The organism is Stenotrophomonas sp. STEN054, assembly GCF_056854535.1.
This window is the reverse complement of the sequence record NZ_JBXFWG010000011.1, coordinates 56,979-99,296: the sequence shown is the minus strand read 5'-3', so window position 1 is coordinate 99,296 and position 42,318 is coordinate 56,979. Positions and strand designations below refer to the sequence as shown.

Here is a 42,318-nt window from a genome sequence, read left to right as displayed (position 1 = left end):
CCGCCCCTCCCCCCAAATGCGGAGGCGCGGGTCTCCGCCGGGCTCAACAAACCCCCCGGGGCGGCCGCGGGCCCGGGCCCGCCGCTACCGTGATTACCGTCCCGCCCAGTCGAGCACGGCTCGACTCTACAGGTGCGCGGAACGCCTTATTTCTTCAGGCTGTCGCGGATCTCGCGCAGCAGTACCACTTCTTCCTTCGGACCGGCCGGTGCCGCTTCCTTCTTGCGCGACAGGCGGTTGATCACCTTGATCACCATGAAGATGGCGAAGGCCACGATGATGAACTGCACCAGCGTGTTGAGGAAATCACCGTAGCCGATGACCACGGCAGGTATCTCGGTGCCGTCGGCGCCAACACGTGCAGGCGCCAACGTCCAGGCCAGATCGGAGAAATCCACCTTGCCGATCAGCAGGCCCAGCGGCGGCATGATGATCTTCTCCACCAGCGCGGTGACGATCTTGCCGAAGGCCGCGCCGATGACCACGCCGACGGCGAGGTCGATGACGTTGCCACGCATCGCGAATTCCTTGAACTCGGTGAGCATTCCCATTCTTGTTCTTCTCCTGAGGGCGAGGGTTCGAGCGCAGGTTAACGCAGCCGATGTCAGCCTGCGATGACGCCGTGGCGTTCGGCCACGTTCTCCAGTCGAGCACTGAAACGGTCGCCCGGCTTCAATGCGGCCACCCCCGACGGGGTGCCCATGAAGACAAGGTCGCCAGCGCGAAGCTGCCACAGCTTGGACAGCTCATGCAGGATTTCCGGCACGTTCCAGATCATCTGGTCGAGCAGCGACTGCTGGCGCACTTCGCCGTTCACTTCCAGCGACAGGTTCAAGGCGGCCAGGTCGCCTACTTCACCGGCATGCACGATCTCGCTGATCGGCGCGGAGGCATCGAAGCCCTTGGCCGAATCCCACGGGTGGCCCTTTTCCTTGGCGGCGGCCTGCAGGTCGCGGCGGGTCAGGTCAAGGCCCACGGCATAGCCGTAGATAAGCGCGTCGGCATCAGCCACGGCCAGTTCGCCGGCCGGCGCATCAACGCCGATGGCCACCACCAGCTCCACTTCGTGGTGCAGGTTGCTGGTCGCGGGCGGGTAGGGGATCACATCGTCGTGGCCGACCACGATGGCGTCGGCCGGCTTGCAGAAGAACATCGGGCGGCCGCGATCATCGGCGGCCGGCACCGCAGCGCCCATCTCACGCGCATGGTCGGCGAAGTTGCGGCCGACGCAGTAGATGCGGTGGACCGGGAACGTGCCACCACCGCCCACCGGCACACGCGGCACAACGGGGGCGGGGATGACATCGGAAACTGCGGCAGTGGACATGCGGGGGTTCCAGTAGGAAGGCCCCTGCAGTCTAGAACGGTGTGGCGCCCACGTCAGCGGGCGGCCGGATCAGCGCGACATCGGCAAAGCCGACTTGCGCACCACGCGGTATTCGCCTTCGACGACGTTGGCATCGGCCGCACGGCGCGCACCGACGGTCTTGCGCGAGGCCAGCAGCTTCCACGCCAGGCCGATCAGGATCATCGCCGCACCCACGAACACGCCGATGAACACCATCGCTGCCAGAATCGCCAGGCCGAGCAGGCCGACGGCAACACGCACCAGCGGGTGGCGCGGCTTGCGCGGCGCGAACAGGGTGCGGAACTGGTTGAAGGCGGAAGCGCGAGTAAACATGGCGGCTCGATAGGGCTGGGATCAGCGAAACAAGAGTATCGGGATGCGCCACTGTCATTGAGTGAAAAACTCGTTAAATGTAGCCTCTGCATATTACGGATCAATGACTTGTGTTCATGTCACAGCCAGTCATATGAGCGGGCATGCGACAATCCGGTTTTCCATGAGAGCCTTCCGCCATGACTGCCGCCGCTGCCCTGATCGCCCTTGATGCCCTTGCCGATGGGGCATTTGCCGAGGTCGAAGCGGTGGTCGAGGGCGATGCCGAATCGCTGGTGCTGTACCGCGACGGCGCGCAGGTGCGCGCGTTCTTGAACATCTGTCCGCACGCCGGCCGCCGGCTGGACTGGGCACCGGGCCAGTTCCTCAAGAGCCGCGAAGGCCACCTGGTGTGTGCCGCGCACGGCGCCTCGTTCGCCCTGGACAGCGGCGACTGCATCGCCGGCCCCTGCAAGGGCGACCGCCTGCGCGCGGTGCCGGTCGACATCCGCGACGGCCAGGTCTACCTGGCCTGAGGCGAGGCTCAGGTAGGTCCGAACCGTTGGTCCGCACGGCAAAGAGGTAGGTGCGGACCGTTGGTCCGCATGGCAAACCGGTAGGTGCGGACCGTTGGTCCGCACGAGGCTTCTCTGCAACAGAGCGTGCGGACCAACGGTCCGCACCTACCACAGGCTCAGGGGCCTCAGAACATCAGGTTGATCATCACCACCACCACCAGCGTGTAGATCAGCGACAGCGGTCCGCCGACCCGCCACATCTCGCGCGGGGTGTAGTTGGCCGGGCCGGTGATCATCGAAATCACCGGGTTGGAAGCCGTCATCAGGTTGTTGGACGCCGACAGCGCCACGATCAGCGCGAACGCCGTCGGGCTGCCGCCCGCCGCCAGCGCCAGGTTCACCGCGATGGGCACCATCACGATGGTGGCGCCCACGTGGCTGATCACCAGCGAGAACGCAGTCGTCAGCAGCGCCAGCGCCACTTCCAGCACCCACAGCGGGATGCCGGTGGGCAGCTTGTCGATGGTGTGCCCGGCCACCCAGGCCGCTGCACCACTGGAATCCATCGCCCAGCCGAGCGGAATCAGCCCGGCCATCATGAATACCGTTTTCCAGTTGATCGATGCATAGGCCTCGTCCATGCGCAGCACGCCGGTCAGCAGCATGCCGGCCACGCCGGTCATCAGGGTCAGCGCTACCGGCAGCTTGCTGGTCAGCGCGATCAGGATGGTCAGCGCAAAGATCGACATGGCGATCTTGAACTTGTGCGGGCGCTGCTCGCCGGTCGGGTAGTCGGTCACCACCACGAAGTCCCGGCTCTTGGCCGCCTGCGCCAGGTCGGTCCAGATGCTGTGGAAGACCAGCATGTCGCCGGCGCGCAGCGGAACGTCGCGCACGTCCTCGCGGATCACCTGCTTGTCGCGGTTGATGGCCAGCAGGCTCATGCCGCGCTCCTTGCGCAGGCGCAGGTCGCCGGCGGTCTTGCCGATCACCCCCGAGGTGGGCGGTACCACCGCTTCGGAGATGCCGGCCCGGCTGGGGTTGAACAGGTCACCCAGGTGCTTCAGCCGCGAGGACATGCGCAGGAACTGGTTCTGCGCGAAATCGTGCACCTCCTGACGCGGTCCCATCACCCCCAGCACGCTGCCTACCCAGATACGCATCTCCGCCGGCGGTGCCAGGCGGGTGTCGTTGCCGGTCTTCAGCGCCAGCAGCAGCGGCGCATCGTGCAGGGTCTCGGCCTCGCCCAGGGTCATGCCCACCAGCGGGCTTTCAGCGGTCACCATCAGCTCGAATACATCGCCTTCGATGCCGTAGGTCTTGGCGAAGTAGCTCTCGGTGCGCGCCGGTGTCACCCCGTCGTTGACCAGGCTTTCCTCTTCGATCAGCTTGCGGTCGCCGTAGTAGCGGAAGTACAGCAGCGATGCGATCAGCAGGGCCACGCCGATCGGCAGCGGCGCGAACATGCGCAGCGGCTCGATGGTGGCCAGGCCCGAGGGGAGGTTGTTGTTGGCCGAGGCCAGCAGATCGTTCAGCAGGATCAGCGGCGAATTGCCGACCATGGTCAGCGCGCCTCCCATCACGATCGCCGCCGAAATCGGCAGCAGCAGCCGCTGCATTGTAAGCCCGGTACGTGCCGCCAGCCGCGAGGCCACCGGCAGGTACAGCGCCATCACCGAGGGGTTCTGCATGAAGGACGAGTTCAGGCCGGCGATGGCCGTGGTCATCATCAGCAGCCGCTGCTCCACGCCGTGGCCGCGCCGCAGCAGCCACGCCGCCAGCCGGTTCAGCGCCCCGGTGCGGTCCAGACCGGCACCGAGGATGGTGGTGGCGATGATGCTCATCACCGCGTTACCCGAGAAGCCACCGAAGATTTCTTCCGGGGCGATCAGGCCGGTGACGCCGAGCACCACCAGCACCACCAGCGCGACCACGTCGGCGCGGATGCGCTCGAACAGGAACATCGCCATCGTGAAGCCGACCAGCCCGAGCACGAGCTTCATGTCGTTGGTCAGCGTCAGCGCGGTATCCATGTGGGGCGCAGCGTCCTCGTGCGTGGGTCAGGTACGGTCGTACAGCAGGTCCCAGACGCCGTGGCCGAGCTTCTGGCCGCGGGTCTCGAAGTGCGTCTGAGGGCGCCAGTCCGGACGCGGCACGCTGCCACGCGGGCCGGCACGGTTGACCAGGCCGGCAGTGGCGTCGAGCACATCCCACATCTGCTCGGCGTAATCTTCCCAGTCGGTGGCGCAGTGCAGGCGGCCGCCCGGGCGCAGCTTGCGCACGATCAGCTCGGCAAACGCCGGCTGCAGCAGGCGGCGCTTGTTGTGGCGCTTCTTGTGCCACGGGTCCGGGAAATAGATGCGTACTTCATCCAGTGCACCGTCGGCGACCTCGTTCTGCAGCACCTCCACGGCATCGTGGTGGTACAGGCGGACGTGGTCGGCGTTGTCATCGGCCAGCGCGTTCAGCAGGCGGCCCACGCCCGGGGCGTGCACTTCGATGCCGATGTAGTCGCGCGACGGATCGTGCTGCGCGGCGAAGCGCAGGGCCGCACCATTGCCGAAGCCGATTTCCAGCACCTTGTGCGCCGTGCGGCCGAAGGTGGCGTCCAGGTCGCGCGGCTGGCCGGTGTAGTCGATGCCGAAGCGCGGCCAGCGTTCGTCGAACGCGCGCTGCTGGGCGGGGGTGAAGCGCCCCTGGCGGAGCACGAAGCTGCGCACCTCGCGGCGGCCCTCGCTCACGGTGAAGGGCTTGGGCGGGGCCTTGGAACCGGCGCTGTCAAAAGGATTGGTCATCAGCCGATCAGCCCATCAATCGGGGAGGAGGCGCTGGCGTAGCGCTTGCGCGGGATGCGGCCGGCCAGGAAGGCCTCGCGGCCGGCTTCGACGGCCTTGCGCATCGCGCTGGCCATCAGCACCGGATGGCGCGCACCGGCGATGGCGGTGTTCATCAGCACGCCGTCGCAGCCCAGTTCCATCGCGATGGCGGCATCGGAAGCGGTGCCCACGCCGGCGTCGACGATGATCGGCACCTTGGCGTCTTCGATGATCTGCAGCAGGTTGTACTTGTTCTGGATGCCCAGGCCCGACCCGATCGGCGCGGCCAGCGGCATCACCGCAGCGCAGCCGATTTCTTCCAGGCGCTTGGCCAGGATCGGGTCGTCGGAGGTGTAGACCATCACGTCGAAGCCGTCCTTGACCAGTTGCTCGGCGGCCTTGAGGGTCTGCACCACGTCCGGGTACAGCGACTTCTGATCGCCCAGCACTTCCAGCTTGGTCAGGGTGTGGCCATCCAGCAGCTCACGGGCCAGGCGGCAGGTGCGCACCGCGTCTTCGGCGGTGTAGCAGCCGGCGGTGTTGGGCAGGATGGTGTAGCGGTCCGGCGGCAGCACGTCCAGCAGGTTCGGTTCGCCCGGGTTCTGGCCGATGTTGGTGCGGCGGATGGCCACGGTGACGATCTGGGCGCCAGCGGCCTCGGTGGCCAGGCGGGTTTCTTCCAGATCCTTGAACTTGCCGGTGCCGGTCAGCAGCCGCGAGCCGTAGGTCTTGCCGGCGATCACCAGCGAATCGGGGGAGACAGGGAGGTTCATGACGCGATTATCGCTTATCCGCCTGAAGATGGGGTCACCTTGCGGAGGCCGCCGGTCATGGCCCGGCGCTACCGCGCTCGTGCACCGGTAGCGCCTGGCCATGCCCGGCGAGCGCGAAGCGCGGAGGCCTTGCCTCAACCACCCCCCAGCGCGTGCACGATCTCCACTACATCGCCCTCGGCCAGCACGTGCTCGCCATGGCGGCTGCGGCTGACGATCTCGCCATTCACTTCCACGGCCACCCGGCGCTGCAGCAGCTGCTCGGCGGCGAGCAGGTCGAGGAGGGTCGCCGAAGCGGGCAGGGTGCGGGGTTCGCCATTGAGCTGGATGTTCATGCCGGCATTGTCGCCGATGGCCCGCCGGGATCGGAACAGTTGCAATCGACCCCGCCCGCCACCTCCGGCACACCCCGTCCGCGCGGGTTCAGGCGACAATCCATGCGGCGGCGCAGCGTGAGCAATCGGCGGCTCGGTGAAACCATTCACCGTGCGCCGGCGTACGTGTGCGCTGGATCCTCGACATTTTCCCCCAGGAGTTTCTACATGCTGCTCAGCAAACGCCCGATCCGCTCCCTGATGGCGGCCGCGATCGCGCTGGCCGCGCTGCCGGCCATGGCAGGCGAATCCCCGTTCACCCGTACCGTGTTCATCGGTGACAGCCTCACCGACAGCGGCTACTTCCGCCCGCTGCTGCCGGCGGACGTGCGCCCGGTGACCGGCCAGTCCACCACCAACCCCGGCTGGGAATGGGCGCAGTGGGTGGCCGATTATTACGGCACCAATGCCAGCCCGAACGGCAACGGCCAGACCGGTGACAACTACGCCGTCGGCGGTGCACGCGTCGGTACCGATTTCCGCAACCCGCTGCTGGGCAACGTGCTGGTGCCGTCGCTGAAGACGCAGACGGCCAACTACCTGGCAGCCAATGGGGGCAAGGCCGACCCGAATGCCCTCTACACGGTGTGGGGTGGCGCCAACGACCTGTTCCAGATCACCGCCCCGGCCCAGGCCCCGGCGATCATCGGTTCGGCCGTGACCGACCAGATCGGCATCGTGGCCAGCCTCAAGCAGGCCGGTGCCCAGTATGTGCTGGTGCCGAACCTGCCCGACATCGGTTCCACCCCGGGCTTCATTGATCGCGGCGCCGCTGCGCGCGTGCAGGGCACGGCCCTGTCCAACGCCTACAACAGCGCGCTGTACGGCGGCCTGAAGCAGGCCGGCATCGACTTCATCCCGCTGGATACCTACACCCTGCTGCGCGAGATCATCGCCACCCCAGGCATGTACGGCTTCAGCAATGTCACTGGTCGCGCCTGCACCGTGCCTTCGTCGCTGACCTGCAGCCCGCTGGCCTACGTGCGCCCCGATGCGGCCAGCACCTACCTGTTCGCCGATGACGTGCACCCGACCACGGCCGCGCACCAGATGCTGGGCCAGTACGCCATCTCGATCCTGGAAGGCCCGCGCCTGCAGCAGATCCTGACCCATTCGGCGCAGACCATCGGCCGCTCGCGTGCCGACCAGGTCAGCCTGCACCAGGCCGGCCGTCCGGCCGACGGCATGTCCTGGTGGGGTGGCGTGCGTGGCGACATGCAGCGCTACGACCACGCCGACGTGTACGACGGCCTCGCGCCGGCCGGCCTGTTCGGTGTCGACTGGGCGCGTGACGGCATGGTCGTCGGCGGCTTCGCCGGCTTCGGCCGCATGAACGCCGACTTCGGCAACAGCCGTGGCGACTTCACCCAGAAGGACACCACCGCCGGTCTGTTCGCCGGCTGGTACGGCGACCGCATCTGGGTCAACGGCCAGGTCAGCTACACCTGGCTGTCCTATGACGTGAACCGCAAGGTCCAGCTCGGCCCGGCCACCCGCGAACACGGCGGCTCGCCGGACGGCAGCAACCTGACCGCGGCCCTGAATGCCGGCTACGAGTTCGGCACCGAAGGCGGCTTCCGCCACGGCCCGATCGCCTCGGTGATCTGGCAGAAGGTGAAGATCGACGGCTACACCGAAACCGCTGATGCCAACACCCTGGCTACCGCGCTGGGCTACGGCAAGCAGGACGTCGATTCCACCGTCGGCCGCATCGGCTGGCAGGCCCGCTTCGATGGCGGCGCGGTCAAGCCGTACGTGCAGGTGACCTACGACCACGAGTTCGAGGACACCAAGCAGGCCAGCGCTTGGGTGAAGAGCCTGCCGGACGTGGGCATGTACCGTGTGCCGGGCATGGACTTCGACAAGAACTATGCAACCGCCATCTTCGGCGCGCGCATGGAACTGTTCGGCCTGCAGAGCAACATCGGCCTGAGCGCCACCACCCTGCAGAAGCGTGCGCAGGATGCGACGCTGTTCGCCAACTTAAGCGGCAGCTTCTGATCCAGGGCGGGGTCGGATCCCTTTCCGCAGGAAAGGGCTCTGACCCCATTGCCCAACACCGGCCGCTCCGCATAGACTTCCACCCTGCAATGCGGGCGTAGCTCAATGGTAGAGCTGTAGCTTCCCAAGCTACTGACGAGGGTTCGATTCCCTTCGCCCGCTCCAGCTTCCAGAACCCCGGTAACGGCCGCGCCGTTGCCGGGTTTTTTTTTATCTGCCATGGGCCCGTTTTCCAATAATCCTCATGGCGGGCAGGGCCGACGGCCCGCTAGCGTTCTTCAACGTCAAAGGAAACCCGAAGCATGAAGAACCGCAAGGATGTCGTCACCCTGCTGCACCAGATCTTCCTGTCTGCCGGCACCGGCTCCAACAAGCAGCTCGAAGCGGTGCGCGCGCTGGGCCGCGCTGGTGGCCCGCACGCCGCGCAGCTGATCGAACAGATCTACCGTGACGCTTTCAGTGGTTCGACCCTGCAGATGACCTGCGTGGCGGCACTGGGTGAAGCCGCGCGGGGCTGCGCCGCAGGCGCGGAGGACAGCGACTGAAGGCACGTCGACAGGCCTGTGCCGACAGCATCATCCCGCCGCAACGCCGCCGCGCTATGCTGCGCGCCTGCCGTCCACTGCCACCGCGATGAAGCTCGCCATCCTGTCCCGCAACAGCTCGCTGTACTCCACCCGCCGGCTGGTCGAGGCGGCCCGTGCACGCGGGCATACCGTCCGCATCCTTGACCCGCTGCGCTGCTACATGCGCATCGCCGCCGATGGATTTTCCATGCACTACAAGGGACGGCCGATGACCGGCGTGGACGTGGTCATTCCGCGCATCGGTGCCTCCATCACCCGCTACGGCACCGCCGTGCTGCGCCAGTTCGAATTGATGGGCGCGCGCACCCCCAATCCGTCCGACGCGATCCTGCGTTCGCGCGACAAGCTGCGAGCGCACCAGCTGCTGGCGGCCAAGGGCATCGACATGCCGGTCACGGTGTTTGGCGACAACCCGGATGACACGGTCGACCTGCTGTCCATGCTCGGCCCGCCGCCGCACGTGGTGAAACTCAACGAGGGCACCCAGGGTCGCGGCGTCATCCTCACCGAGAAGGCCAGCGCCTCGCGCGGCATCGTCGAGGCCCTGCGCGGCCTGTACGCCAACTTCCTCATGCAGGAGTTCATCGGCGAGGCCAAGGGCGCGGACCTGCGCTGCTTCGTGGTGGGCGACCAGGTGGTGGCCTCCATGCAGCGGCAGGCGCCGGAAGGCGACTTCCGCTCAAACCTGCATGCCGGTGGCACGGCGGTGCCGGCCAAGGCCAGCCGGGCTGAACAGCAGGTGGCGGTGCGCTCGGCCAAGGCACTGGGCCTGTCGGTGTGCGGGGTCGACCTGATCCGCTCCGAGCGCGGCCCGCTGGTGCTGGAGGTCAACTCCACGCCGGGCCTGGAAGGCATCGAAGCGGCCTGCCAGGTGGACGTGGCATCGCGCATCATTGCCCACGTCGAGAAGATTAAAAAGCCTTGATTATCAATGTGTTGAAATTTTCCTGAAGGATCTCCGCCGGGTTTAACACGCCTTTAATCGGGCCCGGCGTAGGCTTCAGCGCACCGCAGCTCTGCCTCTCAGCAGGATCGGTAATCGGGATACGACTTCAGACCCAGGCGGGTAGACCGCCTGGGTCTTTTTTATGCCCGGCCCGGCCCCGGCGGACCCCGGTCAAAGGTCCCTTGTGGCGGAGCGGGGCGGCTCGTAGAGTTGGGCCTTCGTTCCGGGATGGATCGGGGTGTTGGCGATGTACCGCATCACCATGGTTGCGCTGTTGCTGGGCCTGTCCGCGGCCGCCCAGGCCGCATCGGAAAAACCCGTGGTCCAGATGGATCGGCAGGCCCCGGTGGCCGAGCAGGTGCGCAAGGTCGAAAAGGCGCTGGACAACGGCGAGTACGCCGAGATTTCAGCCGATGACCGTGCCCAGGTCCGGCAGTCGCTGGAGCGCATCACCCTGCGTGTGGGCGACCGGCAGACGGCGCAGGAACTGCCGCCAGCAGTACAGAACGAGGTCTTCAACGACCAGGAGCGGATCAACACCATCCTTACCCGCGCCCATGCGGACAGCCGCCTGGTGTGCCAGCACACCCGCACCACGGGCAGCAACATGCCCAAGAGCCGCTGCCTGACCGTGGCCGAACGCCGCCGGATCGAAGAAAAGGGCAAGGCGCTGCTCAACGACCAGCGCAGCTACAGGACGCTCTCGCCGCCGCCCGCAGGGCGCTGACTGGGGGGGCTCGGTCACCGTGGCGGTGGTCCCTTGTCGACGTGCCTGCGGAGCCGTAGAGTCGGAAATTCTTCATGGACGACAGGAGAGGGAACGATGCATCGCAAGACTACGCTTGGCCTGGCTTTGAGCCTGGCGATGACCTTGGCGTTCACGACACATGCCCGTGTCGAGAAAGAAGCCGAGGTCAAACTTGACTCAACCGCGCCGGTGGCCGAGCAGATCGCCACTGTCGAAAAAGCGCTGAGTTCAGACGATTACTCCGAGATCAGCATGGAGCAGAAAAGCACCGTGCAGCAGGCGCTGGGGCGCATTCGGCTCAAGATGGGTGACCATCAGCGGGTGGAAGAACTAAGCCCGCAAGCGCGTGTCGAGATCTTTAACGATCAGGAGATCGTCAATACGATCCTCACACAGGCCCGCGCCGACAGCCGCATGGTCTGCCGTCGCGAGCGCGCTATCGGCAGCAACATGCCGCAGCGGGTATGCATGACGGTGGCGCAGCGGCGCGAGGCCCTGGAAGCGGCCCGCAAGACGATGCGCGACAGCCAGTCCATCAACAATCTGCAGCCGTCAGGGGGGCTGTGAGCAGCCCGCACGAAATGTTAAGACTGCAACCTGTATCGTTCAGCGGGTAGACGTGGCGTCCACCCGCTCAGGCGCACCCTGAGCGGGTTGGCATCTCCCGACGACCCTTAATGAATCAGAGGTCCCAGTGCGTATTCTCGTAATCGAAGACAACAGCGACATCGCAGCCAACCTTGGCGATTACCTCGAGGACCGGGGCCACACGGTGGACTTCGCTGCCGACGGCGTGACCGGGTTGCACCTGGCCGTGGTGCACGAGTTCGACGCGATCGTGCTGGACCTCAACCTGCCCGGCATGGACGGCATCGAAGTCTGCCGCAAGCTTCGCAACGAAGCGCGCAAGCAGACCCCGGTGCTGATGCTGACCGCGCGCGATTCGCTGGACAACAAGCTGGCAGGTTTCGATTCGGGTGCCGATGACTACCTCATCAAGCCCTTCGCCCTGCAGGAAGTGGAAGTCCGACTCAATGCCCTGTCGCGCCGCGGCAAGGGCGTGCAGACCCGCGTGCTGGAAACCGGCGACCTGGAATACAACCTGGACACGCTGGAAGTGCGCCGCCAGGGCAAGCTGCTGCAGCTCAACCCGACTGCGTTGAAGATCCTGCAGGCGCTGATGGAAGCCGCTCCGGCCGTGGTCACCCGCCAGGAACTGGAAACCCGCGTCTGGGGCGAAGAACTGCCGGATTCGGATTCTCTGCGCGTACACATCCACGGCCTGCGTGCGGTGGTCGACAAGCCGTTCGAAGTGCCGCTGATCCAGACCCGCCATGGCATCGGATACCGCATCGCCACCCCGGAAGCCTGATTCGGTGGCAACCAAGGGGGAGCGTCGGCGCACGCCCTATCGGCGGCGCCTGCGCAGTCGCATCATCGTCTCGTTCGTGTTGTTGGGCTTCTGCCTGACGACACTGTTCGCGTTCGCCACCAACTGGGCCCGCATGCGCGTGGAAAACCAGCTGGTGGAAGACGTGATGAACCGCAACATCAACGAGTACGCAAGGCGCTTTTACGAGCACCCCGGACGCAACCCCGAAGTGCCGGTGCAGCAGATCCGGGCGTACGCGTATTCGAGCGACAAGTTCGACCGCGTGCGCGAAAACCAGCCGGATTGGGCGGCGTTGCCCAATGGCAATTACAACCTCAGCGGCATCGACGAACAGAACCAGCCGTATGCCTACAAGCTGGCCGTGCGCAAGGCGGACGACGCCTGGTTCTTCCTCGCTTATGACATGACCGACAGTGTGCGCGGCGGGCAGCAGCTCAATCGCGCGCTGGTGCTGTCGGTGCTGGTGTTCAGCCTGCTGTCGCTGGTGCTGGGCTGGTGGTCGGCGTCGAAGGTGATGAAGCCGGTGTCCGACCTGGCCGCACGGCTACGTGCTTACCGCGGCGGCACCAGTGATCCCGAGCCATTGGCGCCGCGTTTCCCCGACGACGAAGTGGGGCAGCTGGCGCAGGCGCTGGATGACTATTCCTCGCGCCTGACCGAGGTCGTGCAGCGCGACCGTGAGTTCAACGCCGACGTCAGCCACGAACTGCGCACGCCACTGGCGGTGATCCGCGGCGCGACCGAGCTGCTCCTGACCCGTCCCGGCCTGGACGAGAAGGTGCTGCAGCGCCTGCAGCGCATCCAGCGTGCCGAACAGCAGTGCAGCGATCTGATCGGCGCCTTGCTGCTGCTATCGCGCAACGAGCGCGGGCAGGGCACCAGCAACGTGGCACGGGTGGCCGAGCAGCTGCTGGATGCGCATCGCGCGCAGCTCGGCGGGAAGCCGCTGGAGCTGGTGCTGGAAGGCGAGCGCGGCCTGGTGATCGATGCACCGGAAGCGGCCTTGTCGGTGGCGCTGGGCAACCTCATCGGCAATGCCGTGAAGTATTCGCAGGATGGCAGCGTGCGCGTCCACGTCAGCAGCAATGCGGTGTCGGTGACTGACAGTGGCCCCGGACTGAGCGAAGAAGATGCCGCCAAGCTGTTCCAGCGCGGTTATCGCGGCACCCATGCCGGCCACTCGCAGGGCGGTGGCATCGGCCTGTCGATCGTCAGCCGCCTGTGTGATCTGTACGGGTGGCAGGTGAGCGTGCGCCCCGGTGGCGATCGCGGTGTAATCGCGACGCTGACGTTCTCGCCGAAGCCGCTCTGACGATGAGTGGTGGGTGCGGCACGGGGTGAATGGTGGGTGCGGCGCGGCAAGAATGGTGGGTGCGGCGCCGCAAGAATGGTGGGTGCGGCGCCGCAAGAATGGTGGGTGCGGCGCCGAAAGAATGGTGGGTGCGGACCGTTGGTCCGCACGGTTGATCCCACCCATGCATTGCATGGATCCATTGTCGTAACTGGCATTCATGACCTCGGCTTCTGTCGACGGACCACTGTGCTTTCCCGCGCTACGGACCGCTGTGACGCATTTGCCTCCTGACATTCGCCGGCGCGGATGGCCAGATGCCTTGTCACCTGCGAGGAACCCGGCCATGTCACACCGTACCCGTTACCCCAACCTGCATCAGCTGGTCGGCGATTCCATCGACGTGCTTTCCGCCGATGTCGCTGCACGCATCGAAGCCGTGCTGAAGGATCCCGGTGACCTGATGTCCATCCTGCAGGAGAGGATGGAAGCCAACGATGCCACCGACCACGCGGCGACGCGTGCCGGACTGACCGACCAGCAGAGCGGTACGGTCGCCGGTCTCAGGCGCACCGTGTCCGGTATCAGCACGCTGACCCGGCTGATGCATGCCGCGCATATCGCGCGCACGCATGGTGGTCCACTGCAGGCCGTGCCGCCGGAGACAATGGAGGGGCTGATGGTGGCCGCACGCGAGCTGACCCGTCATGTGCAGCAACAACTGCAGGCCGAGCGCATGCGCGGTGCGGCAACGCTGCAGTAATGTAGAGCCGAGCCCACGCTCGGCTGCCTTTACGGCCGAAGGGCCTCCACTGTAGAGCCGAGCCCACGCTCGGCTGCTTTTGCGGCTGCGCCGCCGCCCGAGCATCGGCTCGGGCGCTACGCCTGCGATGTGTCAGCTGCTTTGCTGGAAGCAGACCCGCCGGGAATGGGTGTCGGCGTGCCCAGCGTCTCCACCACATACAGGCGCTTGACCAGCACGAACAGCACCACGGTCAGTGGTGCGGCCAGCAGTATCCCGGCCGGGCCCAGCAGTGCGCCGATGCCGAACAGCGAGAACAGCAGCAGGGCAGGGGGCAGGTCAACCGCACGCTGCTGGATGAGCGGCTGCAGCAGATGCCCCTCCACCTGCTGCACCACCACGAACAGCGCCACCGTGGCCAGGGCGATTTCCGGACTGACCGTAAACGCCAGCAGGATGGCCGGTACCGCCGCCAGGATCGGGCCGACGATCGGCACGAAGTCCAGCAGCGCGGTGATGATGCCCAGCCCGAACGCGACCGGCACGCCCAGCGCCCACAGCCCCAGCCCGGTCAGCAGCCCGACCACGGCCATGGCCAGCAACTGTCCGCCCAACCAGGCCTTCAGCGCATTGCCACTGGCATGAAACGCGTCCTCCACGGCCGGGCGCTGGCGCGTGGGCAGCAGCTTGAGCAGGCCCGTGCGGTACAGATCCGGTTGCGCCGCCAGATAGATGCCGCCGATCAGCACCAGGAACAGGTCCGCGACGCCGCCGGTGGCCGACATCGCCAGCGACCCGGCGCGGGCCGCCATTGTCGAGACGCTGGACTGCGCGTTCTGGGTCAGCTCATGCACGGTGGGGCCGACCGGACTGTCTGCCAGCCAGGTCTGGAAATTCTCCCAGGCGGCTGGCAACGTCTGCCGCAGCGTCGCCATCTGCGCCCCCAGCTGCGAACCGAACAACCACATGGCCGCTATGAACAGCGCCACCAGCAGCAGCACAGTCAAGCCCAGTGACCAGCCCTCCGAGAGGGGTGTGTAGCGTCGCACCAGGCCAACAATCGTCCGCAGCAGTGCCGCCACCACCACCGCCCCGAAGATCAGCAGGACCAGTTGCGACAGCTTCCACAGCAGCAGGCCGAGGGCGACCAGCGCCAGGGTCACCACCACGCGGGCGGTGTAGGAACGTAGGGAGGCGGTGGGCACGGTCGATCTCACAGGCAGGGGCAATACAGGCGCAGGACCATAGCGGGGCGCGTGAGAAGACGGTGTGTGTCTGCGGGGTTACAGCGAGGCGGCTGCCGGCGTCTCAGGTCGAGGCGAGCTGCAGGTACCGCGCGTGCAGCGCTTCCACCTGCGCCTGCAGGTCATCGGGGTGGCCGTCGTTGACCACCACGTCATCGGCAAGGGCCTGGCGCTGTGCACGGCTGGCCTGGGCGGCAATCATCCGGTCCGCCAATGCAGCATCGATGCCGTCGCGCTGCATCAGCCGCGCATGCTGCACGGCCTCGGGCGCATCGACCAGCAGGATCCGGTCCAGCCAGGGGTACGCTTGGCGGCCGCCGACCTCGGTCAACAGCGGTATCGCCGCCAGCGCGTAGGGGCTGGCGGCCTGCTCGCATTGCTTCTGCATCAACCGGCGGATGGCCGGATGGGTGATCGCCTCCAGGGCGACCCGCTCGGCCGGATCAGCGAACACATGGGCCCGCAGGCGGGCACGGTCCAGGCTGCCATCGGCCAGCAGCATCTCCGCGCCGAAGCGCTCGCCGATGGTGGCGAGGGTCGGGCTGCCGGCCGCAACCACGGCGCGCGCGGCCAGGTCCGCATCGGCCACCACGATCCCCAGCGCCTGGAAGCGCCGGGTCACCTCGCTCTTGCCGGCAGCGATGCCGCCGGTCAGGCCGACCACATAACGGCTCATGGCGGCAGCGTCAGCGCAGACCGCTCATGGCCAGGTACTGGTTCACCACCGGCTCGCCCCACATGAAATACACCCAGCCAGCCAGCGCCAGGTAAGGGCCGAACGGAATCGGCGTGGCCTTGTCGCGGCCGCGGGTGTACAGCCAGATCGAGCCGATGACGGCGCCCAGTACCGACGACAGCAGGATGATGGGCAGGATGCCCTTCAGTCCGCACCAGGCGCCCAGCGCAGCCAGCAGCTTGGCATCGCCGCCGCCCATGCCGTCGCGGTTGGTCACCAGCTTGTACGCCTTGGCCACGATCCACAGCACAAGGAAGCCCGCCGCGGCACCGATCAGGGCCGGTTTGGCCGGCATGTACAGATTGTCCATGCTGCCGACCAGGCCCAGCCACATCAGCGGCAGGGTGATCTGGTCCGGCAGGTACTGCGTTCGCAGGTCGATACCCGACAGGGCGATCAGGAAGCAGGTCAGCACGATCGCACCGAAACCCTGCCAGCCGAAGCCGAACTGCCAGACGCAGCCCAGCACCATCACCGCGGTCAACGCTTCCACCAGCGGGTACTGGATGGAGATGGGCGCCTTGCAGTGGCGGCACTTGCCGCCCTGGACGATCCAGCTGAACAGCGGGATGTTCTCGTACCAGGACAGCTTGTGCTTGCAGTGCGGGCAGTGCGACGGCTCGACCACGATGCCCGGTGGTGGCGGGTCGTAGATGTCCGGCTGCTCCAGGACCTCACGCGCCTCGCGCTTCCACTCCCACATCATCCGCTTGGGCAGGCGCAGGATGACCACGTTGAGGAAACTGCCCAGTAGCAGCCCCAGGGCGGCCGCGGCGGGGTAGCCGAGGCCGGGATGCTGGTCGAGAAATGCCATGTGTGAATTATCCGACGACGGAGGCGAGCTTGAAGATCGGCAGGTACATGCCGATGACCATGCCACCTACGATGGTACCAATGAATACCATGATCATCGGTTCGAGCAGGCTGCTGAGGGCATCAACCGCGTTGTTGACCTCCTGCTCATAGTATTCCGCCACCTTGAACAGCATGGCATCAAGGGCGCCTGCCTCCTCACCGATACCGGTCATCTGGATGACCATGTGCGGGAAAAGGTTGGTCTGCTTCATCGCCATGTTGACCGGATAGCCCACCGACACGTCATCGCGCATGCGCAGAACGGCATCTTCGTACACCGCGTTGCCGGTTGCGCCGGCCACGATGCTCAGTGCTTCCACCAAGGGGACGCCCGCCTTGAAGGTCACCGCCGTGGTCCGGGCGAAGCGGGCGATGGCGCTGTTGTGCATGATCTGACCGATAACCGGCACCTTGAGGATCAGACGGTCCATGGTGTGCTGCATCTTGGGGGAGCGTTTGTAGGCGGCAACCATGCCCACAATGCCGGCGATCAGTACCAGCAGCATCACCCACCACCACGACACCATGAACCGGGACAGGTTGACGATCATCTGGGTGAAAGCGGGCAGGTCGGCGCCGAAACCCTTGAAGACATCCTCGAACTGCGGAACGACCCAGACCAGAAGGATGCTGCTGACCAGCAGCGCCACGGCCATGACCATGGCGGGATAGAACAGCGCCTTCTTGATCTTGCCCTTCAGCGCTTCGATGTTTTCCTTGTACGTGGCCACGGTATCCAGCACCGTCTCCAGCACACCGGCGCCTTCACCGGCCCGCACCAGGTTCCGGTAGAGCTCGTCAAACTGCACCGGGTGCTTGCTGACGGCCTCATAGAGCGAAGAGCCGCCTTCAATGTCCGCACGGACCGAGTCGACCATCTTCTTCATGCGCGGGTTCTTGTGCCCGCTGGCGATGATGTCCAGCGAGCTGACGATCGGCACGCCCGACTTCATCATCGTGGCCATCTGCCGACTGAAGAAGGCGATGTCCTTGGCAGATATCTTGCTCCCGGCTGCGCCGAACAGCGGTTTGGGCTTGACCTTGACCGTCCCGGGGTTGATGCCCTGGCGGCGCAGTTCGGCCCTCAGCAGGTTCGCGTTCTTCGCGGCCTGCTCCCCTTTCATCTTCACGCCACGCTTGTCGGTCCCCTCCCAGACAAACGGCTGCAGCTCCGAGGTGCTTCGCTCCACGGGCCCTTTCTTGATCGCACTGCGACTGACAGACATGTTAGCTCCCCAAGACCCGCCATCCCCAGGCAGGCATCATTGCGCCGATGGTATCCGGTTCATGGCCTTCTGGGCAGGGCGTGGAAGGGCAAAATTGTGGGATGCTGCCGGTCTTTGGCCAAAGGTGACGCAGTGCGTCACATTGCTGGGTCCGTCGCATTTCCCGGCTGGGGGGCTTCACATACAAGAATTTGCTGCCATCATTGGCGCCGGGGACTGTCAATGGGAGGCGTGCCGGGGTTGGCACGCAACCTGCGTTGATTCACCCGCAGGTCGCAGGAGTCCGCTCAACCGGCTATGACCGGCCCGATCCTGATACCTGACCATCAACCACCACTATCTTGGGGACGTACGAATGAAGAACCAGAAGGGCTTCACCCTTATCGAACTGATGATCGTCGTTGCGATCATCGCCATCCTGGCCGCCATCGCGCTGCCGGCTTACCAGAACTACGTCGCCAAGTCGCAGGTCACTGCTGGCCTGGCCGACATCCGCGGCGGCGTGACCGCCTTCGAAGAAGGCATTCAGTCGGGTAACCGTACCGGTTCGCCGGCGCCTGCGGACCTGGGTCTGAACACCAGCACCCCGCGTTGTGCCATCACCGCGACCGGTACCTGGGCTGCGGCTTCGGGCCAGACGATCGTCTGCACCCTGAAGGGCAACCCGAAGGTTGTCGGCAAGACTGTCACCCTGACCCGCAATGCTTCGGGTGCCTGGAACTGCACTGCGGCTTCCGAGCTGGCTGATTACAAGCCGGCCGGCTGCTGATAGCTATATGACAGCTGTTTGAAGAAGGGGGCGGTTTCGCCCCCTTCTTCGTTTTCCATCGCGGAAAAACGAGAGTTTTAAGGAGTGGCGCCATGCGCGGGGAGCGTGGTTTTACATTGATTGAAATGATGATAGTGGTCGGGATCGTTGCGATTCTCGTAGCCATTGCCATTCCTGCATACCAGATGTTCGTCGCGAAATCGCAGGTGGCGGCAGGCCTGGCTGAAGTAACTGGTGGGCGTACCATGTTCGAATCACAGGTAATTGCCAATAACATCACTACTTTTCAGTTGTCTGATATCGGCCTGCCTTCCAGCACCGCGCGCTGTACCATGAGCATGGATTCGTCGGAGACGGGCAGCATCCGCTGTCGCCTCAAGGGCAATCCCATCATCAGCGGCAAGACAGTGCAGATCGCGCGCAACGCATCGGGCACTTGGCAGTGCAAGGTGGACGCTGATATCCCTTCCTATGCCCGGCCCCGTGACTGCAACTGATGTCCCTGTCTCTGAGTGACACGCGCGCGAAGCGCTTTCTGGCTTCGCGCCGCGTATGGATGGTGGTTCTACTGCTGCTGGTGGCCGGCATTTACTGGCCCGGCCTGCGTGGCCCCTTCCTCTTTGATGATTTCGGCACGATCGTTGACAACAAAGCCATCCACGTGACCTCGTTGGCGTGGGATGTACTTTGGCGGGCGGCGATTTCTTTTGATCCAGGTGGCGTGCTGGGTGCCCGGCCACTTTCAATGGCGGGTTTCGCGCTCAACCACGCCTTCGGCGGACTGGATCCGTGGGGTTACAAGCTGGTTGGTTTGATCGTGCATCTGGCCAACGTGGTCCTCGTGCTCCTCCTTACCCGCCGGATACTCGGTCTGCTGGGTACCTTCACGCCAACGGCCGCGCTGCGTGTCAGCTTCGTCGTTGCATTTGTCTGGGCCGTCCATCCCCTGCAGGTGTCGAGCGTGCTTTACGTCGTGCAGCGCATGGAGACGCTTGCGGCTACCTTCATGCTGGCGACGCTGCTGTGCTACTTGCAGGCGCGCGGGCGGCAGATGGAGGGCCGTCGTGCCTGGCCCTGGCTTGCAGCATGCCTGCCGCTTGCTCTGCTGGGAGTGCTCTCCAAGGAGTCGGGTGTGCTGGTCGCCGCCTATGGCGTGCTGATCGAGTGGGGAGTCCTGCGTTTCAGGGCGCACTCGCCACGCGTAACCCGCTTCTGGACGCTGCTCTGCGTCTTCACCGTGATCGCGGCCACGGTGGGATTTCTGTTCGTGGTTGTCCCTGCCAATTGGTTTGATCCCTACCTTGGCCGGGATTTTGGAACCTACGAACGCCTGCTGAGCCAGCTGCGCATCCTGTGCATGTATCTGGGCCAGATGTTCCTGCCGCTGCCAGGCTCATTGACGTTCTATTACGACGACTTCCAGCCATCCCGTGGCTGGTTCCACCCGGTATCGACCGTGGTTTCAGGCGTGGGGTTGCTGGCGCTTCTGCTGGCTGCCATCGCTCTGCGGCGCAAGGCGCCGCTGTTCTGCCTAGGGGTAATCTGGTTCTTCATCTCGCACTTCCTCACCAGTAACGTGGTCGGCCTCGAATTGGTCTTCGAGCATCGCAACTACCTTGCGCTGCTCGGGGTCATATGGGCCGTGGTGGCGGTCGTTGTCCATATCCGGGGCGGATCGCCTCTCGTTCGCTGGACAGCTGTAGCCGCCATTGCAGTGCTTCTGTCAGGAGCATCAATGATTCGTTCAAGCATCTGGGGTGATCCTCTGATGCTTGCATCTGACCTTGCAGCTGAGAATCCACGGTCGGCACGCGCAGCAAACGACCTAGGTGCGATCTATCTGGAGATGTCTGACGGATATCCGGACTCTCCCTTTGTAGACTTTGCCATCAATCAGTTTGAGCGCTCCGCTGCGCTACCTGAGAGCTCTATCATCAGCGATCAGGGATTGATACTCGCGGCAATCCAGGCGAGACGACCAGTACCGGATATCTGGTGGCAACGCTTGATTGGCAAGCTCCGACGGCAACCTCACGGTGCAGAAGTACGAAGCGCATTGTTTTCATTGATGGACAGTCGCTATCAGGGTTTTGAAATTGATGATGGCCGACTCGTGGAAGCCTTTGGGGTGCTTTTCGAGCACACCACTTTGCCGCCCAGCAGCTACGCCCAGTTTGGCGACTATGCCTTGACCCATGCGGGAAACCCTGCGATGGCCGATTGGGCATTTGCCAAGGCGGTGGAGGAGAGCTCGGATTCGCCTGAGTACGCGCAGAAACTAATTGCCTCGTTGGATCGCCAAGGACGCGCCCGACAGGCGGCGTTAGCACGAGAAACCGCGGAACGGATGGGCATCCAGATTGCCCCGCCCGTGGCAGGAACTACATTGCCCTCTCACTGAGCGGAAGGCGGTGGGGCCACTGCACGGGCCAGAAGGTCGGCCAGGGCCTCAGCCCGGTGTCCCCAGTCGTACACCTGCAGTGGTAGCGGCTGCCTCGCATGTGACAACTGGCCGCTGATGGTCGTGGCAAGGTCTTTCGTATCCCCTGGGGTGTAGAGACAGGCGGCTATGTTGTTCACCAGCGTGGCAGCGTCTCCGATGTCAGCGGCAACAACGGGCGTTCCGCATGCCAAGCTCTCGGCGAGCTTGAGCGGGTAGCAATAGCGCCCGAAAGGAGTGTTGCGGTTGCAGGTGACAGCTACGTCCAGTGCATTCAGCAGCACAGGTACGCGCTTCCAGTCGAGTATTCCCAGGTCGATCAAGCGAGGATGCGAGAAGCGTGCGGCCGTTCCATCGCCCGGGCCAGCGACCACCACATACAGCTCGGGGTCGTTCTCCGCCAGGAGCTTGAACGCCTGGAACAGGTCGGCGATGCCGCGGCTCTGATCGATGGCGCCGGCGCAACCGACCAGGTGTGCGTGCGCGGGCAAACCCATCGCTTTCCGGCATTCATGTTTGTCCAGCGTGTGAAAGATGTCCGTTCGCACCGCGTTGCCAATGATCTGGATCGCCCCTCGCGGCTTGACCACCGTGCGGAGATGGTCAGCCAGCGCATGAGTGACTGCACTGATCCCGTCTGCCGATGCGCAGGCGCTTCTGAAGGCAGAGGTGACGCCGGGAATATGGCTCAGGCCAAAACTCTCGTAGTTGTCGTACAGATCGAGTACATAGGGCACGCCGAGACGTTTTGAAATCTTCCTGCCGAGGATGCAGCAGGGTGCGTCCGAGCTTGCCAGTACGACATCCACTGGATTGTCGTGGTGGATGTCGCTGATGAGTCTCCTCAGCGTAACGAGGCTTCCCGGCCTGACGTTAAGGGATCGCCAGCGCACACCCGCTGCGGATCGATGCTCCTGTTCTGGCCGGCGGCGGTAGCTCAGGGCGAGGCCGCTGACCGTGAACCCACTGCGAGCCAGCCCCTCCGGGAGTTCGTACAGTCTTCCGTACTGATCATCAAGCAGATCCCGCCCGGTGTACTGGCGCTTGCAGAGCATGAGCACATGCATGTAGGGACCTGTGTGGCTATTCTTGCGGGCAATACCGCATCATGGGCAGTTGCAAGTGGAAAGTCACCTTGGGGAAGGGCTATGGGGCTGAGGGCTGTGCTTCGGCAGGTGGGAAACCGTCTGTGCTTCGGCGAGCGGCCGGGTGTGGTTCAAAGTGTCTTCCGGCGCGTGTTTCGACACTGGCGAGGGCCCGAGGTAGTTCGCGATTTTGATGGGCGGTTCACAGTGGCCCTGGACCTGGCCGAGCATATGCAGCGGCGCATGTTCTGGATGGGTTACTACAACCTGCGGCTGGTCTCGCTCCTTGATCGGATTCTCGAGCCTGGAATGGTCGTGGTCGATGTGGGCGCGAACGTCGGGGAGATAAGCCTGGTGTGCGCCAACCGCGTGGGACCGGGAGGTACTGTTGTTGCACTGGAGCCCATCGCCGGTATCGCTGACCAACTACGGCAAAATGTACAGCGCAATGAGCTGACGGGGATAGTGCAGGTTTACCAGCAGGGACTGGCGGACCAAGCTGGGCGGTTGCCGATCTACGCATCCTGTGGACAGACCGACGAGGTGGAGTTCAATCAAGGACTTGGCAGCCTGCATGGAACCGTAGGGATAGATCCCTGTGTCGGTGTGGTCGACATCACGACGCTCGACGAACTGGCTAACCGCGTCGGTCTGGCTCGGTTGGATTTTTTGAAGATTGATATTGAAGGTGGTGAACTCCCTTGTCTGCGAGGGGGATTGGAAGCCGTGCGCCGCTTCCTTCCAATCATTGCAGTGGAAGTGCAGGAAAGCGCCTGCCTGGCGGCGGGTTATCAGTGTCGGGATATCCTGGCGCAGATCGAGCCGCTCGGCTATCGCTTCCATCGACTGGAACCGCATGGGCGCCTGGCGAGAATCACGATCGAGGATCTCCGAGAATACCAGGATGTCATCTGCATCGCCGGGCCGGCCTTGGCAGTCGAATCCGCATGATCTGGCTGTTGGCCAGCCGCTGGGAGCCTGGCGGCCTGGAGCGCGTGCAGCTGAACCTGCTGCGCGGCTTCAGGGAACGGGGTGAGGCTGCGCGTGTCATCGCTGGTCGCGATCTTGGCGGCCCCGGCCATGCGGGAGAGGTCGACTTCGTCGCACCGCGTGGTGCCTGGCAGCTGCTTCTCCGGTTGCCATGGCTGATCAGGCGCGAGCGTCCCGCGATCGTGGTTACAACCGCCAACGACCTCGCCATCTGGATTGTTTTCTGGCAACGGCTGCTCTATCCCACCACGGCCGTGGTGGTGGCCCAGCATCTTGCGCTGTCCGCCCCGCGAAAGAAGGCGCGCGGTTCTGCACGATGCAAGCTGGAGGGCATCCGTTGGCTCATGCGTATCAGCACACCGGCCGCGCAGGCGGTTGTTGCGGTGTCGGCAGCGCTGGCCAGGGACATAGAAGTGGAACTTGGCCTTCCCGTCGCGCAGGTTCGAGTCATCCACAACCCCATCACCCGCAAGACGCAGAGTGCGCCGATCCTGCCGGACCAGGCATGGCCCTTCCCGCATGACGGGATCCCCGTGTTCATCTATGCCGGGCGCCTTTCGCCGGAAAAGCGCCTAGACGTGTTGTGGGAGGCGTTCGTACTTTTGCGGCAGAACCACCGGGCGCGCCTGCTGGTACTTGGGCAGGGCGAGGAGGGAGATCGTCTTGCCGGGTGGGTGGCGGCAAGCGCGCTGCAGGACGACGTCGCGCTGGCTGGCCGCGTGGAGGACGTGCTGCCGTGGATGGCGCGCAGCACGGCATTGGTCCTGTGTTCGGATTACGAAGGGTTTGGCAACGTGCTGGTGGAAGCCATGCACTGTGGCATCCAGGTTGTGGCCACCGACTGCCCGCATGGCCCTGCCGAGGTGCTGGGGGAGGGACGGTATGGACAGCTGGTACCAGTAGGGGATGCGGCTGCATTGGCACTGGCCCTGCGCAACGTCATCGAGGGGAACGGCCGGGTGCCTGCGCAGATGCTGCGGGCGCGCGGCGATGCTTTCTCCATCGAGACGGCGTGCCAGATCTACCTGGATGTGTTCAGTGCTGCGCGTTCGCGATTACCGGCGCGGGGCTAAAGGGCACGGCCAGCCAGGCAATGAAGGCCATCACGGCCTCGGCGGTGATGATCATCCACACCGCGCCTTGAAGGCCGTACGCGGGGATCCAAAATGCCGAGAGCACTGCCATCAACACCAGGCCCAGCGCTTCGACGAGGAACTTGCGCAGTTTCCAGCCACGCCCCAGCAGCGTATGGCAGCCGATCTGCCGCAGGCTGTAGCCGACCACGAACAGGCCCATCCACTGCAGTCCCGGAATGGCCGCGGTGAAATCGTTGCCGAGCAGATGCGGAAGCATGTGGGCGCCGTAACCCAGAACCACGCTGGCGACGATGCCATAGCCCAGCGCGGCCAGGATCATCGAGGCGACGAGGCGCCGGTACTGTGCATTGTCCCGTTGCGCCCGGAACAGACGCGGCATGGCGGACATGATCATTGCATCGAGCGGCATCGCGAACACGGCTGCGATGCGGTATGCGGCCGAATACTGGCCGGCAATCGCGCTGCCACCTGCATGCAGTACGAAGGATTTGTCCAATGTGGTAACCCCCACTGACGAACTCCACGCGGCCGCGTGGCCGCCGCCGTGCACGAGGTCGCTGCGGCTGATCCGGGCGGTGGCGTGCTCTGGCTTCAACAGGCAGCGTACCGCCAGCAGCGAGAGCAGGGCACTGCTGGCGGACGCGGCCAGATGCAGCGCGAGATACGCGGTCAGGCCAGCCGATGTTGGAAGCGCACTGAAAATGCCGATCGCCGCCAGACGCAGCAAGGCATTGAGAGCGGGCAGGGCGGCCGACCACCCCATCCGATCATTGGCCGAGAGGGCGAACGCGGCATTGGTCACGAACGGGAACGCGACGATTTCGGACAATGCGATCAGGCAGAGCGCGGGCCATGACAGCAAGCCTGCACTGAGCAGATAGAAGACCAGCGAAAGCGGACCCGCGCTGATCACGCAGAGCAGCAGGCACTGCCTCCAATAGCGGGCGAAACGCGAGCGGTCTGCAGCGGCGTACTGGTACATCAGCATTCCGCCGCCCAGGCCTACCAGGCCAGCCAGCGCCGATGCGGTACCCACCGTGCCGGAAAAGAGGCCGTAGTTGTCCGCACCCAGTACGCGCGCACCAACGATGATCCAGGCGGCCAGGCACAGCATGCGGGTGCCCTGCCAGAACATCACCAGCAGGGACGTCCGAGCCAAGCCACCGAGGCGCGGCAGTCTAACGGGCACCCGGCATCTCCATGATTGACCGCAACTGGCGCGCGTAGTCCGCTGCGACCTGGGCGTGGTCGAAACGGGCCAGCAGCGCGGGGCGCTGCGAGCGCGCCCATGCTTCGGCCGCCTCCGGTGCGTCGAGCAGCGTCACCAGTACGCTGGCAAGCGCCGCGGCATCGCGTTGCGGGGCGAGGTAGCGCGGGGGGCCTGCCGGGAATGCATCCTGTACTGCCGGAACGTCGGTGGTCACCACGGGACATCCACAGCCAAGCGCTTCGACGGTGACCAGGCCCAGCCCTTCCTGGTCGCCATTGCAGGCCTGCACGAAGGGCGCAACGAGTGCGGTTGCCCGCTGGTAGTGCGCCGGCAGGGCTCCTTGCTGGAGGGCACCCAGAAAGCGTACGTGGGCCTCGAGACCTAGCGCTTTCACCTGGGCTTGCCGCGCTTCGCGTTCCGGACCATGTCCGATGACGGTGAGCGTCGTATCTGGATGGTGCGCGAGCACCGCCGGCAATGCATCAAGAAGATGGATCAATCCCTTCTTTTCGACCAGCCGGCCGACGAACAGCAATTCATTGTGCGAACGTGTTCCTGGAGAAGGCACGAAGTGGTGCTGCAGATCCACGCCCATTGGCGAGACCGACAGGGGGAGCTGCGGGGTCAATGCACGCATCGGGGCTGCCATCGCATCGCTGACCACGCTGACCGCCTGGGCTCGGGACAACGCGAAGCGCTTGATTGCATGGAACACGCGGCCACGCAGCGAGAACAGGTCGCCGCCATGGGAAGTGACCAGCATCGGTGGGCGCAGGCGTTTCGGCAGAAGCGCGCTGGCCAGTCCCTGCGGTACGATCCAATGGACGTGCAGCACGTGGTGGCGATGCCGCTGCAGCTCCCGCCGCATGGCCCACCATTGGCCCAGCAGGAAGGTGGGTACCAACGCCATCGTCCATGGACGATGGCGCAGGTTGGAGACAATGCCGCCACCGTTGACCAGCTGCTCGAGCGCTGCGGGTGCATAGCGGTAGCGGATGACGCTGACGCCGTCGAGGTCCTCCCGCAGAGCCGCACCGGATGCATGCGGACAAAGCACGGTGACCTGGAAGTGGTTGGTCAGATGCCGGCTCAATGCATGCACGAAACCAGGTTCAGGGTCACCTCGCCAGCGCGGATAGGTGGAGGCCACGACCAGCAGCTTCGGCAGGGCTGCGGCGGCTCCGCCTTCCGATGTCACGGTTGTGAATCCTTGCGCGACGCCAGGTAGGTCAGGCCGGTAATCTGCTCGGAGACCAGACCTATCAGGAAAATGATCACCGATGCGCTGAACAGCAAGGTGCTCATGTTGGTGAAGCGGTGCATGGTCGCGAAGGTATAGCCGTAGTAGCCCAGGCCCAGCAGGAAGAACGCCACCGCAACCGGGGCGAACAGCTTCAGCGGTGAGTACAGCGTAGCGATCTTGAAAATGATCAGGAGGAAGCGGATGCCGTCCTTGATGGGGCGGATGTGGCTGCCATTGCCTACCCGCTTGGCCACCGGGATGGGCACGTAGGCCACCGGATACGCGCTGCGGAAGAAGGCCATGGTGCTGGTGGTCGGATAGCTGAACCCGTTCGGCAGCAGGTGCAGGAACTCGCGGAAGCGACCAGCCCGCACCGCACGGAAGCCGGAGGTCAGGTCCTTCACGTCGAAGCCGGTCATGTGGCTGGCCAGCCGGTTATAGAAGCGGTTGGCCAGGCCGCGGTGGACATTTGCCTGGCCGCTGCTGTCACGGGCCCCCACGACCATGTCGTAGCCTTCAGCCAGCTTCTCCAGCAGGGCCTGGATGTGAGCGGGGTGATGCTGTCCATCGGCATCCATGAACACCAGGAATTCGCCAGTGGCCTCGCGCGCACCACGCTTGATCGAGGCGCCGTTGCCCATCGAGTAGGGGTTGGAGAGTACGTTGACGCCGTGTTCGCGGGCGATGGCCGCCGTGGCGTCGGTGGACCCATCATCAACGACGATGATCTCCGCGTGAGGATAGTGCTGGCGAAGTGCCGGCAGCGTGCGCTGGAGTCCCTCTGCCTCGTTCTTTGCCGGCAGGATGATGCTGAGATGGTTCAAGTTGTTTCCCCGTTTTTCCCCGTTGCAATGTTACTCCGCCACGATACCTGAATAGAGTGCTGGTCATTCCAGCCCACGTTGCAGGAACGCGTCAGTCGCGCCGCCGCAGTGTTGGCGGGGCACCGGGAGAGCTATCATCAGCCGGGGAGTCAGGATTGTGCCTGCCAGGCTGGATGCAGGGAGGGCGTCAGCGACCGTGGCCTGTCCTGGGTCCCCCTGCCGTGCGCTCCTAGACGAGCCATGGTATTGCCCGCCCCACGAGCCAAGGATTTCCATGAACGCCGTAACCTCCGCCAATCTCGTCGGCATCACCGGCCTGGCGCGCCGCCTGGTCCAGGACGGCGCTCTGGACGAAACCGCTGCCCGCGACGCGATGGCCAAGGCTACCGCCGCGCGCCTGCCCCTCCCGACCTGGTTCGCCCAGAACAAGGTCGTGGGTGCCGCCCAGCTGGCTGCCGCCAATTCAGTCGAATTCGGCATGCCGCTGTTCGATGTGTCCACCTTCGACAGCAGCCAGAACGCCATTGCGCTGGTCAGCGAAGAGCTGCTGCGCAAGCACAACGTGCTGCCGCTGTTCAAGCGCGGCGGCCGGCTGTTTGTTGGCACCAGCAACCCGACCCATTCGCTGGATGAGATCAAGTTCCACACCAATCTGGTGGTGGAGCCGATTCTCATCGACGAGGACCAGATCCGTCGCACGCTGGAGCAGTGGCAGTCCAAGCATGACGCCATGTCCGACGCGCTGGGTGGTGATGACGAGGGCATGGCCAACCTCGACGTCAGCGGTGGCGATGAGGATCTCGCTGGCAGCAGCGACAGTGGCATCGACGCCAAGGGCGACGACACCCCGGTGGTCAAGTTCGTCAACAAGGTGCTGGTCGACGCGATCCGCAAGGGCGCCTCGGACATCCACTTCGAGCCCTACGAAGATGATTACCGCGTGCGCCTGCGCATCGACGGCCTGCTGAAGATGGTCGCGCGCGCGCCGGTCAAGTTGAACCAGCGCATCGCCGCGCGCCTGAAGGTGATGGCGCAGCTGGATATCGCTGAAAAGCGCGTGCCGCAAGACGGACGCATCAAGCTGAACCTGTCCAAGACCAAGCAGATCGACTTCCGCGTCAGCACCTTGCCGACGCTGTTTGGTGAGAAGGTGGTGCTGCGTATCCTGGACGGCAGCGCGGCCAAGCTGGGCATCGACAAGCTGGGTTACGAGCCGGACCAGCAGAAGCTGTTCCTGGATGCGATCCACAAGCCCTACGGCATGGTGCTGGTGACCGGCCCGACCGGTTCGGGCAAGACCGTGTCGCTGTATACGGCGCTGGGCATCCTCAACGACGAGACCCGCAACATCTCCACCGCGGAAGACCCGGTGGAAATCCGCCTGCCCGGCGTCAACCAGGTGCAGCAGAACAACAAGCGCGGCATGACCTTCGCGGCCGCGCTGCGCTCGTTCCTGCGACAGGATCCGGACATCATCATGGTCGGCGAAATCCGCGATCTGGAGACGGCCGAGATCGCGATCAAGGCGGCGCAGACCGGCCACATGGTGCTGTCCACGCTGCATACCAACGACGCGCCGCAGACGATCGCGCGCCTGATGAACATGGGCATCGCGCCGTACAACATCACCAGCTCGGTGACTCTGGTGATTGCCCAGCGCCTGGCCCGCCGCCTGTGCAGCAACTGCAAGCGGCCGGCCAATCTGCCCGCCCATGCGCTGCTGGCCGAGGGTTTCACCCAGGAGCAGCTGGATGCCGGCATCCAGTTGTACGAAGCCGTGGGCTGCGACGAGTGCACCGAGGGCTACAAGGGCCGTACCGGTATCTACCAGGTGATGCCGATGACCGACGAGATCTCGACCATCATCCTGGCCGGTGGCAATGCGCTGCAGATTGCCGAGGCGGCACAGGCCATCAAGGTGAATGACCTGCGCCAGTCGGCACTGAAGAAGGCCGCGGCGGGCGTGACCAGCCTGGCCGAGATCAACCGCGTTACCAAGGATTGATGCAGTTGTAGCGCCCGAGCCGATGCTCGGGCGGCGGCGCAGCCGCCAAAGCAGCCGAGCGTGGGCTCGGCTCTACAGATGCATGGCCGGGTTCAGTAGATCCACGCCATGCGTGGATGGTGCGATCCGGCTCCTTACTCCATCCCCAGCTTCTTCAGCTTGTAGCGCAGCGCCCGGAAGGTGATGCCCAGCTGGGCGGCGGTGCGGGTCTTGTTCCAGCGGTTTTCTTCCAGCGCACGCTGGATCGCGCTGCGTTCGAGCTGCTCGATGTAGGAGGGCAGGGCGGCGCTGCCGGGGTGCAGGTCGACCACGGCTTCGGGTGCGGCAGGGCCGCCGGCGGTGCGCGGGGCGTGCTGCGGCAGGCGCAGGTCGTCGGCGCCGATGCGGTCTTCCTCGGCCAGGGCCAGGGCGCGCTCAAGGATGTTCTCCAGTTCGCGCACATTGCCCGGGAAGCCGTAATGGGCCAGTGCGTCCAGCGCCGAGGGCGCCAGCAGCGGGGTGGCGCGGCCGTGGCTGCGCGCCAGCCGGGCGAGGATGGAACCGGCGAGGTCCGGCAGGTCCTGGCGGCGCTCGCGCAGCGGCGGCACCTTCAGTTCGATGACGTTTATGCGGTAGTACAGGTCGTGGCGGAAGCGCCCGTCCTCGACCAGCTCGGCCAGGTCCTTGTGGGTGGCCGAGAGGATGCGCACATCCACCGGTTCTTCGTTGGCTGCGCCCAATGCGCGCACCGACTTTTCCTGGATGGCGCGCAGCAGCTTGACCTGCATCTGCAGGGGCAGTTCGGCCACTTCATCCAGGAACAGGGTGCCGCCGTGCGCGGCCTGGAACAGGCCGGGCTTGTCGGCGTGGGCGCCGGTGAAGCTGCCCTTGCGGTGGCCGAAGAACTCACTCTCCATCAGCTCGGTCGGGATGGCACCACAGTTGACCGGAATGAACGGGCCGGCGGCGCGCCCGCCCTGTGCGTGGATGGTGCGTGCGACCAGCTCCTTGCCCACCCCGGATTCGCCGAGGATGTAGACCGGTGCCTGGCTGCGGGCGACCTTTCCGATGGTGGCGCGCAGCACGTCCATGGCGGGCGAGTCCCCGAGCAGGCGGGCGGCCTGTTCGCTGGCGGCCGCTGCGACCGGGCGCTCGCTGTTGTTGAGTTCCAGGGCGTGCTTGACCAGGCCACGCAGCACGCTGATGTCCACCGGCTTGCTGACGAAGTCGAAGGCGCCGGCCTTCAGCGCCTCCACGGCCAGGTCCATGCTGCCGAAGGCGGTGATCATCGCCACCGGCGTACGCGGGTAGTGCTGGGCGATCTCGCTGACCAGTTCGATGCCGTTGCCGTCCGGCAGCCGCATGTCGGTGATGCACAGGTCGTACGGGTTGCTGGCCAGCAGTTCGCGGGCTTCGGCGAGGTTGGCGGCGGTGCTGATGCGAAGGCCCATGCGGCCAAGGGTCAACACCAGCAGTTCGCGGATGTCGCGTTCATCGTCGACGACGAGGGCGCTGCGGGTTTCGTTCATGGGCAGGGAAGATAAACGAGGGGGGCTGGAAGCGACAAATGTTTGACGCGGCGGATCAATGCGGAAGCAGGGTGTGCGGGCCGGGCAGGACCAGGCGGAAGCAGGAACCGCCGGCCGGCACGGGGATGTAGTCCAGCCGTGCCTGGTTGGCCCGGCACAGCTCGCGGGCGATGTACAGCCCCAGGCCGGTGCCGTGCTCGGAGGTGGTGAAGAAGGGGCGGAACAGCTGCGCAGCCACGGCCTCGGGGATGCCCGGGCCGCGGTCCATCACATCGATCACCGCGCTGCGCTCGTGCTGGGCCACGCGCAGGCGCACGCGCGCCGGCTGCTCGCCGATGCGGCCGTACTTCAGCGCGTTGTGCACCAGCACGGTGAGCACCTGGTAGAGGTGGCGGGTGTCGACCAGGGCGGGCACCGAGGTGTCGTTGATGATCGGCTCGATGCTGTCCGTTTCCAGAGTCTGGCCCTGCTTGTACTCCAGCACGAAGCGGCGCACGAAGGCGGCCAGGTCGACGTTCTCGGGGTTGGCGCGCTCGCGCCGGGCCAGGCCCAGCACGCTTTCGACGATGCCGTTGGTGCGCTGGCACTGCTGGTGGATGATCTGCAGCAGGCGGCGGTCGCTCTCGTTGAAGCCGGTGCCTTCCTCCAGCAGCTGCACGGCGTAGTTGATGGCCGCCAGCGGGTTGCGGATCTCGTGTGCCAGGCTGGCCGAGAAGCGACCCATGGCCGAGAGAGTGAGCGACTCGGCGCGGCGCGAGACCACGCTGGAGTCGTCCAGGAAGACCAAGGCCAGCTCGCTGCCGGCCAGCAGGCGGGCAAACCGCGGCTGGACCTCGGGCTGGTCGGGGTTGAGCTGCAGCGGCAGTTCGTCCTGGGCCCAGCCGTTGCGCCAGCGGGTCAGGCGCCGGGCCAGTTCGGGGGCAATGCTGGCCAGGTTCAGCTGGCCGGTCTCGCCGACCCCGTCGCTGTCGCCCAGCAGCAGGGAGGCGGCTTCGTTGGCGAGGGTGATGCGGTTGTCGCCATCGACGACGATCACCCCGGTGCGCATGCGGCGGATGATCAGCTCGTTGATCTGGAACAGATTGGCCACTTCATCGCCGCGCTGGTTGGCCAGCTGCTGGTTGCGGCGCGCGCGGCTGCCGACCTGGTAGCTGATGAAGGCCAGGGCCAGGTAGCTGGTGGCGAACATCGCCAGTTCGGCCAGGGTGCGGGTGGGGGCGCCGCCCTCGAGCACCTTCCACAGGTACTCGGCGGCGGTGGCGACGCTGGCGGCCAGGGCCAGGACCAGGCCCCAGCTGAGGGGCAGCAGCGTGGCCGCGGCGGCGATGTTGAACAGCAGCGACATCGAGATGCCGGCGCTGGCGCCGGGCAGGGCGTGGGCCAGCAGGCTGGCGGCGATGATGTCCAGCAGCACGCCGGTGACCACGATCGGCAGCAGCCAGCGCTCGCTGCGGCCCACCACCAGCAGCAGCAGGGACAACGCCAGGTAGGTGGCTCCGACCAGGTAGGCCAGGCGCGGGTGGTGCGCTTCGCCGACCATCACCGACAGCGGGCTGTACAGCAGCGCGGCGATGACCGAAGCGATCAGCACGCGGTACAGCGCGAAGAAATACAGCTCGCGCCGGGGAATCGATTCGATGCGGTCGATCAATGAAGCACTGGGTGACACGCCGGAACTCCCCTTCTGGCTGCCTGGAACTGTATCTGACGGCGTTGGCACTGCAGCGTACCCGATGTTCCCCGACCACCGGACCCGCGTTCTGTAGCGCCGAGCCGTGCTTGACCCTGCGCCTCCCAGTATAGGCCTGTGGAAGCGGTTTCCTGCGCAATCGGACCGCGCCAGGCCCACGGGGCCACCCCGCCGGGGCGGCGCAACTGCCTGAATGAACGTGGAAATCTGGCCGGGTCTGGCCGTTTGTCCCGGGTTCTTTGCGCCCCGGCGCTGGCTCGGCCACAATAGTAGGCCCGCCGCGGTCCATGCCGGCGCCCCGCCGGGGCCCCTGAGGAATTGCGTGCGGTCGTTCCTATTCCCACGGTGACGCATGAATTTCCACGAATACCAGTCAAAACAGCTGCTTGCCGAGTACGGCATCCCGGTCCCGGCCGGCAAGGTCGCGGCGACCCCGGACGAAGCAGTCGAAGCTGCCAACTCCCTGGGCCAGGGCCCCTGGATGGTCAAGGCGCAGATCCACGCTGGCGGCCGCGGCAAGGCTGGCGGCGTCAAGTTCTGCAAGACCACCGACGACGTGAAGGCCGCTGCGGCCAAGATGCTCGGCACCAAGATGGCCACCTACCAGACCGCAGGCGTTGAACTGCCGGTCAACCTGGTGCTGGTGACCACCGCCGGCGAGATCGTCAAGGAACTGTACCTGTCGGTGCTGGTTGACCGTGGCACCAAGACCATCACCTACATCGCTTCTTCGGAAGGCGGCGTGGAGATCGAGCAGGTTGCTGCTGAAACCCCGGAGCTGATCCACTCGCTGAACGTCGACTTCGTCGAAGGCGTGCAGGGTTACCACGGCCGTGATTTCGGCTTCAAGCTGGGCCTGACCGCCAAGCAGGCCGGCCAGTTCGCCAGCATCATGGTGAACCTGTACCGCCTGTTCAACGAAAAGGACCTGGCCCTGGTTGAAATCAACCCGCTGGCCATCCTGGACGACGGCAACCTGTACGCGCTGGACGGCAAGTTCGACAGCGACGACAACGCCGCCTTCCGCCAGAAGGCCCTGGTCGCCATGCGTGACAAGACCCAGGAAGATCCGACCGAAGTGATCGCTTCGGAACTGGACATCAACTACGTCACCATGGACGGCAACATCGGCTGCATGGTGAACGGCGCCGGCCTGGCCATGGCCACCATGGACGTGATCAAGCTCAACGGCGGCGAGCCGGCGAACTTCCTGGACGTGGGCGGCGGTGCCAACAAGCAGCGCGTCATCGAAGCCTTCAAGCTGATCCTGTCCTCGGACAAGGTCGAAGGCATCTTCGTCAACATCTTTGGCGGCATCGTCCGCTGCGACATGATTGCCGAAGGCATCATCGCCGCCGTGAAGGAAGTGGGCGTCAAGGTTCCGGTCGTGGTCCGCCTGGAAGGCACCAACGTGGAAGAAGGCAAGCAGCTGCTGCGTGACAGCGGCATGGCCATCATCCCGGCTGACAACATCAACGATGGCGCCAAGAAGATCGTTGAAGCTGTCAAGAACGCTGCCTGATACCGACACCAAGGAATTCCAATGTCTGTTTTGATCAACAAGAACACCAAGGTGATCGTGCAGGGCTTCACCGGCCAGCAGGGCACCTTCCACGCCACTCAGATGATCGAGTACGGCACCCAGGTTGTGGGCGGCGTGACCCCGGGCAAGGGTGGCACCACCCATATCGATCTGCCGGTCTTCAACACCGTTGCCGACGCCGTGCAGAGCACCGGCGCCAACGCTTCGGTCATCTACGTGCCGCCGCCGTACGCGGCTGACGCGATCCTGGAAGCTGCTGCTGCCGGCATCTCGGTCATCGTCTGCATCACCGAAGGCATCCCGGTGCTGGACATGCTGCGCGTCAAGAACGTGCTGACCCGTGCCCACCCGGACACCGTGCTGATCGGGCCGAACTGCCCGGGCGTCATCACCCCGGGTGAGTGCAAGATCGGCATCATGCCGGGCCACATCCACAAGCCGGGCAAGATCGGCATCGTGTCGCGTTCGGGCACCCTGACCTATGAAGCGGTCAAGCAGACCACCGAAGTCGGCCTGGGCCAGTCCACCTGCATCGGCATCGGTGGTGACCCGATCAACGGCCTGAACTTCGTCGACTGCCTGAAGCTGTTCAACGAAGATCCGCAGACCGAAGGCATCATCATGGTCGGCGAAATCGGCGGTGACGCTGAAGAAGCCGGTGCCGAGTACATCAAGAACCACGTGAAGAAGCCGGTCGTCGGTTTCATCGCCGGTGCGTCGGCTCCGGCCGGCAAGCGCATGGGCCACGCCGGTGCGATCGCCTCGGGCGGCAAGGGCACTGCCGAAGGCAAGTTCGCCGCCATGGAAGCTGCCGGTGTCGTCACCGTCCGCTCGCCGGGCGACCTGGGCGCTGCCATCGCCAAGCTGGTGAAATAAGAACGACTGCCTCCGGCAGACGATTCGGTAGAGTCGACCGTTGGTCGACTGCTCTACCCGTTCAAACAGAAAAGCCGCCTCCGGGCGGCTTTTCTGCGTCTGGCGGTGTCCCGGCCGGCCCCATCTACGCATGGCGTGGATCTCCTGGGATGGTCCGGCGAGCGCATGGCGCGGCGTTACAATGGGCCATTGCAACCACAGGCTGGATTCCCATGGCTTCGATCCGCATCGCGATGGCGCAGTTCGACTTTCCCGTCGGCGATGTCGCCGGCAACACCGAGCGCATCATCGAGATGATCGGCCAGGCGCGCGAGGAGTACGGCGCCGAGCTGGTGATGTTCCCCGAGCTGGCGGTGAGCGGCTATCCGCCGGAGGACCTGCTGCTGCGTCCGGGCTTCCTGTACGAGTGCGAGCAGGCGCTGGTCCGCATCGCCGCCGCCTGCCGTGGCATCACCGCTGTGGTCGGCTGGCCGCAGGCCGCCGGTGCGGTGGTCTACAACGCTGCCAGCGTGCTGCGTGACGGCCTGGTCGAGCGCACCTACCGCAAGCGGGAGCTGCCCAACTACGCCGTGTTCGACGAGCGCCGCTACTTCGACGTGGACCCGGACGGCGGCAGCTGCGTGTTCGACGTCAACGGCGTGCCGGTCGGCCTGCTGATCTGTGAGGACCTGTGGTTCGCCGAGCCGATGGCCGACACCGTGCGCGAGGGTGCGCAGCTGGTGGTGGTGCCCAACGCCTCACCGTACGAGCGTGGCAAGCATGCCCAGCGCGATGCCGTGCTGGCCGCGCGCACCCGCGAGAGCGGGGCGGCGATTGCCTACCTCAACGTGGTCGGTGGCCAGGATGCGCTGGTGTTCGACGGTGCCTCGGTGGTTGCCGACGGCGACGGTACCGTGCACCCGGCGGCGGCTGCCTTCGTCGACCAGTGGCTGGTGGTGGACTACGACGGCGAAACCCGCCGCTTCCTGCCGCACGTGTGGATGGACGATGGCGACGAGAGCATGGACGCGCTGGCCTGGCGTGCGGTGACCCGCGGCATCCAGGATTACTGCCGCAAGAACGGCTTCAAGAAGGTGTGGCTTGGCCTGTCCGGCGGCATCGATTCGGCGCTGGTGCTGGCCCTGGCCGTCGACGCGCTGGGCGCGGAGAACGTCACCGCCGTGCGCCTGCCGTCGCGCTACACCGCCGGCATGTCCAACGACCTGGCCGCCGAGCAGTGCGAGGCGCTGGGCGTGAAGCTGGAAGCGGTGTCGATCGAGCCGGCCTTCAAGGGCCTGATGGAAGCCCTGGCGCCGATGTTCGAAGGCACCACGCCGGACGTGACCGAAGAGAACCTGCAGTCGCGCAGCCGTGGCGTGATCCTGATGGCGCTGGCCAACAAGTTCGGCGGCCTGCTGCTGACCACCGGCAACAAGAGCGAGTACGCGGTGGGGTATGCCACCATCTACGGCGACATGTGCGGTGGCTACGCGCCGCTGAAGGACCTGTACAAGACGGAGGTGTTCGGCCTCTCCAAGTGGCGCAACACCGTGGGCGGCGCGCCGGTGATTCCGCCGGCGGTGATCAGCCGCCCGCCGTCGGCCGAACTGCGCGACAACCAGCTTGACCAGGATTCGCTGCCGGCCTACGACGTGCTGGACGGCATCCTGTACCGCTACGTGGACCAGGAGCAGTCGCGCACGGAGATCGTGGCCGCCGGCTACGACGCGGCCGTGGTCGACCGCGTGCTGCGCCTGGTGCGCATCAGCGAGTGGAAGCGGCACCAGGCTGCGCCGGGCCCGAAGGTCTCGCGCCGGGCGTTCGGCCGCGAGCGCCGGTACCCGATCAGCAATGGTTACAAGGGGTGAGGTAACGGGGGCGCCGGGCATGGCCCGGCGCTACCGGGCCATCCACGCATGGCGTGGCTCTACTTGAACGGCACACATGGCGTGGATCTACCAGAAGCGGTAGTGCCGGCCGCTGGCCGGCAATTCCACGCGCCATGCATACACGCGCGGCGTGGATCTACCGGGCCTGGTCGAGCAGTGCTTCAAGGCCAGCGGTTTCACCCGCCTCATCAAACGTGCTGCCGCCCAGGCGTGCCTGCACGAAGGCCAGGCCATCGGCCGCAGCGGCATCCAGCGTGCCGCGATGATCGACCGGGTAGCGGCGGAACGCCACCGGTTCGCCGCGCAGCGCCAGACCGGCGGCATACAGCAGGGTGGTCAGGTAGGGCACGTCGCGATCGGCGCTGCCGTGGCCAAGCATCAGCGGCTGGCTGAACCCTGTGCGCGGCACCCCCAAGTAGTCATGCAGCACGGACCAGATCCCGGGCACTTCGGTCAGCGGTGCGGTGAACATCGAGCCGGTATCGGCGTTGTCCAGGGTCATGGCCAGTTCGCCCAGGCACTGCTGCCGTGCCAGCGCCACGCGCGCGCGACCGGCATCGCTGAGCACCTGGTCGATCTGTGGGGCGACCTGCAGCAGGCCATCAAGCAGGTAGGCATGGTACGCATTGACCGCGCCGGGATTGGCCGTGCGGTTGTCCGGCTTCATCACCAGTGCGGTCAGCTCCACCGCCGTGGGCGTGCCGGTGGTGAAACTGCCGCGGTACTGCAGGTGAGAGCCGCCATAGGACGGAGCCAGATGGCCGGCGGTCAGCGCCGCTGCGCCCCCCTGCGAATGGCCGACCGACACCCAGCGTGGCGATAGCGTCGCCGTGCCCAGGTAGTGGCGGCTCGCCTTGACCAGATCGATGGCGTTGCGCGCGGCGGTGCGTACGTGCAGGTAAGCGTGGTTGCCGGGGCTGCCCAGCCCCTGGTAGTCGGCGGCGACCACGGCATAGCCCTGGGCCAGAAACTGGTCGAGGAAGCGCCCATCACGCTCCGGCTGGTAGGGGCCGGAAACCGAGGGCGCGCAGCGGTCGGCAATGCCCTGGGTGCCATGCGCCCATGAAACGATGGGCCAGCCCCCCATCGGCGGGGCGCCCGAGGGCAGGTAAAGCAGGCCGGTGCCTTCGGCGAGCTGGCCGCGATGGTCAGGGGTGCGGTAGTGAAGCTTGTAGGCCTGCGCCGCCCTGGAGGGCACCCAGCTGGCCTGGTACGGCGCAGCGGACAGCAGCTCGCCCGGGGCAGGCGGGGCCGCCGATGCCAGTCCTGATGCCTGGCCGAGGAGGACGGCGGCGATCAGCGCCGGGACATGCCAGACGCGGCGGGAAAGATTGGGCATGCGGGCTCCTTGCCGGCCGGAATGGCCGTTGCGCCGCAGTGTGGAGGTGCCCAACGGGCGCCGGCTGCGAACGACGTCGCAATGGCCGGCAATTCGTAGAATTCCTAGGTGGCCGGCCGCAGATGGGATGCCGGGCTGCCGGCCAGCGGCCGACACTACCTCTACAAAAGGAAAGGGCCCCTTGCGGGGCCCCTTTTCTTACTTCTTTTCCAGCCGCGCGTTGCGCTGGCCGGTGCTGGCCGACTTCTCGCCGGCAAACGGGTTCAGCTTGCGGATCATCCACGGGTACTTCGGCCACTTGCCTTCCAGCCACGGGTGCTGCGGCTGGTTCAGCGTCAGCACGCGACGGGCGTCATCGGCCAGGGTCTTGTTGCCCAGGTGGGTGTAGGACTCGCCCAGCACCGCCACGGCGTCGTACTGGAAGGCGCTCTGCGGGTAGGTTTCCAGCAGGTAGTTGGCGCGGCCGGCGGCCGAGACATAGGCGCCGCGACGCAGGTAATACAGGGCGTTGTCCAGCTCGTGCTGGGCGAACACGTCACGCAGCTCGATCATGCGCTGGCGCGCATCGGCGGCGTAGCGGCTGTTCGGGTAGCGGTCGACCACGATGTTGAAGTCCGAATACGCCTGGTGGGGCGTGGACAGATCGCGGCGGCTCGGGTCCAGGGACCATACGCGACGCAGGAAAACCGTATTGCGGTTGGAATTGGCCAGGCCGCGGAGGTAGTACAGGTACGCGATGTTGCGGTGGGTCGGGTAGGTACGGATGAAGCGGTCGATGCTCGAGACGGCGTCATCGTGCTTGCCGGCCTTGTACTGGGCATAGGCGGTTTCGATCATCGCCTGCTCGGTGTACGGACCGTAGGGGTACTGGGCCACCAGGCGGCGGAAGCTGGCTTCGGCGCCACTCCAGTTGCCACCCTGCATCAGCTTGTGGCTCTTGTCGTACAGTTGTTCGACCGGCGTTCCTTCATCGGGGCGATCACCCTTGGCGCCGCGATGGCAACCAGTGGCGGCGATGACCAGCACCAGCAGCAGGGCGGTGAGGCGGACGGGCGCAGAGAGCATGGAGGAGCGTCGGATCATGGGGTCAAGGCGGGACGCGTCTGGAATACGAAGGGTCGATGATAGCCTAGTGTCCTGTCCAGCGACTGAAACCGGTCGACCGGACCCCAAAATTTCGAAGATGCCCCCCTGCCATGTCTGAACAATCCTCCGAATCGGCCCGCCAGGCCATCGTCCCCGACACCTCCGCCGGCCGTCGTTTCGACGCGGTCGTGGCCGAGCTGTTCCCCGAATACTCGCGCTCGCGTCTGACTGAATGGATCAAATCCGGCGATGTCCTGCTGGACGGCGCCCAGGCCCGCCCGCGCGATCCGCTGCGCGGTGGTGAAGTCGTCACCCTGACAGTGGTGATGGAAACCCAGACCGACGCCCAGCCGGAGGACATCCCGCTGGACGTGCTGTTCGAGGACGAGCACCTGCTGGTGATCAACAAGCCGGTCGGCCTGGTGGTCCACCCGGGCGCCGGCAACCAGAGCGGCACTCTGGTCAACGCGCTGCTGTACCGCGACCCGTCGGTGGCGGTGCTGCCGCGCGCGGGCATCGTGCACCGCCTGGACAAGGACACCAGCGGCGTGATGGTCGTGGCGCGCACCCTGGAAGCGCAGACCGCGCTGGTCGAGCAGCTGGCCGCCCGTGACGTGCACCGCCAGTACCTGGCCATCGTGATGGGCGCCCTGGTGGCCGGCGGTACCGCCGATGCCCCGATCGACCGCCACCCGCGCGACCGCCTGAAGATGGGCGTGCGCGAGGACGGGAAGGAAGCGATCACCCATTACCGCCTGCGCGAACGCTTCCGTGCGCACACCGCGCTGGAGTGCCGCCTGGAAACCGGGCGCACCCACCAGATCCGCGTGCACATGGCGCATATCCGCCACCCGATCGTGGGTGACCCGCTGTACGGCGGCGCCCTGAAGCTGCCGAAGGGTGCCAGCGACGAGCTGGTTGCCGCCCTGCGCGGTTTCAAGCGCCAGGCCCTGCACGCCGAGACCCTGGAGTTCGTGCACCCGATCACCGGCGGGCAGGTCCGCAACACCGCACCGGTGCCGGCCGACATGCAGCACCTGATGAAGGTGCTGCGCGAGGACAGCGCGGCCTTCGCCGAGCGCGAGCGGGACCGCTGGTGATGGACGCCGCGCTGCCGCTGCTGCAGGCCGACTGGCCTGCGCCCCAGGGCGTCCGCGCGCTGACCACGCGTCGGCATGGCGCGGGCATCTCGCCGGCGCCGTTCGCGCAGTTCAACCTGGGCAACCGGCACGCGGCCGATGGTGATACCCCGGCCAATGTCGAGCACAACCGTCAGCTGCTGCAGCAGGGCTTGTCCCTGCCGTCGGCACCGCACTGGCTGCGCCAGGTGCATGGCACCACCGTGCTGCGTTTCGACGCAGCGCCAGTGGCTGGGGCCAGCGAGCCGGTGGCCGATGCCGCGGTGACCTCGGTACCGGGCGTGGTGCTGGCCATCCTCACCGCCGACTGCCTGCCGGTGGTGTTCGCCGCCGCCGACGGCAGCGAGATCGGTGCGGCGCATGCGGGCTGGCGTGGCTTGGCCGACGGCATGCTGGAAGACACCGTTGCCGCCATGAACACGCCGGCGGCGCAGCTGCGCGCCTGGCTGGGCCCGGCGGCCGGCCCGCAGGACTATGAGATTGGCGAAGAGGTCTACCACGCCTTCGTCGGCCATGACCCGGGCGCGGAAGAAGCCTTCGTGGCCACCCGTGAAGGGCACTGGAAAGTGGACCTGTTCGCCCTGGCCCGGCAGCGGCTGCAGGCAGCGGGGCTGGATGCGCTCAACATCCACGGCGGCAAGGTTTCGACCATGGCCGACCCGGACCTGTACTCGCATCGTCGCGACCGCCGTACCGGGCGGATGGCGACCCTGGTGTGGAGGGAATGAAGCCGGCTGGCGGTCCTGTAGGGTCAGAGCCCTTTTCTGGCGAAAAGGGATCTGACCCCAGCCAGACGGCGGTGATCGTCTTCGACGGCGTCTGTGCGCTGTGCAGCCGCTGGGTGCGCTTCCTGCTGCGGTTCGACCGGCAGGGGCGTTACCGCTTCGCGGCGATGCAGGGCGCGAAGGGCAGTGCCTTGCTGCGCGCCCACGGTCTGGACCCCAACGACCCGCTGTCGTTCCTGCTGCTGGACGCGCAGGGCGCGTGGACCGATACCGACGCGATCCTGCGCGTGCTCACGGGGCTGGGTGGCCTGTGGCGCGTGGCGGGCGTTCTGCGCCTGTTGCCGCGCGCCTGGCGCGACGTGGCCTACCGCGCGCTGGCGCGCAACCGCTACCGCTGGTTTGGACGGCATGACGCCTGTTACCTGCCCAGCCCGGAACAGGCCGCGCGCTTTCTCGATTGACCGCCGCCAGGCCATGCCCGGCGGGTCCGTTATCCTTCCAGGACTTGGAGGTAGCTGCGCCGCCAGTGGTTGATGTCGTACGTGCGCAGGTGGTCCATCATCGCGTGCCAGCGTTCCTGGCGCCGGCGCAGCGACATCGTGGCCGCGGTGGCGATGGCGTCGGCCACGCCGTCCAGGTCGTGCGGGTTCACCAGCAGTGCCTGCTTCAGTTCATCGGCCGCACCGGCCAGCAATGACAGCACCAGCACGCCGGGATTTTCCGGGTCCTGCGAGGCCACGTATTCCTTGGCCACCAGGTTCATGCCATCACGCAGCGGGGTCACCAGACCCACTGCCGCAGCGCGGTAGAAACCGGTCAGCGTGGCGTGGGTGAAGTTCTGGTTGACGTAGCGCAGCGGCGTCCAGTCGGGCTCGGCATGGCCGCCGTTGATGTGCCCGGCGATCTGTTCCAGCTGGCTGCGCAGCTGCCGGTACTCGGTGACATCGCCGCGTGAGACCGGGGCGATCTGC

The 42,318-nt window shown here is 65.7% G+C and carries 41 protein-coding genes and 1 tRNA gene (1 of these 42 cut by a window edge); 22 read left to right on the top strand and 20 right to left on the bottom strand.

Going from position 1 to position 42,318, the window contains the following annotated elements; all coding sequences use genetic code 11:
• Positions 1-146 precede the first annotated feature (146 nt).
• From mscL to AC1VXD_RS06585, 3 genes are all read right to left on the bottom strand, one after another.
• Complete coding sequence (mscL, locus tag AC1VXD_RS06595; RefSeq protein ID WP_482991392.1) at positions 147-551, bottom strand: large-conductance mechanosensitive channel protein MscL; 405 nt, start codon at positions 549-551, stop codon at positions 147-149.
• Positions 552-604: 53 nt separating this feature from the next.
• Positions 605-1,327, bottom strand: coding sequence for a fumarylacetoacetate hydrolase family protein (locus AC1VXD_RS06590; protein ID WP_482991391.1), 723 nt, complete (start codon positions 1,325-1,327; stop codon positions 605-607).
• 69 nt (positions 1,328-1,396) lie between these two features.
• Positions 1,397-1,681: a hypothetical protein gene (locus AC1VXD_RS06585; RefSeq protein ID WP_108769809.1), complete on the bottom strand. Its 285-nt coding sequence runs from the start codon at positions 1,679-1,681 to the stop codon at positions 1,397-1,399.
• Positions 1,682-1,860: 179 nt separating this feature from the next.
• On the opposite strand from AC1VXD_RS06585, the gene AC1VXD_RS06580 reads away from it, so the two are divergent.
• Positions 1,861-2,196 carry a Rieske (2Fe-2S) protein gene (locus tag AC1VXD_RS06580; RefSeq protein WP_079222968.1) on the top strand — a complete coding sequence of 112 codons (336 nt, stop codon included), beginning with the start codon at positions 1,861-1,863 and terminating at the stop codon, positions 2,194-2,196.
• A 167-nt stretch (positions 2,197-2,363) separates the two neighbouring features.
• Here AC1VXD_RS06580 and AC1VXD_RS06575 read toward each other — a convergent pair whose 3' ends face one another.
• From AC1VXD_RS06575 to thiS, 4 genes are all read right to left on the bottom strand, one after another.
• On the bottom strand, positions 2,364-4,211 hold the full coding sequence (locus AC1VXD_RS06575) for an SLC13 family permease (protein ID WP_482991390.1): 1,848 nt from the start codon (positions 4,209-4,211) through the stop codon (positions 2,364-2,366).
• A 27-nt stretch (positions 4,212-4,238) separates the two neighbouring features.
• Positions 4,239-4,973, bottom strand: coding sequence for a tRNA (guanosine(46)-N7)-methyltransferase TrmB (gene trmB, locus AC1VXD_RS06570; RefSeq protein WP_482991389.1), 735 nt, complete (start codon positions 4,971-4,973; stop codon positions 4,239-4,241).
• Positions 4,973-5,767: a thiazole synthase gene (locus AC1VXD_RS06565; protein WP_482991388.1), complete on the bottom strand. Its 795-nt coding sequence runs from the start codon at positions 5,765-5,767 to the stop codon at positions 4,973-4,975. The genes trmB and AC1VXD_RS06565 overlap by 1 nt, the downstream gene beginning before the upstream one ends.
• A 134-nt stretch (positions 5,768-5,901) precedes the next feature.
• On the bottom strand, positions 5,902-6,102 hold the full coding sequence (thiS, locus tag AC1VXD_RS06560; RefSeq protein ID WP_482991387.1) for a sulfur carrier protein ThiS: 201 nt from the start codon (positions 6,100-6,102) through the stop codon (positions 5,902-5,904).
• A gap of 207 nt (positions 6,103-6,309) precedes the next feature.
• Here thiS and AC1VXD_RS06555 point away from each other — a divergent pair, with 207 nt between their 5' ends.
• The 9 genes from AC1VXD_RS06555 (at position 6,310) to AC1VXD_RS06515 (ending at position 13,870) form a co-directional block, all read left to right on the top strand.
• Entirely contained in the window at positions 6,310-8,142 is a 1,833-nt protein-coding gene (locus AC1VXD_RS06555) for an autotransporter outer membrane beta-barrel domain-containing protein (RefSeq protein WP_482991386.1), read from the top strand.
• Positions 8,143-8,233: 91 nt separating this feature from the next.
• Positions 8,234-8,307, top strand: a tRNA-Gly gene (locus AC1VXD_RS06550).
• Positions 8,308-8,444: 137 nt separating this feature from the next.
• On the top strand, positions 8,445-8,687 hold the full coding sequence (locus AC1VXD_RS06545; protein WP_482991385.1) for a hypothetical protein: 243 nt from the start codon (positions 8,445-8,447) through the stop codon (positions 8,685-8,687).
• 88 nt (positions 8,688-8,775) lie between these two features.
• A complete protein-coding gene (rimK, locus tag AC1VXD_RS06540) occupies positions 8,776-9,654 on the top strand; it encodes a 30S ribosomal protein S6--L-glutamate ligase (RefSeq protein ID WP_108769782.1) in 879 nt (292 codons plus the stop codon).
• A 268-nt stretch (positions 9,655-9,922) separates the two neighbouring features.
• Positions 9,923-10,402 carry a hypothetical protein gene (locus AC1VXD_RS06535; protein ID WP_482991395.1) on the top strand — a complete coding sequence of 160 codons (480 nt, stop codon included), beginning with the start codon at positions 9,923-9,925 and terminating at the stop codon, positions 10,400-10,402.
• 96 nt (positions 10,403-10,498) lie between these two features.
• The gene (locus AC1VXD_RS06530) at positions 10,499-10,990 is read left to right on the top strand and encodes a hypothetical protein (protein WP_482991384.1); all 492 of its coding nucleotides are present in this window, start codon (positions 10,499-10,501) and stop codon (positions 10,988-10,990) included.
• 127 nt (positions 10,991-11,117) lie between these two features.
• On the top strand, positions 11,118-11,795 hold the full coding sequence (locus tag AC1VXD_RS06525) for a response regulator transcription factor (protein WP_005410804.1): 678 nt from the start codon (positions 11,118-11,120) through the stop codon (positions 11,793-11,795).
• Positions 11,758-13,128, top strand: a complete 1,371-nt coding sequence (locus tag AC1VXD_RS06520) for a sensor histidine kinase (protein WP_165835702.1) — start codon at positions 11,758-11,760, stop codon at positions 13,126-13,128. Before AC1VXD_RS06525 ends, AC1VXD_RS06520 begins: the two co-directional genes overlap by 38 nt.
• Positions 13,129-13,453: 325 nt before the next feature.
• Positions 13,454-13,870, top strand: coding sequence for a hypothetical protein (locus AC1VXD_RS06515; RefSeq protein WP_482991383.1), 417 nt, complete (start codon positions 13,454-13,456; stop codon positions 13,868-13,870).
• A 116-nt stretch (positions 13,871-13,986) separates the two neighbouring features.
• Here the strand turns inward: AC1VXD_RS06515 and AC1VXD_RS06510 are convergent, their stop codons facing one another.
• The 4 genes from AC1VXD_RS06510 to AC1VXD_RS06495 all read right to left on the bottom strand — a co-directional run bounded on the left by AC1VXD_RS06510 (position 13,987) and on the right by AC1VXD_RS06495 (position 17,910).
• Positions 13,987-15,054 carry an AI-2E family transporter gene (locus AC1VXD_RS06510; protein WP_482991382.1) on the bottom strand — a complete coding sequence of 356 codons (1,068 nt, stop codon included), beginning with the start codon at positions 15,052-15,054 and terminating at the stop codon, positions 13,987-13,989.
• A gap of 103 nt (positions 15,055-15,157) precedes the next feature.
• A complete protein-coding gene (gene coaE, locus AC1VXD_RS06505; RefSeq protein ID WP_482991381.1) occupies positions 15,158-15,769 on the bottom strand; it encodes a dephospho-CoA kinase in 612 nt (203 codons plus the stop codon).
• A 10-nt stretch (positions 15,770-15,779) separates the two neighbouring features.
• Positions 15,780-16,643, bottom strand: a complete 864-nt coding sequence (locus AC1VXD_RS06500; protein WP_367380157.1) for a prepilin peptidase — start codon at positions 16,641-16,643, stop codon at positions 15,780-15,782.
• Positions 16,644-16,650: 7 nt separating this feature from the next.
• Entirely contained in the window at positions 16,651-17,910 is a 1,260-nt protein-coding gene (locus AC1VXD_RS06495; RefSeq protein ID WP_482991380.1) for a type II secretion system F family protein, read from the bottom strand.
• Positions 17,911-18,265: 355 nt separating this feature from the next.
• Between AC1VXD_RS06495 and AC1VXD_RS06490 the strand changes: the two genes are divergently transcribed.
• The 3 genes from AC1VXD_RS06490 to AC1VXD_RS06480 all read left to right on the top strand — a co-directional run bounded on the left by AC1VXD_RS06490 (position 18,266) and on the right by AC1VXD_RS06480 (position 21,080).
• Entirely contained in the window at positions 18,266-18,679 is a 414-nt protein-coding gene (locus tag AC1VXD_RS06490; protein ID WP_482991379.1) for a pilin, read from the top strand.
• A gap of 92 nt (positions 18,680-18,771) precedes the next feature.
• Positions 18,772-19,176 (top strand): pilin, encoded by a 405-nt coding sequence (locus tag AC1VXD_RS06485; RefSeq protein WP_482991378.1) that lies wholly within the window; start codon positions 18,772-18,774, stop codon positions 19,174-19,176.
• Positions 19,176-21,080, top strand: coding sequence for a hypothetical protein (locus AC1VXD_RS06480; RefSeq protein WP_482991377.1), 1,905 nt, complete (start codon positions 19,176-19,178; stop codon positions 21,078-21,080). The genes AC1VXD_RS06485 and AC1VXD_RS06480 overlap by 1 nt, the downstream gene beginning before the upstream one ends.
• Here the strand turns inward: AC1VXD_RS06480 and AC1VXD_RS06475 are convergent.
• A complete protein-coding gene (locus AC1VXD_RS06475) occupies positions 21,074-22,174 on the bottom strand; it encodes a glycosyltransferase family 4 protein (RefSeq protein WP_482991376.1) in 1,101 nt (366 codons plus the stop codon). The two genes, AC1VXD_RS06480 and AC1VXD_RS06475, sit on opposite strands and share 7 nt — an antisense overlap.
• 237 nt (positions 22,175-22,411) lie before the next feature.
• Here AC1VXD_RS06475 and AC1VXD_RS06470 point away from each other — a divergent pair, with 237 nt between their 5' ends.
• The gene (locus tag AC1VXD_RS06470; protein ID WP_482991375.1) at positions 22,412-23,155 is read left to right on the top strand and encodes an FkbM family methyltransferase; all 744 of its coding nucleotides are present in this window, start codon (positions 22,412-22,414) and stop codon (positions 23,153-23,155) included.
• Entirely contained in the window at positions 23,152-24,267 is a 1,116-nt protein-coding gene (locus AC1VXD_RS06465) for a glycosyltransferase (protein ID WP_482991374.1), read from the top strand. Before AC1VXD_RS06470 ends, AC1VXD_RS06465 begins: the two co-directional genes overlap by 4 nt.
• On the opposite strand, the gene AC1VXD_RS06460 is transcribed toward AC1VXD_RS06465, so the two are convergent.
• The 3 genes from AC1VXD_RS06460 to AC1VXD_RS06450 are packed head-to-tail and all read right to left on the bottom strand — an operon-like array spanning position 24,230 to position 27,568.
• Positions 24,230-25,426 carry a lipopolysaccharide biosynthesis protein gene (locus AC1VXD_RS06460; RefSeq protein ID WP_482991394.1) on the bottom strand — a complete coding sequence of 399 codons (1,197 nt, stop codon included), beginning with the start codon at positions 25,424-25,426 and terminating at the stop codon, positions 24,230-24,232. The genes AC1VXD_RS06465 and AC1VXD_RS06460 overlap by 38 nt on opposite strands.
• Before the next feature lie 43 nt (positions 25,427-25,469).
• Entirely contained in the window at positions 25,470-26,699 is a 1,230-nt protein-coding gene (locus tag AC1VXD_RS06455) for a glycosyltransferase (RefSeq protein WP_482991373.1), read from the bottom strand.
• Positions 26,696-27,568 carry a glycosyltransferase family 2 protein gene (locus AC1VXD_RS06450; protein ID WP_482991372.1) on the bottom strand — a complete coding sequence of 291 codons (873 nt, stop codon included), beginning with the start codon at positions 27,566-27,568 and terminating at the stop codon, positions 26,696-26,698. The genes AC1VXD_RS06455 and AC1VXD_RS06450 overlap by 4 nt, the downstream gene beginning before the upstream one ends.
• Positions 27,569-27,842: 274 nt before the next feature.
• Between AC1VXD_RS06450 and pilB the strand changes: the two genes are divergently transcribed.
• Positions 27,843-29,573, top strand: coding sequence for a type IV-A pilus assembly ATPase PilB (pilB, locus tag AC1VXD_RS06445; protein WP_482991371.1), 1,731 nt, complete (start codon positions 27,843-27,845; stop codon positions 29,571-29,573).
• A 134-nt stretch (positions 29,574-29,707) separates the two neighbouring features.
• On the opposite strand, the gene AC1VXD_RS06440 is transcribed toward pilB, so the two are convergent.
• Together AC1VXD_RS06440 and AC1VXD_RS06435 are read right to left on the bottom strand one after the other, a co-directional pair.
• Complete coding sequence (locus AC1VXD_RS06440; RefSeq protein WP_482991370.1) at positions 29,708-31,081, bottom strand: sigma-54-dependent transcriptional regulator; 1,374 nt, start codon at positions 31,079-31,081, stop codon at positions 29,708-29,710.
• A 55-nt stretch (positions 31,082-31,136) separates the two neighbouring features.
• Positions 31,137-32,750, bottom strand: coding sequence for a sensor histidine kinase (locus AC1VXD_RS06435; protein ID WP_482991369.1), 1,614 nt, complete (start codon positions 32,748-32,750; stop codon positions 31,137-31,139).
• Positions 32,751-33,123: 373 nt separating this feature from the next.
• Here AC1VXD_RS06435 and sucC point away from each other — a divergent pair, with 373 nt between their 5' ends.
• From sucC to AC1VXD_RS06420, 3 genes are all read left to right on the top strand, one after another.
• Entirely contained in the window at positions 33,124-34,293 is a 1,170-nt protein-coding gene (gene sucC / locus AC1VXD_RS06430) for an ADP-forming succinate--CoA ligase subunit beta (protein ID WP_079222939.1), read from the top strand.
• A 21-nt stretch (positions 34,294-34,314) separates the two neighbouring features.
• Positions 34,315-35,190 carry a succinate--CoA ligase subunit alpha gene (gene sucD, locus AC1VXD_RS06425; RefSeq protein ID WP_108760494.1) on the top strand — a complete coding sequence of 292 codons (876 nt, stop codon included), beginning with the start codon at positions 34,315-34,317 and terminating at the stop codon, positions 35,188-35,190.
• A 212-nt stretch (positions 35,191-35,402) separates the two neighbouring features.
• Positions 35,403-37,037 carry an NAD+ synthase gene (locus AC1VXD_RS06420; RefSeq protein WP_482991368.1) on the top strand — a complete coding sequence of 545 codons (1,635 nt, stop codon included), beginning with the start codon at positions 35,403-35,405 and terminating at the stop codon, positions 37,035-37,037.
• Positions 37,038-37,194: 157 nt separating this feature from the next.
• Here AC1VXD_RS06420 and AC1VXD_RS06415 read toward each other — a convergent pair whose 3' ends face one another.
• Both AC1VXD_RS06415 and AC1VXD_RS06410 read right to left on the bottom strand, forming a co-directional pair.
• The gene (locus AC1VXD_RS06415; RefSeq protein ID WP_482991367.1) at positions 37,195-38,397 is read right to left on the bottom strand and encodes a lipase family protein; all 1,203 of its coding nucleotides are present in this window, start codon (positions 38,395-38,397) and stop codon (positions 37,195-37,197) included.
• Positions 38,398-38,595: 198 nt separating this feature from the next.
• Positions 38,596-39,480, bottom strand: coding sequence for an outer membrane protein assembly factor BamD (locus AC1VXD_RS06410; RefSeq protein ID WP_116863573.1), 885 nt, complete (start codon positions 39,478-39,480; stop codon positions 38,596-38,598).
• 113 nt (positions 39,481-39,593) lie between these two features.
• On the opposite strand from AC1VXD_RS06410, the gene rluD reads away from it, so the two are divergent.
• From rluD to AC1VXD_RS06395, 3 genes are all read left to right on the top strand, one after another.
• Positions 39,594-40,583: a 23S rRNA pseudouridine(1911/1915/1917) synthase RluD gene (rluD, locus tag AC1VXD_RS06405; protein WP_482991366.1), complete on the top strand. Its 990-nt coding sequence runs from the start codon at positions 39,594-39,596 to the stop codon at positions 40,581-40,583.
• Positions 40,583-41,350, top strand: coding sequence for a peptidoglycan editing factor PgeF (pgeF, locus tag AC1VXD_RS06400; RefSeq protein WP_482991365.1), 768 nt, complete (start codon positions 40,583-40,585; stop codon positions 41,348-41,350). The genes rluD and pgeF overlap by 1 nt, the downstream gene beginning before the upstream one ends.
• 71 nt (positions 41,351-41,421) lie before the next feature.
• Positions 41,422-41,808, top strand: a complete 387-nt coding sequence (locus tag AC1VXD_RS06395) for a thiol-disulfide oxidoreductase DCC family protein (protein WP_482991364.1) — start codon at positions 41,422-41,424, stop codon at positions 41,806-41,808.
• 29 nt (positions 41,809-41,837) lie between these two features.
• On the opposite strand, the gene otsA is transcribed toward AC1VXD_RS06395, so the two are convergent.
• Positions 41,838-42,318: the end of an alpha,alpha-trehalose-phosphate synthase (UDP-forming) gene (gene otsA / locus AC1VXD_RS06390; protein ID WP_482991363.1), read on the bottom strand. It continues 884 nt past the right edge of the window; only the last 481 of its 1,365 coding nucleotides appear in the window; the start codon falls outside the window, past its right edge — the gene reads right to left on this strand; it ends in the stop codon at positions 41,838-41,840.

Bases quoted from the DNA above. Each gene is read 5' to 3' on its own strand.
- mscL (WP_482991392.1), bottom strand. From the start codon at position 551: ATGGGAATGCTCACCGAGTTCAAGGAATTCGCGATGCGTGGCAACGTC.
- AC1VXD_RS06590 (WP_482991391.1), bottom strand. From the start codon at position 1,327: ATGTCCACTGCCGCAGTTTCCGATGTCATCCCCGCCCCCGTTGTGCCG.
- AC1VXD_RS06585 (WP_108769809.1), bottom strand. From the start codon at position 1,681: ATGTTTACTCGCGCTTCCGCCTTCAACCAGTTCCGCACCCTGTTCGCG.
- AC1VXD_RS06580 (WP_079222968.1), top strand. From the start codon at position 1,861: ATGACTGCCGCCGCTGCCCTGATCGCCCTTGATGCCCTTGCCGATGGG.
- AC1VXD_RS06575 (WP_482991390.1), bottom strand. From the start codon at position 4,211: ATGGATACCGCGCTGACGCTGACCAACGACATGAAGCTCGTGCTCGGG.
- trmB (WP_482991389.1), bottom strand. From the start codon at position 4,973: ATGACCAATCCTTTTGACAGCGCCGGTTCCAAGGCCCCGCCCAAGCCC.
- AC1VXD_RS06565 (WP_482991388.1), bottom strand. From the start codon at position 5,767: ATGAACCTCCCTGTCTCCCCCGATTCGCTGGTGATCGCCGGCAAGACC.
- thiS (WP_482991387.1), bottom strand. From the start codon at position 6,102: ATGAACATCCAGCTCAATGGCGAACCCCGCACCCTGCCCGCTTCGGCG.
- AC1VXD_RS06555 (WP_482991386.1), top strand. From the start codon at position 6,310: ATGCTGCTCAGCAAACGCCCGATCCGCTCCCTGATGGCGGCCGCGATC.
- AC1VXD_RS06545 (WP_482991385.1), top strand. From the start codon at position 8,445: ATGAAGAACCGCAAGGATGTCGTCACCCTGCTGCACCAGATCTTCCTG.
- rimK (WP_108769782.1), top strand. From the start codon at position 8,776: ATGAAGCTCGCCATCCTGTCCCGCAACAGCTCGCTGTACTCCACCCGC.
- AC1VXD_RS06535 (WP_482991395.1), top strand. From the start codon at position 9,923: ATGTACCGCATCACCATGGTTGCGCTGTTGCTGGGCCTGTCCGCGGCC.
- AC1VXD_RS06530 (WP_482991384.1), top strand. From the start codon at position 10,499: ATGCATCGCAAGACTACGCTTGGCCTGGCTTTGAGCCTGGCGATGACC.
- AC1VXD_RS06520 (WP_165835702.1), top strand. From the start codon at position 11,758: ATGGCATCGGATACCGCATCGCCACCCCGGAAGCCTGATTCGGTGGCA.
- AC1VXD_RS06515 (WP_482991383.1), top strand. From the start codon at position 13,454: ATGTCACACCGTACCCGTTACCCCAACCTGCATCAGCTGGTCGGCGAT.
- coaE (WP_482991381.1), bottom strand. From the start codon at position 15,769: ATGAGCCGTTATGTGGTCGGCCTGACCGGCGGCATCGCTGCCGGCAAG.
- AC1VXD_RS06500 (WP_367380157.1), bottom strand. From the start codon at position 16,643: ATGGCATTTCTCGACCAGCATCCCGGCCTCGGCTACCCCGCCGCGGCC.
- AC1VXD_RS06495 (WP_482991380.1), bottom strand. From the start codon at position 17,910: ATGTCTGTCAGTCGCAGTGCGATCAAGAAAGGGCCCGTGGAGCGAAGC.
- AC1VXD_RS06490 (WP_482991379.1), top strand. From the start codon at position 18,266: ATGAAGAACCAGAAGGGCTTCACCCTTATCGAACTGATGATCGTCGTT.
- AC1VXD_RS06485 (WP_482991378.1), top strand. From the start codon at position 18,772: ATGCGCGGGGAGCGTGGTTTTACATTGATTGAAATGATGATAGTGGTC.
- AC1VXD_RS06480 (WP_482991377.1), top strand. From the start codon at position 19,176: ATGTCCCTGTCTCTGAGTGACACGCGCGCGAAGCGCTTTCTGGCTTCG.
- AC1VXD_RS06475 (WP_482991376.1), bottom strand. From the start codon at position 22,174: ATGCTCTGCAAGCGCCAGTACACCGGGCGGGATCTGCTTGATGATCAG.
- AC1VXD_RS06465 (WP_482991374.1), top strand. From the start codon at position 23,152: ATGATCTGGCTGTTGGCCAGCCGCTGGGAGCCTGGCGGCCTGGAGCGC.
- AC1VXD_RS06460 (WP_482991394.1), bottom strand. From the start codon at position 25,426: ATGTTCTGGCAGGGCACCCGCATGCTGTGCCTGGCCGCCTGGATCATC.
- pilB (WP_482991371.1), top strand. From the start codon at position 27,843: ATGAACGCCGTAACCTCCGCCAATCTCGTCGGCATCACCGGCCTGGCG.
- AC1VXD_RS06440 (WP_482991370.1), bottom strand. From the start codon at position 31,081: ATGAACGAAACCCGCAGCGCCCTCGTCGTCGACGATGAACGCGACATC.
- sucC (WP_079222939.1), top strand. From the start codon at position 33,124: ATGAATTTCCACGAATACCAGTCAAAACAGCTGCTTGCCGAGTACGGC.
- sucD (WP_108760494.1), top strand. From the start codon at position 34,315: ATGTCTGTTTTGATCAACAAGAACACCAAGGTGATCGTGCAGGGCTTC.
- AC1VXD_RS06420 (WP_482991368.1), top strand. From the start codon at position 35,403: ATGGCTTCGATCCGCATCGCGATGGCGCAGTTCGACTTTCCCGTCGGC.
- AC1VXD_RS06415 (WP_482991367.1), bottom strand. From the start codon at position 38,397: ATGCCCAATCTTTCCCGCCGCGTCTGGCATGTCCCGGCGCTGATCGCC.
- AC1VXD_RS06410 (WP_116863573.1), bottom strand. From the start codon at position 39,480: ATGATCCGACGCTCCTCCATGCTCTCTGCGCCCGTCCGCCTCACCGCC.
- rluD (WP_482991366.1), top strand. From the start codon at position 39,594: ATGTCTGAACAATCCTCCGAATCGGCCCGCCAGGCCATCGTCCCCGAC.
- pgeF (WP_482991365.1), top strand. From the start codon at position 40,583: ATGGACGCCGCGCTGCCGCTGCTGCAGGCCGACTGGCCTGCGCCCCAG.